Consider the following 55,573-nt stretch of genomic DNA (forward strand, 5'->3'; position numbering starts at 1 on the left):
AGCGCGTCCGGGACACGAGAGGGACGAGTGTTATCTCCCACACTCGTCATTGCGAGCGCAGCGAAGCAATCCAGAATCTTTCCGCGGAGGGACTCTGGATTGCTTCGCTGCGCTCGCAATGACGATGTTGATGCAGTTGCGTGCCGAAACAATGGCCTCGTGCCCCCGACGCAGCGCAGCGCTACTTCAGCGGTGCGCTGCAGAGCCGGGGCCCATGCATCTGCGGTTTGCGTGGCCTTCTGGGTCCCGGCTCTGCGCCGCAACGCCAAGAGCGTTGCAGCGCGTCCGGGACACGCGAGGGACGATCGCGGCCGAATGAACTTACAGATACCGCGACAGCTCGGCCTTGAACTGGCCGTAGACCGCGTCCTCGATCTGGCTGCGGTTGATCCCGATGTCGCGCAGGGCGCGGTCGTCGAGTTCGTTCAGCGTCTTGACGGCGGAGCGGCGCTCCAGGCGGTCGAACAGCGCATGGATGGCGGTGGCGAGCGCGCGAAAAAATCCGCTCGACGAGGATGGGCGTAAACTCCGCCCGGCAGTTTGCGAGATCGTGGTCATTCTTCTTCTCCGGCCTTCTGTCCACGCGGCGAAACGGACGCCGTTGGCGCCGACGCTGGGAGCGCCTGCACCTCATTTGCCATCGGATTGCTCTCGCTCTCCTCGGCTCAATCGCGGACCTTGATGGAACTTAAATGCTCCAGTACATTACTCGGAGCAAGGAAAACATTGCTCTCGGTGCAATAATGTCCAAGTTCGAGTATGTGAAGCTTGCCGATGCCATTGCCTCGGATATCTCTAATGGCACGTTAAGGCCCGGCGACCGGCTGCCGCCGCAGCGCAATTTTGCCTATGACCGCGGCATTGCTGTCTCGACCGCGAGCCGGGTTTATACGGAGTTGCTCCGCCGCGGCCTCGTGGTCGGCGAGGTCGGCCGCGGCACCTTCATCTCCGGCGACATCAGGCGCGAGGTCGAGGCGCTGAGCGAGCCGCGCGACGCGCGGATCGACTTCGAGGTCAATTATCCGCTGCTGCCGCAGCAATGGGCCATGATCGCCAAGAGTCTTGCGGGGCTCGAGCGCGTCGACGCGCTGGAATCCGCGCTGCGCGTCTCGACCAGCACCGGCACCAAGAGCGCGCGCAATGCGGCCGCCGCCTATCTCGCGCGCAAGGATTTTGCGCCGCAGGCCGAGCAGATCGTCTTCACCGCCAACGGCAAGCAATCGCTCGCGGCGGCCCTCGCCGCGCTCGTTCCCACCGGCGGCCGCTGCGGCGTCGAGGCGCTGACCTATCCTTACGTCAAGAGCATCGCGGCGCGGCTCGGCGTGACGCTGGTCCCCATTCCGATGGACGAGCACGGCGCACGGCCCGACGCGATCCAGAAGGCGCATCGCGAGGCGCATCTGTCGGCACTTTATCTCCAGCCCATCATCCAGAACCCGCTCGGCGTCACCATGAACGCGACGCGGCGCGCCGACATCATGCGCGTCGCCGAAAAGCTCGATCTCACCATTATCGAGGACGCCGTCTACGGCTTCCTCGCCGACGACACGCCGCTGGCCGCGCTCGGGCCGGACCGCTGCATCGTGATCGACAGCCTGTCCAAGAAGGTCGCGCCGGGCCTCGCGCTCGGCATCCTCGTCACCCCGCCGCGTCTGCGCGAGAGCGTGATGAGTGCGGTCCGCACCGGCGGCTGGATCGCCTCCGGCCATGCGCTCGCATCCGGGCAGCGGCTGATGGCCGACGGCACCGTCGCCGAACTGACGCGCCTGAAGCGCATCGACGCCGCGCGCCGTCAGCAGACCGCGGCAAGGCTGCTGGCCGGCTACCAGCTCGCCGCCGACCCGCGCTCCTATCATCTCTGGCTCACGCTGCCGCCACACTGGCGCTCGCAGACCTTCGTTGCCGCAGCCGCCCGGCGCGGCATCGCGCTGACGCCGTCGTCGACTTTTGCAATCGCGCATGGTCACGCGCCGAATGCGGTGCGGCTCGCGCTCGCCCCGCCCACGTTCGAACAGCTCGATTCAGGCCTGCGCACGCTCGTCTCGCTGCTCGGCACCAAGGAGGAGGACTTTGACTCGACGGAGTAGCCGGAGCGATTTCGAGCCAGAGCGTTTTCGAGGGGAGCGGATACCGGTTCGCGTCAAGAAAACGCGTCAAAACCAGAATCCCGCCCGTCAGCCCTGCGGCCATTCCGCGATAAAGCCCCTCGCCTTGTACGGCTCGATCTTGTCCCATTCATGCAGGACACGACGACGAAATTCGACATCGGTGTGCCAGAGCGCACGCGGCGTCGCAAAGCCATCGACGGTGAGCAGCATCTTCTCGACCCCGGGCCAGTGCCGGTGCAGCGTCATCGGGTGGCGACGCGCGGTCCAGGTGTTGCCGAGGCAAATCACGCTGCGGATATTTTGCAGCCCAAGCGCCGCATCGATGACCGGCAGCGAGAAGATCACGTTCTCGCCGGTGTTCATCGCGCCATGTTCCTCGAGGATCCGGTCCGCCGGAATGCCCGCCGCGGCCATCGCCGCCTTGATGATGGTGCACTCGGATTGCTCCGAGCCTGGCGTCACGCCGCCGCTGACAATCGACCAGCGGAACAAGCCCTCGCGCCAGAGCCTTGCGGCGGTGTCGGCACGGAGTGCGACGTCCTCGCGGGTGCCGAACATGAACAAGAGGTCGGCCGGCCGGAGGGGCGTGTCGATCAGATGCGTGCGGTTGATCCTGGCGATCTCGTCCGCCGCAGGCAGGCGCGTGCTGCGATCCAGGGCTGGCATGGCGGCACGATGCGACACCGGCGCCGGGGCGCGAAGTCACGTTTGATTGCGGCCGATTGCAGCTAAGGCAACAAGGATCTCGGCACGCGATCGAAGCTGTAGCTCTGCGGCTGGTTGCGCCGCACGAAGCCGCCGACCTGCCAGGCGAACAGCGCGGCAAAGCCGAGGATAAACAGCGCGCCGGCGAATTCGCCGACCATGAGCGCACGGACCAGGAGCCCGGTCATCGCCACCGTCAGCACCGCCATGAACGCCAGCACCGCGGCATAGGTGTTGCGGCCGAGGCCCGCGGTCAGCACCGCGCGGCTGCCTGCTTTCGTCATCCGCGCATGGAGCTCGATGATGAAATCGCGAAAGCCATTGTCCTGCGGCGCCATCAGCGCCGCGGTCTGCCAGCTCGTCGACAGGATCGCGATGCGGCCGCCCTCGACGTGGCTGACATCGGCGCGAAAGCGGTGTTGCTGCATCGACACCGGGCGGAACGACAACCTGACAGCGCTGATCTCGTCATAGCGCCACAGGCCGGAACGGCCGCCGATGTGCCAGGACAGCCCCGCGTCGGTCAGCTCGAAACGATGCGCCGAGCCGATCAGCGACGCCTTGTAGGCGTAGCTCGCACCTGGGGCGCCCTGAGTGCCCGAAACCTGCATCTCGACAATCAACCCCGTCCGCGCAATCCCGTCTGCGACCCGCTTGCGCGGTCGCCCTCGCCCATCCTACAAGCGGGGCATGGCTGAGACGACCTTTTTTCCGCGCCGCCTGATTCTCGGTGCGGCCGTGATCTGCGGCGTGCTGCTCGCGCTCGCGGTGCACATGCTGGGCGCGCGCTACGGGCTCGACCTCGGCGGCCTCTGGCGCTCCGACACGCATGAGTTCATTCCGGCCGGCGCTGCGATCGCCTGGTGGCTCATCGCCACGGTCGGCTTTTCCGGCGGCTATTTCACGGCGACATTGATGCAGAGCGCCGCCGACGGCCAGATCCCGCAACGGATGCGGCAATTCCTGATCGCGGTCGGCGTGCTCCTGCTTGCGGGCGCCGGCCAGGTGGCCTCGGCCCCGAGCCCGATCCCGACGGTCTCGGGCGTGCTTGCCGGGCTCGCCGCACTGTGCCTTGGCGCCGTGATGGCATTCTGCGGCGCGCATTTCGCGCTGCGACGCGGCTGACCTTTCTAGGCCGACGCGCGCAGCCGCGGGCGCTCCAGCATCAACGCCACGTCGGAGGCAGGCCGCGGCTTGCTGAACAGGTAGCCCTGCGCCTGGGTACAGCCCTCGCGCCTGAGCAGCTCGAGCTGCGCGTCGTTCTCGACGCCTTCCGCGGTGGTCACGATGCCGAGGCTGCGGCCGAGCCCGGTCACGGCGCGGATGATCGCCATGGAATCCTCGCGCGTCGCGAGCTCCGACACGAAGGAGCGGTCGATCTTGATCTTGTCGAACGGGAAGCTGCGCAAATAGCTCAGCGACGAATAGCCGGTGCCGAAATCGTCGAGCGAGATGCGCACGCCCATGGCGCGCAGCTCGTGCAGCGTGGTCAGCGTCGCCTCGCTATTCTGGAGCAGCACGGATTCGGTGATCTCGAGCTCGAGCCGGCGCGCTGCCAGTCCCGAGGCGGTCAGCGCCTCCGTCACGGATGCGATCAGGTTCGGGTTCTTGAACTGCACCGGCGACAGGTTGACCGCGACATCGATATCGTCCGGCCAGGTGGCCGCATCGGTGCAGGCGGAGCGCAGCACGAATTCGCCGAGCTGGACGATGAGTCCGGTCTCCTCGGCCACCGGAATGAAGTTGATGGGGGCGATCAGGCCGCGCTGCGGATGGTTCCAGCGCAGCAACGCCTCGAAGGCGACGACGCGACCACTGGCGACGTCGCGGATCGGCTGATAGTATGGCTGGAACTCGTCACGTTGCAGCGCCGCGCGCAAGTCCATCTCCAACAGACGCCGCGCCTGCGCGCGCGCATCCATGCCGGTCTCGAAGAAGCGGTAGGTGCCGCGGCCTTCCGCCTTGGCGCGGTACAGCGCGAGGTCGGCGTTCTTCAGAAGCTCGTCCGGATCGCTGCCGTCCTGCGGCGACAGCGAGATGCCGATCGAGACACCGATGACGATCTGATGGTCGTCGATCTCGTAAGGCGCCGAGATCACCTCGACGAGGCGCCCGGCAAGGGACCTCGCCGCAGCTTCCTCCGATCGTCCGATCTGGACCACGGCGAATTCGTCGCCGCCAAGCCGCGCCACCGTGTCGCTTTCGCCGACGGTGGCCTTCAGCCTGCGGCCGACCTCCTTGAGCAGCGCATCGCCGATGGGATGGCCGAGCGAGTCGTTGATATCCTTGAAGTGATCGAGATCGAGGCAGAGCACCGCGAGCTGGTCGCCCGAACCCGCCCGGCGCAGCCCCTGCTCGAGCTGCTCGTGGAACAGCACGCGGTTCGGCAGGCCGGTCAGCGCGTCATGACGCGCCATGTGCGAGATCTTCGCCTGCGCCGCCAGCCATTCGGTGATGTCCTCGAAGGTCGCGACCCAGCCGCCGCCCTGCATCGGCTGGTTGACGACCCGGATGGAACGGCCGAACCGGTTGACGACCTGGCTGGTCGTGCGGCCCTCGCGCGCGTCGACCACGAGGCGCGCGAAGAATTCATCCGCGTCGCCTTGCCACTGGCCCTTGGCCTGCTCTTCCCGCAGCACGTCGACCAGCAGGCGGCCGGCGAGCGCGATATCGGTGCGACGAAGCATCGCCGCGTAGCGCTCGTTGAACAGCATGATCTTGCCGTCCGCGTCGAACATGCACAGCCCCTGCGACATGTTCTCGAGCGCGGTATCGAGCACGACCTGCTGGCGTCCCAGCTCGCCCTTGGCGCGGCGGTCGAGCACAGCCGCTGCGAGCGCGATCGCGATGATCGCAGCGGCAGCGCTGGCGGTGAGGACCGACAATGAGGTCGGCGGAATCGACAGGCCGCTGATGACGATCGCAGGATCCGGCGTCAGCTCCACGGCGCCCATGGCGGTGAAATGATGCGAGACGATGGCAACGGTCAGCAGCACCGTCGCGCCGAGCGCATTCGCCATGCTGTCGCGCCGCCCCGCGACGACCAGCGCAAGCGATCCAAAGATAATGCCGAGAACGATCGAGACCGTCACGGTGGCGGTCTCCCAGCCGATGCGCGCGGGAATCTCGAGCGCCATCATGCCGGTGTAATGCATTGCGGCAACGCCGCCGCCAACGACGGCGCCACCGAGTGCGACCGGGATCGCCCGCGTCGCCGACACCGAGATGCTCAGCCCGACGAAGGTGACGGCAATCGCGAAGATCAGCGACAGGACGGTCACGGGGATGTTGTAGGCGCCGCCGGCGCCCGGCCCGTAAGCCTGCATCGCGATGAAATGGGTTGCCCAGATGCCGCAGCCGGCGACGATGGCGTCGAGCGCGATCCACGATACGCGAGCACCCCCGCTCGTCGCCCGCGCGCGGTAGAACAGGCTGATCGCCGCCGCGCTCGCGAGCAGGCACACCGCGCCGCCGAGCGCGACCAGACGCCAATCATGCTGGTCCGTGAGACAGTAGATAACTTGATACATTGCCGGCCCCTATCGGACCTGCACTAGAACCGGCAGAGGTGGACAGTCGGTAACCGGCTATGTCCTCGTTCCGGGGATGGTGAACGGAAGATGTGCGCCTTTGCTCACATTGTTCATCCTCGCCAAGGCGCGCCGATCCCCGCCGCGGAGTACTGGATGCCCCGCCTTCGCGGGGCATGACAGCAGGTGAAGCGAGAAACAGCGCGCCGCATGGAGCATCGCGCGGCGGTCGCCGGCTAAACCGTCATCAGCTCGCCGCGCAAATTCACCTTGCTCTCGGCAAGCGTCGTGAGCTTCTTGTCGGTCGCCTTCTCTTCCTCGAGCGTCTTGGCGAGCACGGCGGCGCAATCGCTCCGGCCGAGCTGCTTGGCCCAGGCGATCAGGCTGCCGTAACGCACGATCTCGTAATGCTCGGCGGCCTGCGCCGCGTTGATCAGTGCTGCATCGAGCGCCGCCTTGTCGGCGACTTCGCCGGCGGTCTCGTCGGCCTCCTCGATGAGGCCGTCGATCGCCGGGCAGTCGACCGCCTTCACCTGCGCGCCGTGCATCTTGAACACTTCCTCGAGCCGCTTGACGTGCTGCTTCGTTTCCTCGAGGTGCGTCAAAAAGCCCTGTTTCAGCTGCGGGTCGGTGGCGTTGTCTGCCATTTTCGGCAGAGCCTTGGTGAGCTGCTGCTCGGCATAGTAGATGTCCTGGAGCTGATGCACGAACAGGTCGTTCATGGTTTTGATGTCTTTTGTGAACAGTCCCATCGTTCCGATCCTCTTGGGTTTCGGGAACACGGAGGCGCCGGCCTGCACGAATAGCCGCATATTTCCGCCATGTTCGATTGCTGATGGGGCGCTAACGGGCACGCGGCACCGACGTTTCTAAAAAGCCGGCATCGCTTGCGCTGGAACAATGCAGCGGACGGCACGATATGAAACCATGCCGGCATACGAACGCGCGGGCCGGGCCGGTCTGGCGACTCATATGCTTAACGCGCGTCCGGTGTGAACCACATATGACAAAAGTCGCCGGTCCGGCACAGAACCTATCCTTGTCAAGGGCTGCACAAGTCATCGTTTTTGCCTTAAATGAGCTGGATCATGCCTAGCGATCGACGCCTGCCTTTGGCAACCATCGCGCCCGACTGGCCAATACCCGGCCTTGTCGGTCTTGCCCCCTGCCGGGAGGATGAATGGACGGACTGCTGCCCGCGTTGAAGCGCGGCTTCAAGAGATGGATTGGCTGGCGACGGCTCGGAATTGCCGCGAGCGTCTTCATCATTGCCTTCGCAATCACCACACTGGTGCGGACCCTCAAGGGTATCGACACCGGCGTGATCCTGACTGCATTGACCGAGATTCCCCGGGGGAATATCGGGCTGGCGGCGATCTGCGTCTTCTTCGCGTTCTGTACGCTGACCTTCTACGACTTTTTTGCACTGCGAACGATCGGCAAGAAGCACGTGCCCTATCGCATTGCAGCGCTCTCCAGCTTCACGTCCTATTCGATCGGCCACAACATCGGCGCCACGGTGTTCACGGGCGGCGCGATCCGTTTCCGGATCTATTCGGATTATGGGCTGAACGCGATCGACGTCGCGAAAATCTGCTTCCTGTCGGGCCTGACCTTCTGGCTCGGTAACATCTTCGTGCTCTCGATCGGCATGGCCATCCATCCGGATGCCGCCTCCTACATGGATCAGCTCCCCTCGCCGATCAACCGGTTGATCGCCCTCGGCGGTCTCGCTTCGATCGGTGCCTATCTGGTCTGGCTCTGCATGGGCGAGAAGCGCCGCGAGCTCGGCCAGAAGGGCTGGAAGGTGGTGCTGCCCTCGGCACCGCTGACGCTGGTGCAGATCCTGATCGGCGTGGTCGATCTCGGCTTCTGCGCCACGGCGATGTACCTCTTGATACCGGCCAGTCCGCCGATCGACTTCCTGTCACTCGCCGTCGTGTTCATCCTGGCGACGCTGCTCGGCTTTGCCAGCCATGCCCCCGGCTCGATCGGCGTATTCGACGCCGCCATGCTGGTGGCGCTGCCGGAATTCGGCCGCGAGCAGCTTCTGGCGACGCTGCTGGTGTTCCGCCTGCTCTATTTCGTGATCCCGTTCGGACTCGCCATCTCCATCATGGGCGCGCGCGAGCTCTGGATGAACGTGGTCGAGCCTTGGCAGGAGCGACGGCGGCTGGCGGAGGCCTGCGCCCAGGGCAACCTGCCCAAGCAGGTGGCGGCGATGGAGCGCGAACGGTCGCTGCGACAGGCCAGCAAGCGCTGAGGCGCTGGACGGCGGCCCGCACGATCGTCAGACAAAGGTTGCGGGCGGGGGAGCAATCCTCTCTTATTTCCGCCTCAACTTTGCCGTTGAACACGCGGGCCATGATCCGATCATCTCTTCGCACCTTCTTCGCAGGCGCCCTGCTGCTTGCCGGGATTTTGACCGCTTTGCCGCCCGAGCGCGCAGCCGCGCAGGACGCTGGCGCCATGCAGATCAATTGGGAGGTGCGCAACCGCTTCCGCCTGTTCCGCGAGGAGCGCGACTTCCTGCTTCATGTGGAGAACGCGCGCAACCGCAGCATCCTCGCCGCCGAGCAGTCGCTGGAGCTCCAGAGCGAGGGCCGCGGCTGGGCCCGCAACATGGTCAACCGGCTCTGCATCGACCTCCAGGGCCGGGTCAATCAGCCCTGCACCCGCGACAACACCAAGGAAGACTACATCACCCCGGTCGACCACCCCGTCACCGTGCGCCTCGTCGGCGCGGTGCCGGTCGGCGCCACCTGCGCCTGGTCGTTCGACGACGGCGACGGGCCGCGACAATCGACCTTCGACTGCGCCGAACCGGTCAATTTGCGCGTCCGCTACGGCAAGCAGACGGTCGCGAGCGTCGACGTCTCCTCCGGCTCCGATCCGACCCAGCGCGTCCAGAGCGAGATCCAGGTCCGCGACATCTTCGTCGCCGGCCTCGGCGACAGCATCGCCTCGGGTGAAGGCAATCCCGACCGGCCGCTGGCGCTGTCGGACGAAGGTTTCTGCTTCCGCTCCTATCTCGGCACCGCCGGCGGGCAATACTACCGGCCGAGCCGCGCCAGCTATAAAGGCGGACGCGCCTGCGAGGCGCCGGATACGCTCGCCAACTGGCAGCGCTACGGCGCGCTCTGGTTCAACTCCCCCTGCCACCGCTCGCTCTACAGCTACCAGGCCCGCACCGCGCTGGCGCTCGCGGTGCGCTACACCCACGTCGCGGTGACCTTTCTGCCGCTCGCCTGCACCGGCGCCAGCATCGGCGACGGGCTGCTCGGCTCGCAGCGCGCCCGCGAATGCGCGCCCAGCAAGAACGGCAACTGCCAGACCAGCGTGAACGCGCAGGTCGCCGAGCTGCGCGAGGCGCTCACCGCGGCAAAAAAGCGCCAGCCGGACCGCACGCTCGACCTCGTGCTGCTCTCGGTCGGTGCCAACGATGTCTACTTCTCCGGTCTCGTCGCCGACGTCATCGTCGACACCGCGACCGAGCGCGCGCTGTTCCGCCGCTCCGGCGTGATGGCGAGCATCGACGAATCCCGCGATGCGCTGGCGCGCGAGCTGCCGCAGAATTTCGTCAAGCTGCGCGAGGCGCTGAAGCCGCTCGTCGGCGGCGACCTCTCGCATGTGGTCTATGTCTCCTACGCCAATCCGGCGCTCGCCGACGGCGGCGTGCCCTGCCGCGGCGGCCGCGCCGGCTTCGACATTCATCCGTCGTTCAACGCCGACCCGCAGCGCCTCGCCCGCGTCTCGACCTTCGTCGACACCGAATTCCTGCCGCAGCTGAAGGGGCTCGCCACCTGCACCCGCGGCGCGCTGTGCCGCGATCCCGAAGCCGACCGCATGACCTTCGTCGATGCGCATCAGGCAACGTTCGCCGATCACGGCTTCTGCGCCCATTCCGGCAACGATCCCGAATTCGATCGCACCTGCTTTGCCGAGAACGGCCAGAGCTTCAATCCGGACATCGTGACGGCGGCGAGCCAGCCGATGCTGTGCGGCCGCGGCGCCTCGGAGTATCGCGCCTATCTGCCGCGCGCCCGCTGGATCCGCGACGCCAACGACAGCTACTTCGCGGCGATGACCTACCCGCAAGGCCTGCCGGCCGCGAGCCAGCCGACCGACATCCACGACGCCACCTGGGGCGTGCTCTCCGCCGTCTATGGCGGCGCCGTGCATCCAAGCGCCGAAGGCCACGCCGCGATGGCGGACGCCACGCTGCCGGCCGCGAGCGCCGTGCTCGGCCTGGATGCCGTGCCGCCCGGTGTCACACGCGGGCTGCTCGCGCCGCTGTTGCCGGCCGCGCAGCAATAGGTTGCACGCGCGACCGCGACTGTCCGGACCGGCCGCCGCTCACCGCCACTGCTTCTCTTCCGCCGTCCAGGCCCATCCGGGCAGCCGCCCTTCCTTGCTGAAGGCGGCCAGTACATTGTCCAGGAGCCGCGAGACGTTGTTGTCGAAATTGTTGTAGGGAAGCGACTGGCTGAACGCGATCGATCCGGTCGAGAACACCGCGCCGTTCTTGGGCGCGGTGAAGTAGACCATGTCGGCGCGCACACGATAGTCATGTGAGCCGGACAGGCCGGGATAGGGATAGAGGATCTCCTCGACCACCGTCTGGTAGTTGTCGCTGTGGCCGCCGGAGGACGCAACGATCAATGCATGCGGCGGCGTGCCGAGCGTCCGGTCATAGCGATCGATCTCCAGCCCTCCGGCAGCGCCATGGGCAAGACCGAAATCGCCGACGATCTCGCCCTCGATGCCCTCGAACATCCAGGCCGCACGGCGATGCCAACTGTCCGGCATGCGGCGGAAGGGCCGCGCCGAATCGAATCCCTCCGAGATGAAGCCGATGCCGAACACTTTCTGCGGCGGCCGTCCGAGATCCTTCCAGAGCCCGCTCTTCTGCCCGGTGGTGGCGAGATAATATTCGCCGGGACGCGCCTGCCACGCCCGCATGCCGGAATTCAGCTTGCGGACCTCGATGCACCACGGGTCGTCCTTATGATAGCCGATGTTCCAGTAGAAGCCGTTGCCGCCGAGATAGATGAAGCGGCCGCCGTCCGCGATATAGTCCTCGGCGGCGTTGAGGATCGGCTCCGAGACATATTCAGGATGGGTGCCGCTGAGCACGACGCGATAAGGCTCGAGCAGCGCCTTGCCCTCGCGATGCAGATCCTCGTCGGTCACGACGTCATAGGCATAGCCCTTGTGTTCAAGCCAGGCGATGATCGACAGGTCCGCCGGAAACTGCCATGTCACGCCCATTGACGACATCCGCGCCTTGGGCCGCATGTTCAGGATCGGGCGCCGGTAGGTGCTGTAGCAGACCCCTGCCCCGTCGCCATGGTGATCGTAGAGCGAAAGCCCGAATTCCATGGTCTCGTAGAGCTCGATGTCGGTCTGCGACACGATCGGCGACTGCCCGGCCAACGGCTGCATGATCTCGGCGTCAAAGCTGAGGTGCTCATTGGCATAAGCGAGATAGCTGCCGGTCGGGACCAGGAACAGGATCGGTGCGGTCGGCCGCTGCGGGCGGACGAAGAACACGATGTACTCCTCGCGCAGGCCTTTGCCGTCGCCGACTCGCAGCCGAAACGCATACGCGCCGCTGCGCAAGGGCGGGATCCTGAAGCGCTTCGTCAGTTCCCACTTGCAGTCGATGATCGCGTCGTCATGGAACTCGATACCGCCGTATTGCTGCGGCGCGAGCCGGTAGCAGTCGTCCCATCCGTTCCAGTTGAAGCCGGTCTGCCCGCGCACGGGACGATTATATCCCTCCGCATGCAGCCCGTAGGGACCGGCATCGACCACGCGATCGCCGATGCCCTTGTCGGTGTAGCCGATCGTCGTGTCCCAGAACGCCACCTGACCGCTGGCCGGCGCCATGCCGGTGCGCCGAAACTGATCGAGCTCATCGCGCGTCAGCACGCGATCGAACACCGCCGGACGGTCGAGCTTGCCATTGAGGCATTGCGTGACAAAGTGTCCGCGCAGGCTGTGGAAATCCTGCGCACCGCCGATGATGAAGGGCGTATCCGGCGGATTGACCGGCCTGAAACGCAGCGTTTCCCGGACATGGGAGCGGAAATCGACATTGGCGACTTTGCTCAGCAGGCTGTTGTAGCGGTTGGAAACGCCTTCCTGGTAAAGCGTGGCGACGCCCGTCGTGGCATCGAAGGTCGCGGCGACAAAGTACCAGTTGCTCTTCAGCAGCGGCACCTCGCCGTCGAGATAGTCGACCTCGCTGCCGTCGCCATAGCCGAATTCGAGAAGTCCGTCGGGATTGAGCCAGAAGCCATAACCGCGATTTCCGAACGCATCCCAGCGCCCCATCAGACACTGACGCTTTCCGCCGCCCGGGCTGTTCGGATAGACGAAGGTCGCAAGCGTGAAACTGCCGTTGAGCGCGAGCCGCTGATCCAGATCGGCGACGTTCAGGAACGAGCCGACCTGGGTATACTGCTTGCGGACCGCCCAATTGCCGTTCAGCTCGCAATCGATCTCTTCCTCGCGATACCCGGGACCGGCGGGATGCGCGTCGCCGTGGATCAGCCGCACCAGTTGCGCCTCTGCGGTGGTCGTGCCGTCGGCATGAACGTAAAGTCCGATGTCGTCGCCGGGCTTGACCGAGATCTTGTCGGCATACCCAAAGATTTTCTGCTCGGCCATGGTCGAATTGTTTCTCGCGAAGTGAGACGAAGTTGACGGTCAGCTTTCGAGGAGATCCTGCACGCGGCGCAGGAACAGCGCGTGGTAGGCCTCGTCGGCTGTTGTATAGTTGCGATCCTCGACCACGCGCGGCGCGGTGCCGCGATGTCCGGACAGCGCGACGATGCGGTAGGCCCTGAATTCCTCGAGCACCATGATCGCGTATTTGTCGACCTGGCCCTGGCGGCGGAAGTAGATCAACAGCCGCTCCAGCGCCTCGCTGTGCTGCCCGAGCGGGCGCGTACGGTGCTCCTCGATCACGGTGTCCGTCACCAGCCGCTTCAGGAAGTCCCGCTGCATCTTGTCGAAGCGGCGAAAGAAGATCTGGTCCTTGTCCTCGATTTCGGTGGCTTCTTCCGGCAACATCTCTCCGCCTTTCTCCGCGCGCGTCGCACGGCGCTCGCTCTTCTTCTTGTCGCGCCAGGTCCTGAACTGCCGCTTGATGCCGAACAGGCCCTCGCGCAGGAACAGCACCACCCCCAGCATGATCGCGCCGATCAGCATGTAGCGGAGCGGACCGAGATCGATCAGCACGCGATCGATGAACACCACGATGGCGGTGCCGGCGACCGCACCTTCCGAGCGGCCGATACCGCCGATCACCAGCATCGCAAGCGACAGCAACACGGTGTCGAATGAGAACAGGTTGGGCGATGCGCCGCCGAAATGCGAGGCGTAGAAGCCGCCTATGAAGCCGAGCGCAGTCGATGAGATCAGGAACACCATGATGCGCGCGCGAATGAAGTCGACGCCACAGGCCTGCGCGAAGGCTTCGTGCTTTTCCGGCACCATGCGCAGCACGCGTCCGAGCCGCTTGCCGTCGATGAAGCGGTACACGAACAGCGCGAACACCGTCAGCGCCAGCGATGCGTAATAGCCAAGCAGCAACCGGGGCATCTGGCCGAGACTGGCCGGCAGATAGCTCGGCGCGCCGTAGAGACCGCCCGTCGCCGAGCCGAATTCGCGCGACTGCACGACGTAGACCCGGCAGAGCTCGACCACCCCGAGCGTCAGGAGCGCATAGTAGAAGCCGTCGAGCCGCATCGCCGGCAGACCGATGATCAGCCCGAAGGCGAGCCCGATCAATGCGCCGATCATCGGCAGCATCCACCAGGGCAGGCCGAACTGGATCGCGAGGTAGGTCGTGCCATAGGCGGCGGCGCCGACCGCGGCATAGCTCGCGAGCGAGAAGATGCCGGCCGTGCCGATGATCAGCATCCAGCACAGGTTGACCGCGGAGTAGATCCCGAACACCGCCGCCGCGCTCATCACCGTATTCCAGCCGGCGGTTGGCACGAATGCCGGGGCGAGCACCATCGCGAGAAAGGCCATCGTCCACCAGATCGGGCGCTTGTCGACGATGGTCTTCTCCCGGCGCATCGTCTTCGGATTGTACTCGCCGCGGATCTGCAGAAATCGTCGCCGCGTCGGCCAATAGCGCTTGCGCCACCACAGCCGGCCGCCATGACCGGGCCATTTGTAGTAGTAGCGCAGGCGGCCGACGAGGTGCATGCGCGGCTTGAACGCGCGGGTCTCGTTCCAGGTGACCTGGTGTGAGAGATGCGGGTTGGTCGCGGCTTCTCGCGCCGGCTGCTCCGGATATTGACAGTCGGTCGGATCGATCCAGATCGGCTGGGCGGCGTCGGTCATCGATCAGGCCTCCCGCGCCTTGTCGAGCAGGCCCGCGATCCCGCGCGGCCGGACCAGGAGCACGATGATGATGAGCAGGAACTGCGTGATCAACACGTACTGGCCGCCGAGCAAGGTCGAGGTCAGCGCCTCGTTGAGGCCGATGATGACGGCGCCGATCACCGCACCCGGCACGCTGCCAAGCCCGCCGACCAGCGCAATGCTCAGACCCTTCACCATCGGCGTGATGCCGCTGAACGGCGCCACGTAATAGGTCTGCGCCAGCAGCACCGAGGCCAGGCCCGCGAGCGAGCCGGTCAGCGCCATTACGTAGAAGCCGGTGCGCCGCACGCCGATGCCGACGATGGACGCCGCGTGCGGATTCATCATCATGGCGCGGATCTCGAGCCCGCGGCGGCTGGAGCGCATCCAGAGCAGGATCAGCGTCAACAGCACGATTGCGGATGCCGAAGCGCCCAGCTTGTCCGAGGTCACCACCACGCCGAAGATGTCTGCGTTCCAGTTGCCGAACAGCCGCGGCAGCGACTTCGCGCGCGGGCCGAAATACCAGAGCAGCGCCTGGTTGCCGATCAGGCTGATGGCGAGCGTCGCGATCAGTGCACGCAGCGGAAAATTCGGCTTGTCATGGATCGGGATGAAGGCGAGCAGGCAGACGAACAATCCGCCGAGCGCGCCGGTGAGGATGCCTGCGGCCATCACCACCGCCGGCTGCGCTGCGATATTGACGCTGGCGAGCCACGCGCCATAGCCGGAGAGCGCGAAAATGAAGCCGAAGGCCATGTTGACGAGGCCGAGGCTCGACCAGGTCAGCGAGATGCCGATCGCGAGCGTGCCATAGATGCAGGCGAGCGTGATCGCGTTGGAAAGCACGAAGCTCCAGTTCACCGGTGGCCTCCCATCAGGCTCTTCGAGGCCGACGCCTCGCCCTTCAGCTTGCCGGCATGCATGCCGATGATGCGGTCGACCCGCCCCTCCAGCAGCGCAAGATTCTGCTCGGCGATCACCATCGCCGAGCTGCCGAGCTCGACCGCCATCAGCGCATCGACGACCGATTTGCCGATCTTCGGCGCCAGGCCCAGCGACGGTTCGTCGACCAGGAAGAGATCAGCATCCGCCATCAGCCCGCGTCCGATCGAGACCATGCGCCGCTCGCCGCCGGACAGGCGGCCGACCGGCGTCTTCATCAGCTTCTCCAGCGGCGGAAAGATTTGCAGGATCTTTCGCTTGCGCGGTCCGCGCTCTTTCCAGGCAACCTTGGTGTAGGCGCCGCTGTCCAGGTGCTCCTCCACGGTCAAGCCGTGAAAGATCTCGTCACCCTGCGGGATCAATGCGAGCCCGCGCCGGACGATCTGGTGCGTATAGCGGCCCGGCCCCTGGCTGCGCGTGCGGCCGACCTCGAAGCCGTTGAGCAGGATCGAGCCGCGCTGCCAGCCGGTCAGTCCGGCGATCGCCTGGAACAGCGTCGACTTGCCATGGCCGTTGAGGCCGACCAGCCCGATCCGCTCGCCGGCGAACACGGTGAGATCGAGATCGTGGATCACCCGCAGCGGCCCCCAGCCTGCGGAGAGTCCGCGGACGTCGAGCACGGCGCTTCTCGCGGCATCGCTCATCAATGCGTGCCATCGAGTTCGAAATACGCCGCCTTGACGCGGGGATCGACGAGGATCTGGTCGAGGCGGCCCTCCGCGATCATCTCGCCGGCATCCAGCACCATCACGCGGTCGGCGATGGTGTCGAGCAGCTCCATGCGATGCTCGATCAGCACGATCGCGATGTCGAGCTCCTTGGCGAGCACGCGCATGATCTCGTCGAACTCGTCGATCTCCGAATTGATCAGGCCCGCCGCCGGCTCGTCCATCAGCAGGATCTTCGGCCGCCGCATCAGCAGGCAGGTCATCAGCAGCTTGCGCCGGTTCAGCGTCTCGAGCTGGTCGGCCATCGTGCTCGAAGGCACGTGGAAAGCCACGAGTCCTGCGCCCCATTCGGAATCATCCGGCGTCAGATAGGGCCGATAGGCCTGCCGCGCGGCCTTCAGCACCTGAGCAACCGTCATGCCCTCGGGCACGACCGGCGTCTGGTAGGTCCGGCCGATGCCGAGCTGCGCGCGCCGGTGCAGCGGCAGCGACGTGATGTCCTTGCCCCGATACCGGATCGAGCCGGATTTCGGCGGTATCCGGCCGGACAGCACCTCGAACAGGCTGGTCTTGCCGGCGCCGTTCGGACCGATGACGCCGAGCACCTCGCCGGGTTCGACGGAAAGCGAGATGCCGTGCAGGATCGAGCGGCCGCCGAGATCGAGCGTGATGTCGCTACAGGCAAAGAGCAGTGGGGACGCCATCGTCGCGCGCCGATCACCACCACGGCGCCTTGCGCAACGAGCTCTCCCTGAGCACGTCCGGATAGATGATCTTGTGCTCGTTGTTCTGCACCTGGAAGAACAGCTGCGCCATGCCCTGCTCAAGCTCCTTGGCGCCGATCGCGTCTCCCGTATCGGGATAGTGCGCGCATTCCTGGAGCGGGTTGTTCATGCTCATATAGCCGCACACGCCGCGATACGGCGTCTTGCGCACCCAGTCGCACACCCCCTTGAAGTTGGAGGGATCGCCGACCGCTTCCCACGCGGCCTTCAGGTAATAGGTCACGTCGTAGCCGTTGCCGGTGTAGCAGAGACCCATGATGCCCGGAAAACGCTTCTTGTACTTGGCGCGGAATTCCTTGCCCTTGTCGTCGGCGTAGACGCCGAGCACCGTGCTCCAGACAAAACCTTCCGCAGCCGGTCCGGACAGTTCGAGGAATTCGGGCTGCGACGGCCCGTATTGCAGATAGACCAGCGTGCCCTTGAGCGGATCGGCGCTGTACTGCTTGACGAAGGCGGCATATTCGGCGGCGACCCAGTGATCGATCATCACCGCACCGGCACCGATCTTCTTGATCTCCTGGATCACCGAACCCCAGTCCTGCACGGGATACTGGATGTCGGTGACGCCGGCGAGCTTGAATTCGCTCTTGGGCAACGCGGCCTGCAGCGCCTTGGAGATGGTCTGGTTGTAGGCGATCTGCTCCTGGACGATGTGGACACCGTTGTTGATCGGCTTCCACACGCCCTGGTCGCGCATCGCCTTCAGGAAGATCGGAAACGTGTAGCCATAGTGCACTTCCGACGGGTCGGTCTGGAAGACGTGGGAGTATTTGTCGCCGCTCTTGGCGAGGAGGTCGGTGAAGTTGCGCTGAGTGAGGCCCCACAGGAACGGCGCCTTGTAGCGCGCCGACACATCGGCCACCGGCACCGGAGTGAACACGAAGGCGCAGGACATCGCGTGCACCTTGGCGTCGATCAGCTTGTTGATCGCAACCTGCCCGCTCTCGGGCGAGAGCGGATCGATGTCGACCACGACCGTCTTGAGCTGCCGCCCCAGAACGCCGCCGGCGGCGTTGATCTCCTCTATGGCGAGCGTTGTGCCGTTGAGATAGTCTTGATGGTCGGCGACGCCCGCCTGGGCGGTCTGGGCGGTCGGTACACCGATCAGGATCGGCTCGCCTGACGCTGCACGCGTGGCACCGGTGATGTATGGCGCCGGCAGCGCCGCTGCTGCGGCAGCCGCGGGCGCGGCCGCCAGAACACGCCTGCGTGTGAATTTCGTGCTCATTCAAGCCCCCTCCTGCTTCGGCGATCTCGCCGGTCTGCGATGGCCGGGCCAAGCTAGGGGAAGGCACCGAAGTCGTCTTTTCGTTGGGCGCACTGTGTTTTTTGCCGGAGCGCACGCCGGCGACCGACCATACTGGGGGGGGACGCCTTCGCCATTGGTACGCTTCTTGAATGCTGTTTTGACTGCCTTTTCCGCAAGTGAACCCTGAGCTGAGCGCCATGACGCAGAGCAACTCATATTCGACTGCCGGAATTCAAGGACAGGGAAGCATCGAGGCCTGGCGGCAGGCCATGGCCGAGGTCTACTACCGGCTCGACATCAAGTCTGCCCACACCGACCGGCTGCGCGGCGAGCTCGTCGACTGGCAGTCGGAGATCATGGGCATCTCCAATTTCCGCGCCGACGCGCAGCGCGTCATCCGGCGCAAGGAAGCCGCGAAGGTCGACAAGACCGAGGATTTCGTCTTCCTGTTTCCGACCCGCCATGCGATGCGCTTCCAGCAGCGCGGCCGCGAGGGATTGGTCATGCCGGGCAGCGTATTCCTGGTGAACGCGGCCGAAGCCTACATCATCGACGTACCGGATGCGTCGGAGAACATCACGATCAAGATCGATCGCGAGCGTCTGGCGGGACGCCTCGCCGGCATCGACGACCTCTGCGCGACCGCCGATTTCACCAATCCCCTGCTGGTGCCCGCGATCACCACGCTCGCCGAGCAGGTGCTGAAGATGCAGCCCTCGGAGCACAGCGCGCGGATCGAGGACTGCATCATCGACATGCTCTGCCTTATGATCGAATGCCGCGATCAGCGCGACAATACGGCCCTGATCAGAGAGACGCTCGGCACTTCCCTGTTCAACCGGATCAGCGCCTACATCAGGCGCAATCTGGCGGACCATACGCTGTCACCGGATCGCGCCGCAGTCGATCACCGCATCTCAATTCGCTACCTGCACAAGATCTTCCAGTACCACGGCACGACGTTCGGACAGGTCCTGCAGGAGGAACGGCTGCAGCAGGCGCATCTGCTGATCGTCGCCAGCGGCCAGAAGGGAACGACGAATCTCGGCGAAGTCGCCTATCGCTGCGGCTTCGCAAGCCAGTCGCATTTCTCGGTGAGTTACAAGAAGCGCTTCGGCGTTCCACCGCGCAGGACGCCTCTGCCCGGATAGCGAACCGCGGCTGATCCGGATCACGCCGTTCCATCAATCCAAAAACGGTATCGATCGATACTCCCTTCAACTTGGACACTTTGCCGCGCGCGCCTCTAGGAGTCGTGGTGAGGAAACATTCGAGTTCTAAGGAGGCGCGTGATGAGCGCAGTGGTGTCCGCAGCGGACGTGAGGAGGTCTCGCGTCAGGCTGTTCATCGTGACCATGTTGTTCCTGGTCACGACCGTCAATTACGCCGACCGCGCCACGCTCTCGATCGCAGGCCCCGCGCTCTCCAAGGAGCTGCATCTCGATCCCGTCGCGATGGGCTACATCTTCTCCGCGTTCGGCTGGTCCTATGTGATCGCGCAGGTGCCGGGCGGCTGGCTGCTCGACCGCTACGGCTCGCGCCTCGTCTATGCCTTCAGCATCATCGTCTGGTCGCTGTTTACGATGATGCAGGGCTGGGTCGGCTTCTTCAGCGCCGGCACCGCGATCGTCGTGCTGTTCGCACTTCGCTTCCTCGTCGGCATCGCGGAAGCGCCCTCCTTCCCCGCCAATGCCCGCATCGTCGCGGCGTGGTTTCCCGGCAATGAGCGCGGCACCGCGTCCGCCTTCTTCAATTCGGGACAGTATTTCGCCACCGTGATCTTCGCGCCGCTGATGGGCTGGATCGCACACGCTTACGGCTGGCGCTTCGTGTTCTTCGTGATGGGCGCCCTCGGCATCGTCATGGGCCTCGTCTGGATCAAGACCATCTACGGCCCGAAGGAGCATCCCGGGATCAACGAGGCCGAGTTCGACTACATCAAGGAAGGCGGCGCACTGGTCGATCTCGACGCGCCCAAAGACGATTTGAGGCAAGAGCGCGTCCCGGAGGCCGGCTCCGGCTGGGACCATATCCGCCAATTGCTCTCCAACCGCATGATGCTCGGCGTCTATCTCGGCCAGTACTGCATCAACACGCTGACCTATTTCTTCCTGACCTGGTTCCCGGTGTACCTCGTCAAGGAGCGCGGCCTGTCGATCCTGCAAGCCGGCTTCGTCGCGACGCTGCCCGCACTGTGCGGCTTCATCGGCGGCGTGCTCGGCGGCATCATCTCGGACGCGATCCTGCGCAAGACGGGCTCGCTGACCATGGCACGCAAGATCCCGATCGTCGGCGGCATGCTGCTGTCGATGTCGATCATCGCCTGCAACTATGTCGACGGACAGGCGCTGGTGGTCGGCTTCATGGCGCTCGCCTTCTTCGGCAAGGGCATCGGCGCGCTCGGCTGGGCTGTCGTCTCCGACACCTCGCCGAAGGAAGCCGGCGGCGTCTCCGGCGGCCTGTTCAACACCTTCGGCAACCTCTCCTCGATCACCACCCCGATCGTGATCGGCTACATCCTGGCCGCGACCGGCTCCTTCAACGGTGCATTGCTGTTCGTCGGCGCCAATGCGCTGGTCGCCGCGTTCGCCTATCTCGTCGTGGTGGGCAAGATCGAGCGGGTGGTGCTCAAACGTTCCTCCTGAGGGCTCCCACGGGAGCTTGACCAGGCAACTCAACGGCGGCCCAAAAAGCCGCCGTCTTTGTTTTTGGGGATGATCGATGCTAGAAGTGCCGGGGAAACGCCTTATTCATCTAAGGCATGTATCGATGTTCGACCTCAACCAGCTCCGCTGTTTCGTCACGGTGGCGGAGGAACTGCATTTCGGCCGCGCCGCCGCGCGGCTGAACATGACCCAGCCGCCGCTGTCGCGGCAGATCCAGGTGCTCGAGCACATCATCGACGCGCCGCTGCTGGAGCGCACCAGCCGTTCGGTGCGCCTGACCCCTGCCGGCCGCAGCTTCCTGCCGGAGGCCCGGCGCATCCTGAAGCTTGCGGAAAGCGCCTCCCAGGTCGCCCGCCGCATTGCGCTGGGCAAGACCGGCTCGCTCAAGATCGGCTTTACGGCGGCGGCCGCCTACGGCTTCCTCCCCGAGCTCGTTGCGGCCTGCCGCGCCAAGCTGCCCGAAGTCGATTTCTCGCTGAAGGAGATGGTCTCCGGCGACCAGTTCGAGGCGCTCAGCTCCGGCCAGATCGACGCCGGCCTGCTCAGGCCGCCGATCGCGCGCCCGGAAGTGGCCAGCCGCCGTGTCGTCGCCGAGCCCCTGCTTGCCGCGATCCCGAAGAAGCACCCGCTGGCGAGCGCCGACAGCATCACCATCAAGGATTTCGACGACCAGCCCTTCGTGATGTATTCGCCCTATGAGAGCCGCTACTTCCACGATCTCCTGGTGGCGCTGTTCACCCGCGCCGACGTGCTGCCGCGCTACGTCCAGCATCTGAGCCAGATCCACTCGATCCTCGCCATGGTCCGCGCCGGCCTTGGCCTTGCCATCGTACCGGCCGCAGCGGCGAGCCTGAAGATCTCCGACGTGCGGCTGCGCCCCCTGAAGCTGCGCACGCGCGTTCCCGTCGAGCTGTTCATGGTCTGGCGCCGCGACGACGAGAATCCGCTGCTGTCGGCGCTGGTCAAAATCGCAGGTGAGTTGTCCTCGGCGGAGATCATGGAAGATTGATGCTGATTTCGCATCGGTCGATATAGGCTTTGGCTTGGACGCGCATCGAACGGTCTCCTAAACCACGGCGCATGGACGCGCAGGCTTGCGTCCTCCACAACACGCAATTAGGGAGCCGCGCCCATGAGCAAGATGACCCCGCAGGAAATGGCCCAGAAGATCGGATCGGGCCTCCTGTCCTTCCCCGTCACGCCGTTCAAGGCGGATTACTCCTTCGACGAGGCGACCTATCGCGCCAACATGGACTGGCTGTGCGGCTATGATGTCGCAGGCCTGTTCGCCGCCGGCGGCACCGGCGAGTTCTTCTCGCTGACGCCGACCGAGGTTCCGCAAATCGTCAAGATCGCCGTCGAGGAGACCAAGGGCCGCGTGCCCGTGCTCGCCGGCACCGGCTATGGCACCGCGATCGCCCGCGAGATCGCCGTTGGCGCCGAGAAGGCCGGCGCCGACGGCCTGTTGCTGCTGCCGCCCTATCTCACCCATTCCGAGCAGGACGGCCTTGCCGCCCATGTCGAGGCGGTCTGCGCCGCCGTCAAGATCGGTGTCATCGTCTACAACCGCGACAATGCCATCCTCCAGCCCGACACGCTCGCCCGCCTTGCCGAGCGCTGCCCGAACCTCGTCGGCTACAAGGACGGCATCGGCGACATCGAGCTGATGACCCGCGTCTACACCAAGCTCGGCGACCGCCTCACCTATATCGGCGGCCTGCCGACCGCAGAGACCTTTGCGCTGCCCTATCTCGACATGGGCGTGACGACCTATTCCTCGGCCGTGTTCAACTTCGTTCCGGAATTCGCGACCAATTTCTACGCCGCCGTGCGCAAGCGCGATCACGCGACGATCCATGCCGGGCTGAAGGATTTCATCCTGCCGCTGATCGCGATCCGCAACCGCAAGAAGGGCTATGCGGTCTCGATCATCAAGGCCGGCATGAAGGTGATCGGCCGCGACTCCGGCCCGGTCCGCCCGCCGCTGACCGATCTCACCGAGCAGGAGATTGCGGAGCTCACCGCGCTGGTCAAGAACCTGCCCGCCATCCGATCGTCACAACAGGCTGCAGAATAACGACCGAACACAACAGGGAGGAGCGCGCGATGGCCCAGACTGAAATCTCCGGCGCGCCAGTCGCCGGCGCACCGGTCGTCACGGCGATGCAGGTGATCCCGGTCGCGGGCCGCGACAGCATGCTCCTCAATCTGAGCGGCGCGCATGCGCCGTTCTTCACCCGCAACATCGTCATCCTCACCGACAATGCCGGCCACACCGGCGTCGGCGAGGTGCCGGGCGGGCAGAAGATCTGGCAGACGCTCCAGGACGCGCGCGATCTCGTCATCGGCAAGACCGTCGGTGCGATGAACAACATCCTCGCCGACGTCCGCACGGCCTTCGCCGATCGTGACGCCGGCGGCCGCGGCAAGCAGACCTTCGACCTCCGCGTCATGATCCATGCGGTCACGGCGATCGAGTCTGCGCTGCTCGACCTGCTCGGCCAGCATCTCAACCTGCCGGTCGCCGCGCTGCTCGGCGAAGGCCAGCAGCGCAAGAGCGTCGAGACGCTCGGCTATCTCTTCTTCGTCGGCGACATCAGCAAGTCCAGGCTCGACTATGTCAGTGGCGAGGCCGGCAAGGCGGAATGGTTCAACCTCCGCCATCAGGAAGCGATGACGCCGCAGACCGTGGTGCGGCTCGCGGAGGCCACCCACGACCATTACGGCTTCGCCGATTTCAAGCTCAAGGGCGGCGTGCTCCGCGGCGAGCAGGAGATCGAGGCCGTCACCGCGATCGCCAAGCGCTTCCCCAACGCACGTGTCACACTGGACCCCAACGGCGCCTGGTCGCTCGACGAGGCCATCGGCCTCTGCAAGGACATGCACGGCATCCTCGCCTATGCAGAGGACCCCTGCGGCGCCGAGGCCGGCTTCTCCGGCCGCGAGATCATGGCGGAGTTCCGCCGCGCCACGGGCCTGCCCACGGCGACCAACATGATCGCGACCGACTGGCGGCAGCTTTCCCATGCGCTGCGTCTCGGCGCGGTGGACATTCCGCTGGCCGATCCCCACTTCTGGACCATGCAAGGCTCGGTGCGCGTGGCCCAGACCTGCCGCGACAACGGCCTGACCTGGGGCTCACACTCCAACAACCATTTCGACATTTCGCTCGCGATGTTCACCCATGTCGGCGCCGCCGCCCCGGGCAAGGTCACCGCGATCGACACCCACTGGATCTGGCAGGACGGCCAGGCGCTGACCCGGGAGCCGCTCCAGATCAAGGGCGGCAAGATTGCGGTCCCCGACAGGCCGGGCCTGGGTATCGAAATCGACAGGGCGGCCATCGACGCTGCGCATGACCTCTACAAGCAGCATGGACTCGGCGCCCGCGATGACGCTATTGCCATGCAGGACCTGATCCCCGGCTGGACCTTCGACGACAAGCGTCCCTGCCTCGTGCGTTAGAAAACTTCCCTGGAGGAATGAGATGACTGCGATCCTGAAGAACTTCATCGGCGGCGAATGGGTCGACGGCTCCGGCGTCACCAAGAACATCAACCCCTCCAACACCAACGATCTGGTCGGCGAATACGCCAAGGCCGACAAGGCGCAGACCGAGAAGGCGATCGCGGCCGCGAAAGCCGCCTTCCCCGCCTGGGCGCAGTCGACGCCGCAGGTGCGCTACGACGCGCTGAACAAGATTTCTCTCGAAATCCTCGCCCGCAAGGAAGAGCTCGGCCGCCTGCTTGCCCGCGAGGAAGGCAAGACGCTCCCCGAGGGCATCGGCGAGGTCGCCCGCGCCGGCCAGATCTTTGCGTTCTTCGCCGGCGAAGCGCTGCGGCTGATCGGCGAGAAGGGCGCCTCGGTTCGTCCCGGCCTCGACGTCGAGCTCACCCGTGAGCCGGTCGGCGTCATCGGCATGATCACGCCCTGGAATTTCCCGATCGCGATCCCGGCCTGGAAGATCGCGCCTGCGCTCTGCTACGGCAACACCGTGGTGTTCAAGCCGGCCGAGTTGGTGCCGGGCTCGGCGCATGCGCTGTCCGAGATCATCACCCGCTCCGGCATTCCCGCCGGCGTGTTCAATCTCGTGGTCGGCTCCGGCTCCGTGGTCGGCCAGACCCTGCTCGACCACCCGGATGTCGCGGCGATCACCTTCACCGGCTCGGTGCAGACCGGGCGCAAGATCGCGCAGGCCTGCGTGCTGTCGACCCCGATGAAGAAGTTCCAGCTCGAGATGGGCGGCAAGAATCCGCTGGTCGTGCTCGACGACGCGGACCTCAAGACCGCCGTCGAAGTCGCCGTCAACGGCTCCTATTTCTCGACCGGCCAGCGCTGCACCGCGTCCTCTCGCCTGATCGTCACCGAAGGCATCCACGACCGCTTCGTCGCGGCGATGGCCGAGCGCCTGAAGGGCCTGTCGGTCGACGACGCGCTCAAGGCCGGCGTGCATATCGGCCCGGTGGTCGACCAGAGCCAGCTCGACCAGGACCTGCGCTACATCAAGATCGGCCAGGACGAGGGCGCAAAGCTCGCCTTCGGCGGCGAGCTGCTCAAGCGCGAGACGCCCGGCCACTACCTCCAGCCGGCGCTGTTCACCGAAGCCAACAACAACATGCGCATTGCGCGCGAGGAAATCTTCGGCCCGGTCGCCGCCGTCATCCGCGCCAAGAACTACGAGGAGGCGCTCGCGATCTCGAACGACACCGAGTTCGGCCTCGCCTCCGGCATCTGCACCACCAGCCTGAAATACGCCTCGCACTACAAGCGCAACAGCGAGTCCGGCATGGTGATGGTCAACCTGCCGACCGCCGGCGTCGACTATCACGTGCCGTTCGGCGGCCGGAAGGGTTCGAGCTACGGCGCCCGCGAGCAGGGCTCCTATGCCCGCGAGTTCTACACCACGGTGAAGACGGCCTACACCTATCCGGGTTGATGGGCTGATATCGTAGACATCGTAGGGTGGGTTAGCGCAGCGTAACCCACCCCTTCTGCTTCCGCGGAAACAGACATTGGTGGGTTACGCTGCGCTAACCCACCCTACAAATCCCGGAGTCCTCCCATGGACCAGGACGTCGCAGCGAAAGAGCAGCCCCGCTACATCAAGCTCAACGAGCGCGACAATGTCGCGATCGTCGTCAATGATTTCGGGCTTCCCGCCGGCTCCCGCTTTGCCTGCGGGCTGACGCTGCGCGCCTTTGTGCCGCAGGGGCACAAGACGGCGCTGGTCGACATCGCGCAGGATGCGCCGATTATCCGCTATGGCGAGGTGATCGGCTACGCCCTCTCGCCGATCCTGGCCGGCGAATGGGTCGACGAGGCGCGCATCCGCATGCCGGAGGCCCCTGCCCTCGACAAGCTGGAAATCTCGACTGCCGTGCCCGCTCCGCTGCCGCCGCTGGAAGGCTTTACCTTCGAAGGCTTCCGCAATCCGGACGGCTCGGTCGGCACCAAGAACATCCTCGGCATCTCCTCCTCCGTGCAATGCGTCAAGGGCACGATGGAATATGCGGTGAAGCGCATCCGCGCCGAACTGCTGCCGAAGTACCCGAACGTCGACGACGTCGTGCCGCTGACGCATGCCTATGGCTGCGGCGTCGCCATCAACGCGCCCGACGCGGTGGTGCCGATCCGCACGCTGCAGAACCTGGCGCTCAACCCGAATTTCGGCGGCGAGATTCTGGTCATCAGCTTGGGATGCGAAAAGCTCGCGCCCGAGCGGCTGGTGCCGGAAGGCATCAGCGACGCCATCGTCCGCATGCAGGACGAAGCCTTCGACGGCTTTGGCGCGATCGTCGATGCCATCATGACCCAGGCCGAAGCACGCCTGAAAACTCTCAACAAGCGCACCCGCGAGACCTGCCCGGCCTCCGACCTCGTCATCGGCCTGCAATGCGGCGGCAGTGACGCGTTCTCCGGCGTCACCGCGAACCCCGCGGTCGGCTTCGCCGCCGACCTCCTGGTGCGCGCCGGCGCCACCGTGATGTTCTCGGAGGTGACCGAAGTGCGCGACGCCATTCAGCTCCTGACGCGCCGCGCGATCAACGAGGACGTCGGCCGCGCGCTGGTGCGCGAGATGGCCTGGTACGATTCTTATCTCGCCCGCGGCGGCGCCGATCGCAGCGCCAACACCACGCCCGGCAACAAGAAGGGCGGTCTCGCCAACATCGTCGAGAAGTCTCTCGGCTCGATCGTCAAGTCCGGCTCATCCGCCATCACCGGCGTGCTCTCGCCCGGCGAGAAGGCGACGCAGAAGGGCATGCTGTTCGCGGCAACGCCCGCTTCCGACTTCATCTGCGGCACGCTCCAGCTCGCCTCCGGCATGACGCTGCAAGTGTTCACCACCGGCCGCGGCACGCCCTACGGCCTTGCGGCTGCGCCCGTGATCAAGGTCGCAACCCGCAGCGAGCTCGCGCGGCGCTGGAAGGATCTGATCGACTTCGATTCGGGCAGCATCGCCACCGGTGAGAAGACCATCGAGGAATGCGGCTGGGACCTGTTCCGCCTGATCCTCGACGTTGCCAGTGGCCGCACCAAACCGTGGTCGGACCGCTGGGGCATCCACAACGACCTCACGCTGTTCAATCCGGCGCCGGTGACCTGAGGGGTCACTGACTTTCCATCAGGTGCATGTCGCTCAGCGTGACCGGAAGGCTGCGCGTGATGAGATCCACTATCGCCGTGCGCAGCCGTTCACTTGAAGCCGGACCGTCAAACGTCTCGTCGACCGGCCCGCTCGGACCGGCGAGCCGCATGGTCCCGGTGTTGTCGAGCGGCGCGGCCGCCCGCTTCTCGATCACGTCGAACGACTTGCCGTCGATCACGCGCACCTCGTAGAGCGCGTGGATCAGGCCGTAGTCTGCAAGCAGCGTCCGGTACTGAGCGAGCCCGATGCCCTCGACGTTGCGGCCGTTGCCGAGTTTCGATCTTGCCCTTGTGACGACGATGTAGGCATCCAGCCCCTGCGGAGCGACATCGGTGCGAACCAGCTCCTTGAACGGATCGCTGCGCAGGAGATTGACGGGCGCGACCGCCGAATCCCTGATCGCGGCGAACGCGGCGCGTCTGTAGCTCACGGCCTGCACGCGAAAGCGTCCGCTCAAGAGCCTCGTCGCCTGCTGGACGATCATCTCGTCGAGCCCCCAGGCGCTGATCGAGGCGCTCTGCCCGGTATTGCCGAGCGCGGTCAGCCCGGCCTGCGTCAGGCTCATCTCCTCGCCGATCGCCGAGACGATGCCGACGGTCTTGATCGCCTGGAGCCGGCTCGCGCGCGTCTCGAACGCCGCGGCGGCGCTGAGGACGACGGAAGTGACCGCGAGGGCAATCCATAGAACAGCATGACGGCGCATGGCGACCTATCGAATCCTGAAGTCGAACGAATAGGACGCGCCCAGGCCGATGGTGGTCTGGTTCGACGATCCCCGCAGCTTCACCAGCGGACTGTCCGCGGCGTCGCCGAGCAGCTTCTCGTATTCGACATAGGCATGGACCTCCCACTGCGGATTGATGCGATAGGAGATCTGGCTGCCGAAGCCAACCGAGTGCGCACCGCCCCTGGCATCGTACATCGGCAGTCCCGACGCCAGCGCCTGCGTGGCATCGACGCCGAAATACGGTGCGGTCGCCTTGGTGCTTTTCCAGGTGAAGCGCGGGCCGGCCGAGATCGTGAGCCTTTGGATCAGCGGCACGATGACGTCGGCGGAAACGTCGGCCACGGTGCCGGTGTGGCCACCCACGCCCTGGCGCAATTCGCTGCGCAGGCGCAGCCAGTCGACCGGATAATATTCGACGAAGCCGCCGAGCTCGTATGCGGCCTTGACGTCGCCGAGGCCTGTCAGCTCGGAATATTTGTCGCTCTTGCGCGACGAGACGTATTTGAACGCAGGCCCGGCGCGAAAATTGCCGACGTCGAGCAGCGCAATGCTGGCGCTGTCGCGGGGCCCGCGAAACTGGTCGACCGATCCGGCACGGCGAATGGAGAAGATCGGGATCGGGCGGAATTTTCCGTTCTTCGACCCGACGAAGTCCGGTGTGTATTCGCCGCCGATGCCGACCATGACGGTCCAGTTGCCGGACGGCGAGGGCAGCATAGGCAGGTCGAACGGCGGGGCCGGCAGCGTGAACGCGGTCTGCGCGGATGCAGACTGAGGGATCGCCATGATCGCACCGAGTGCGGCAAGGAATGCGCTCAGCAAGCTCTGCTGCGCGCTCGCGGCACGATCGAGAGCGGCTTCGTCAAAATGCTTCATTACGGGGCCCCGGACCGGCCCTGCTGGGCCTGGTCGACTGATGTGGTTGGAGCCACAGCATGTGGTCCGGCAAAATTGCCCCAAGATTGCAGGGCGCAGGGCCACCGCCCAATCCGTTCCCGGCGCGCGCCAGGTGCGCCGCCGGACCAACATTGCCCGAACATTGCCCGGAACGGATTCACGCTCCTGACTTTGACCGCGCGTGCCGGTCAGCGCCCTCGTCCCTGCCTTTTATTCGCCAAGCTCGCTGCCTTTAAGGGAACCTCGCGCACGAACCGAAATGCCGGAATTCGGCCAGAGAGCGTCAAGGTCGGGGTTTTGTTGCCCCAGCAAAGTCAAGGACGACCCGCGTGCGTTCCCTCGTGATCGAAGACGAACCGCAGATCGGCGCCTATGTCAGCCGTCTGCTCGGCCAGTTGCACGGCGTCGTCGACCTCGTCGGCTCGATTGCCGACGCCCGCCAGGCGCTGGACAATTTCAAATACGATCTCGCCATCGTCGACCGGATGCTGCCGGACGGCGATGCGCTCGAGGTGGTCACGGCGCTGAGCCGGTCGCCGGAACGCCCTGCGATCATCATGCTGACGTCCAAGGACGCCAAGGAGGATGTCGTCGACGGCCTCAATGGCGGTGCCGACGACTATCTCGGCAAGCCGTTCGAGCCGCAGGAGCTGATCGCGCGGGTGCGCGCCGTCTTGCGGCGGCCTCGCCTGCTCGCACCCGCGGTGCTGTCGCTCGGCAATGTCGAGCTGCACCTCGGCAGCAACGAGGCGGTGGTCGCCGACACCAAAATCCTGCTGCGGCGGCGCGAGGCGCTGATCCTCGGAGCGCTCCTCATGCGCCGCGACCGTGTCATCACCCGCGCCGCCCTGATCGAGGAGATCTACGGCTTCGACGACGAGATCGAATCCAACACGCTCGAAGCGCAGGTCTCGCGCCTGAGAAAGAAACTGGCCGCGCTCGGCGGCGACGTCGAGATCCGCAGCATGCGTGGCATCGGCTACATCCTGCGGCTGGCAACACCGCGATGACGTCGATCGCCCGGACGTTTGCGCTGTCGCTCGGCATCGCCGCGACGACGATCTTCCTGATCATGCTCGGCCTCTTCATCTGGCGCTATCCGATGGAGGAGCGCGAGTTCAGGGCTTGCCGGGTCGTGGCCGCCGTTCTCGATCGCGCCACCATAGTCGAAGGGCAAAACTTGACGGTGCGCCCGACGCGCGCCCTCGAAGAGCTGAAGGCGGACAGCCCGAACCTCTGGTACGTCGTGTCCGCAGGCGACGTCGTCAGCGAGTACGGCAGCGAACGCCGGCCGGCCCTCCCCTTCGCGTTTCCCTATCACGGGCCCGTCGGCTCATCGGTCTTCAGCACGCTCGACCAGAAGAGCACCTTCTGCCTCGCCGTCGTGCAACGGGGGGCGTTGCAGCTCGCGATGATGGTCGGCGAGCCTCAAGTCCGTTTCGGCCGGATGGCGAGAAACTTTCTCATCCGCAGTGTCTTTTCGATCACGCTGCTGGCGCTGGCCTTTGCCGCGACCGTTGCCGCCGGCGCGGCGCTGGCCGCGCGTTTCGTCTCACGCGGCATCGAACGTGTCGCGCTTCGCGCGCTCGCGATCGACCCTGCAGCACCGCAAGGTCTGATCTCGCTGTCCGAGGTCCCTCGTGAGCTGAAGCCGCTGGTCGAGGCGCTGAACCGCGCCTTCGGCGAGATCGACGCCTATATCAGGATGCAGCGCCGCTTTCTCGGCAATGCCGCCCATCAGCTTCGCACGCCTTTGACGCTGCTGCGCGCCAAGATCGAGGACGTGCCTGAGCCGGCCCTGAAGGTCGAGCTGGTGCGAGACGTCCGACGTCTGACATCGCTGGTCTCCGCCATGCTCGACCTGGCACGCCTGCAAAATCATGCGATCGAGAAGCGGACGATCGATCTTGCCGCGATCACGCTGGACGTGCTGGCCGATTTCGGTCCCTCGGCGCTGGACGCCGGCATAGAGCTTGCGCTGGAGCGGGCCGACCAGGGACCGTTCCTGGTGCAGGGCGTGGACGCCGCCATTCGCAGCGCGCTCGCCAATCTCGTCGGCAACGCACTCATCCATGCCCGCGGTGCGCGGCGCATTGTCGCCACGGTCGACCGCGACAGCATCTCGATCGACGATGACGGCGTAGGCCTGCCCGGCGGCGCGGAGCACAAGCTGCTGGAGCCATTTCAGACCGGCAACAGCGCAGGCGACGGCGCCGGTCTCGGCCTGTCGATCGTCCGCGAGATCATGGCCGCCCACGGCGGCGAGCTGGTCATCTCCTCCGAGCCCGGCCGCGGCACGACGATGCGCCTGTGCTTTCCCGCAGCCACCGGTCAAATCTCCGCAGCTTGATCTGCAAGAGTGCTAGGCGAGGCGCATCGGCTCTTCCCGCGAAACCGTCCGGAAACATTGGCGCGAAAAACTTCTTCCTCGTTTCGTCCCTTCGCATCAGGCAACCAATATCTTCGCTGGAGGCGATAGGAATATTCGCACGCAAGCGAACCTGTTGCGGCATCGACGCGACCAATCCTCCGATTGCCATTTTCCACGGAGATTTTCCAATGCGCGTTCTCTCGATGATTGTCATTGCCGGCGCGATGATTGCGAGCTCGGCCGGGGCGCTCGCCGGCGAGCTTCCCTCTTACGAAATGAAGTCGTTTCCGATCTCGGCAACGCAGGTGCAAGTGCTCGGCGGCGCCGGCGTCGAGGAGCAGTCGGCAGCGCCCGCGATGACCGTCGCCGGCATGCCCGCCTCGCCCGCGCAAGTCTCGGTGCTGTCGCCGCGCGTCAAGCGGCTCGCGAGCGCGGGTCCGGAGAGCGAGGCGCGCTGAGCTTCCTTCGTCGCTCGACAGCAATCACAACGTCATGGCCGGGCTTGTCCCGGCCATCCACGTCTTGGCCCACAGCACGAAGAGCGTGGATGCCCGGGCCTTCGCCGCGCCGAAGCGGCTTCGGCCGCGCAGGCGGGACGAGCCCGGACATGACGAACCTCTTCCGCGCCGTCAGGAGTTCGTCGCTCGCACGCTTCTACGTCATGCTGCCCGGCATGAAGCAGCGCACGTGCGGATGGCCGTCGACATAGTGCTTCCACACCATGGTGCGGCCGATCTTGTTCGGCTCGGTGATCACGGCGCCGTCGGGCACGACCACCCATTCGTCGTCGAGATGCACGCGGTAGCGCCCTTTGTCGGATTCCCAATCGACATCGGCGACCACGTAGCCGTCGGCATCCGAGCAGCATTGTCCGTATTCGCTGCGCAGGCTTTCGAACCAGGGCTTGAGGGGCGAGTTGGCGTAGCGGCCGTCGTCGCGCGCCAGCGCCGAGGTCGCAAGCAGCGCCATCAGCCCCGGCAGCGCCGCCGCACATAGTCTTGCAAGTCGCATGTTATCTCCGCGGATCGCAATCAGCGCCGCGAGGGGCAAACGCCGCCGTCCGCCTTCCGCATGGTGGCGGCAGGCGTGGAGACGGCGACTCGCTCCCCAGCGGCTTTGCGACAGCTATGCAAATCCGGCGCCAGCACGCATTCCGGGGAACTACTGCCGCAGGCTCTCGTGTGCACATTCCACATGTTCAGCGCACCGGCGATCTGCCGCACCATTCTGGAGGCTTTCCTTGCCGCGCCGGGACGTGTAGGAACGTTGCCGCGAACTTTATCGCATTGCTTAAACGACTGTTTCAATTAGAGAAATCGGGTGTTGGCGTGACAGGCCCTGGACCGTCAGCGCTATGAGTTCGAGAGAGTTGCTCCCTGGCCAGCAGGACGCGACCGATTTGCCCGCAAACGAGGTGCAGTTTGCGCTAGTGATCTCGCGCATGCTCGAGACGGTGAAGGACGATCCGGAGTTCAGGCGGCAGCTCGTCTACGATCTTGCCCGCTACAAGCTCCAGGAGCAGTTCACCTACGCCGACGCCAAGAACATCGACCAGATGAAGCGGGCGCTCGAGGTCGCAATCGAGGAGGTCGAGAAGTTCTCGCGTGAAGAAGCGCCGCTGGAGCGGTTGCCGCAACATCAACTCACATCGTCGAAGGCGGGTGAGACAAGCGGCCCGTTTCTCTCCGCCGACGCTCCGGTCCTGCGCTCGGGAATCGAGACATCCAGGCGGCCTGCGATCTCAGGTCCGCTCTGGCCCGTGATCAAGCGTACAGGGGCCATCCTGCTTGCCGCCGGCGCCATCGTTCTTCTCATCTCGCAGCGCGACCATATCGCCGCGCTGCGCCGGCTGGTTTCGTCGCAGGCCCAGGAGATCGCGCTGGTCCCGCCCAAACCGGAGACGACGATCACGGTCAGCAAGCCGGAAATGGTGACCGCCGTCGCGCCGCCGGCGAAACCGGCGCGCGTGCTTCCGACCGACTACGGCATCTACGCCTTGATCGACGACAAATCGCTGGCGGAGTTGAATGCGGCCGGCGTCATGGCCCCGGACATGCGCGTCGCGATTTCACCGGAGTTCAGGAAGCCCGACCGGCCGCACCTGCCGAACGGCCGCGTCAAATTCATCGTGTTCCGCCGCGACGTCGCACACGCGATTCCCGAACGCGTCGAGGTTCGGGTCGTGGCGAAGATCGCCAGAGAGTTTTCGACCGACGCCGCAGGCAAGACTCTGAGTGGCGGAGACGACGTCGGCGTCATCCGCAATTTCGCCTATCCGTTCCGGGTGTCGCCGATTCCCGGGACACCCGAGATGCACGAGCTTCACACTGGCGATTCAGAGCTCGAACTTCCGCCGGGACATTACGTCCTGAGCCTGGGCACGCAGGCCTATTACTTCCAGGTCGACGGCGAGATCACCGATCCCCGGCAATGCCTCGAGCGGGTCGTCGCCGGCAGCGGCACCTTCTATGCGCCGTGCAAGAAGGCGCGGACGTATTGACGATTCCGTAGCCCGGGTGAGCGCAGCGATATCAGGGACAAGTGGTCCCGCATATCGCTTCGCTCATGCGGGCTACAAGAGAATGCGGAAGCAACCCTACTGCTTCGGCGCCGGCGCCATCATTGCGCCGCCCTTCTTCGCCGCGGGCGCGGGCGCCGGCTTCGTCGTCGCGGCTGTCGCCTGTGCGGGCAGATATTTGGCGACGATGGCGGGATCGACCTGCGCGATATTGGCGTCCGGCAGGCGCGTCCAGGTCTCGTCCTTGCCGAACAGGGAGATGCCGAGGAAGCCGCGCATGGTCAGGGTCTGGCCATCGGTGCTCACCGTCATCTTGGCCTTCCAGATATTGCCGTCGCGCGGATTGACCACGTTACCGCCATCATATTTCAACCCGTCGCGCTTCATGTCGCGGATGAAGGAAAGGCCGAGCACCGGGGCGTTCTTGCGATCGTCCGTGCACTTCGCGCAGACCTCGTTCGGATCGTCGCCGGGCCGCGGGAACGTCTTGGCGATCACGCCTTCGAACACACCGTTGTGGTCGATGAAGAGGAACCATCCCACCGTCTTGCCGTCCTCGACCTTCTGCCAGAGGCCCGCGGCGGTTGGCTGGGCCGACGTCGCAACCTGGGCTTGCGCCGCCGCCGGGCTCATCGCGCCGAGCGACAGCGCGAGCGCGAGCAGCGAGAGCAGCCGAAAGCTGGAAAACGGATTCCGCATTATGATCACCTTGCTATTCCACGACTGGAATGGCCGCAGACTACGGCGATTTCGCGAACGGTTCCAGCACCAGAAACATGGGGCATCGCCCCGCACGCGGTCAGCTGACCCCGAGCTTCTTTTGCAGGCTGGAGGATGATGTCGTGTACTGGAACACGAGGCGCTTCTCCGGATACACGTAGCGATGGGCTTTTTGCGACATCAGCGCGCCCTCGTGGAAGCCGCACAGGATCAGCTTGATCTTGCCGGGATAGGTGTTGATGTCGCCGATGGCGAAGATGCCCGATACGTTGGTCTCGAACGCGGATGTCTCGACCGGCACCAGATTGTTCTCCAGCGCAATGCCCCAGTTCGCGACCGGACCGAGCTTCATGGTCAGCCCGAAGAACGGCAGCATGGTGTCGCAGGCGATCTCGGTGACGTTGTTGTCGATGCCCTTGATCGTCGCGCCGGTCAGCTTGCCGTCGGCGCCGGCCAGCGAAGTGACCTGGCCGAGCCGGAGATCCATCTTGCCGCCCGCGACCAGCGCGCGCATCTGCTCGACGCTGTGAGGGGCTGCGCGAAATTCGTCGCGACGGTGCAGGAGCGTGATGCGCTTGGCCACCGGATGCAGATTGAGCGTCCAGTCGAGCGCTGAATCGCCGCCGCCGACGATCAGCACGTTCTTGTCGCGGAACGTCTCCATCTTGCGCACGGCGTAATGCACCGAGGTGCCTTCATAGGCTTCGATGCCCGGCACCGGCGGACGCTTGGGCTGGAACGAGCCGCCGCCGGCCGCGATCACCAGCACCTTGCATTCGAACACCTTGCCGGCATCGGTGGTGCAGCGAAATGCGGGATCGCCGATCTTCTCCACCGTCTCGACCATCTCGCCGAGATGGAAGGTCGGATGGAACGGCTTGATCTGCTCCATCAGCGCGTCGGTGAGCCCCTGCCCGGAAACATGCGGAATTCCGGGAATGTCGTAGATCGGCTTTTCCGGATAGAGCTCGGCGCACTGGCCGCCGACTTTGTCGAGGATGTCGACGAAATGCGCCTTCATGTCGAGAAGGCCGAGCTCGAAGGCGGCGAACAGGCCGCAGGGGCCGGCGCCAATAATCAGCACATCGGTTTTGATCACGTCGCTCATGTCGTCTCTTTATCGGTCGTTATCGGTTGGACGGCGCCCTTTGGGCCGAGGTGACCCTGCTTGTCTAGCCAACGGGGATGGATCAGGGAAGGCATAAAAGCGGGAGCGCCCCGCAGCCACGCCCACTTGCCGGGTCAAAATAACTGGGCTGTAACGAGGTTGGATATGACGGAGATCAATCGGTGAACGCACCAAGCCGCCTCGATACGACGCCGCGCCTGGAGGACTACCCCTACCGCCTCAGCGACAACGTCCGCTTCGGCGATCTCGATCCCAACCAGCACGTCAACAACGCGGTCTATGCCACCTATTTCGAGACCGGCCGGGTCACGCTGATGAAGAGCCCGCAATACGGGCTGACGCCGCCCGGCCTCGCCTGGATCATGGTGCGGCTCGACATCCATTTCCGCGCCGAGCTGCACTGGCCGGGCACGATCGAGCTCGGCCTCGGCGTCGCGAAGCTCGGACGGACCTCGGTGACCTTCGAGCAGGCGGTGTTTTCGGAAGGGCGATGCGTGGCATCGGCGCAGGCCATCGCCGTCATGATCGATGAGGCCTCGCGCCGGCCGACACCGCTGACCGACGAGGTGATCCGCAATCTCAAGCCGTGGTGGCGGCGCGGAGCGGGCGAACAATGACGCGCCACGCGGCGCTCTGGCTAGTGTTGGCCGTTCTGGCCGCGCAGCCCGCCGTGGCCGAGGACTACCATCGGGAGGATTTGCGCATCGCGATGCCGGCGGCGGGCCCGCGCGGCCTCGAAGCGTTGCTGATCCGCCCCGCGGGCACACAGGCCTATCCGCTCGCCCTGATCAGCCACGGCACGGCCACGGATGCAGTGCAGCGGCGCGATCTCACCCCTTACCGCTTCTACCAACAGGCCGTCGCATTCGCACGCAGGGGATTTGCCGCGCTCGTCGTGATGCGTCGCGGCTACGGCGACTCGGGCGGCACTTACGCGGAAGGCACCGGCTGTTGCGCCACCGCAAGCATTCTGCGCGCCGAAAGAATGGCTGCGGACGATCTGCGCGCCGCGGTTGTAGCCATGGAGCATCGCCCTGACGTCAGCTCGCACGGAATGATCGCGGTCGGAGTTTCCACGGGAGGCCTCGCAACCGTCGCACTGACGACGAACCCGCCCCCTGGCCTCGCGGCGGCGATCAGCTTCGCCGGCGGCATTCGCCGCGACAACGCGAGCGATGCCAAGAAAACCGCCGACCAGGCGGGATTGGTCGACGCGTTCCGCACGCTGGGCGCAACGTCGCACGCACCCATGCTGTGGGTCTATGCGGCCAACGACAGCTATTTCAGTCCGGAGCTTGCCGGCCAAGCGTTCGACGCGTTCTCAGCCGCCGGTGGACGCGCGCAGCTGATCGAGGCACCGGCCTTCGGCAATGACGGCCATGATCTGTTTCATGGCGGCGTCACGGTCTGGCAGCCGATGGTGGACGCCTTTCTGCATCAGCAAAATCTGGGCGGGAGTAAACCTCTGGCAGCGCCGCTCCTGCCCGATCTGCCGGTTCCGCCGCAATTCGGCAGCCGAGGGCGCGCGGCCTTTTCGGAGTACATGGCCGAGGGCCAACACAAGGCATTCGCAGTGTCGCCGAAGAACTTCTATGGCTACTCGGCCGGTCGGCGATCGGTCGAGGATGCCAAACAGCGCGCACTATCCAAATGCGGGAAACTCGCGCCCGATTGCGCGCTATATGCGGTCGACGATCAGCTCTCTGGACCGGCGACGGCCGCCACCGAGCCCGTCAGGCCTGACGTTCCGGCGTCGCCACCACCAGACCGTCGAGATCGTCGCTCACCTTGATCTGGCAGGACAGGCGCGAGTTCGGGCGCACGTCGAAACCGAAGTCGAGCATATCCTCTTCCATCGGGGTCGGGCTGCCGACCTTCTCGCGCCAGGCTTCGTCGACATAGACATGGCAGGTCGCGCAGGCACATGCGCCGCCGCATTCGGCCTCGATGCCGGGGACGCTGTTGCGGATGGCGGCTTCCATCACGGTTGCGCCGTTCTCGATTTCCACCGTACGGGTTTCGCCCTTGTGGTCGACAAAGTGAATCTTGGCCATGTGTGCTCGTGCTGCCGCGATGTTGGGAATGAAGGAGGGTCCGGGCTGTCCTATAACGGGTCGGTTAGCCCGGCGCCATAGCGTTTTCGAGCGAGCTGGATCCCGGTTCGCGTGCAGAAAACGCGTCAAAACAAGAGACTAGAGACGCCGCCGTTTGCGGGGTTGCCGGCCTAGTGTTTCAGGATCGCCTCGATGGCGGCGCGGGCCTCGGCCACGGCCTCCTTCAGCGCGGCGAAGGCGGGGAGCCGGTCGTGTCCGGTCCGGATCGCGGTCTCCAGGTGAGCGGCGGCATCCGCTACGGCAAAGGCGCCGATTCCGCGGGCCGAGCCCTTGAGCTTGTGCGCAAGCGCGCCGGCCTCGGCCGGCGAATTGGTCATCGCGGCGAGCAGACGAACCGCCTGCTCGGCAAACATCGCCAGCACTTCCTGTTCCAGCTCGGCGTCGCCGAGCGTCATGCGGGAGAGGTGGTCGAGATCGAGCGGGCTGTCGACGGGCGCAAGCGGGGGCGAGGGCATCCATTCCATCCGTTGCAGTTCAGGCGTCATGGCGCAGGCCCCGGCATCGCGCGACGGTTCCGCCGGTTCGGCCGCGCGGTTCCTCCCACCCAAGCATGGAAATGGTTAACGAAATGTTTGGGTCGTTTTGCGCAACTCCGCCCGTTTATTGACAAAAAGTTGCCGCAATCGACCGAGTTCCGTGGAGAATTCCATTTATTGCTAAGGCGTTACGGCGCGATCCTGTTAACGATGATTAAGATTGTCTTAATCGCAGGCATTTCATTCGCGACGCTCTGCAAATAGGATGTTGCAGAAATTGGCGGACAAGCCGTCCGGGTGGGGACGGCTCGAAGATCCGCGCAAGCGGCATGATCCGGTCTGTGGGCTTGCGTAGCGCGCGGGGCTCGCGGGGGGACGCGTACAAGTAACGAGGGCTCGGACTGAACATGGCGAACACTCCGAAAAAGGTCAAAGACCCGACAGAAGTTGCGCTTTCTGCGATCCAGGAAGCCCTGAACATCAGCGACACCGCTGCGGACACCAGCCGCAACGCCTCGATGCGCAACGAAACGGCGTCTTCGGTGGCCCCCCCGGAGCCCCCGATCTTTGACGAGCCGAGCTTCGAGCCGCGCCCTGCGGCCAACGAACGTGCCGTGTTCGAGCCGATCGAGGAGCCGCGTTCCTCGCGCCGCGCCGCCAATGACGACCGCGAAACCATCGGCCAATTGCTCCAGGCGCTTCAGAAGGGCCGCCCTGCCCGCAGCGTCTATACCTTCGCCACCATCTTCGCCGGCGTCTGGCTCGCCGCCTGCGCCGCGCTGACCGTCGGCTTCCTGCCCTCGATCCAGGCCGCCATGGGCCAGAGCGGCGGCGTGCTCGTCATCGCCGGCCTGATCGCGATGTTCTTCGCGCCGATCATGCTGTTCTACTTCCTCGCGAGCCTGGTCTGGCGCGGCCAGGAAATGCGCATGATCGCGCAGGCGATGGCGCAGGTCGCGATCCGCTTCTCCGAGCCCGAAGGCTCGGCCTCCGATTCCATGGTCACCGTCGGCCAGGCCATCCGCCGCGAGGTCGCGGCGATGGGCGACGGCATCGAGCGCGCGATTGCGCGCGCCGGCGAGCTCGAGACACTGGTGGCCAACGAGGTCGCCGCGCTCGAACGCGCCTACTCCGACAACGAAGTGCGCATCCGCGCCCTGCTCCAGGACATCGCGCATCAGCGCGACAACCTGGTCGGCCAGGCCGAGCAGGTCCGCAGCGCCATCTCCGGCGTGCAGATCGACCTGCGCCACGATATCGCGCTGATCTCGGATGCGATCGCCTCGCGCGTCGACGAGGTCGCCAAGAGCATCACCGGCGCGCTCGAAGAGCGCGGCGCCCACATCACCGGCGCCCTGAGCAATGCCGGCGACAACATGATCCTCGCGCTCGGCGAGCGCGGCGGCGACCTGCTCGACCGCCTCGAGGAAGCCAGCAACGAGACCACGCGCGCCGTGCTCGACGCCAGCGAGCGGCTGACCACCAGCCTCAACTTCAAGACCGGCCACGTCCACGACGAATTCGTCGACCTCGCCGACCGCGTCCACGAGATGCTGAACGAGCGCATCGACCGCATCACCGGCGAGTTCGAGCAGCGCTCCGCCGCGATCGTCGACGGCATCTCCGAGCGCACCGAGCAGGTGCACGATAGCCTGAAGAATTCGTCGGACTCCCTGCTGCTCGAGCTCGAGCTGCGCTCCGGCGACATCTCCGCCAAGATCGACGACGCCGGCCACCGGCTCGCCAACCAGATCATGACCTCCGGCGACAAGGCGAGCGAGGCGCTCGACGCCACCGTCAACACCCTCGTCGCCAAGGTCGTCAGCCAGACCGAGACCGCGCACGACTCGCTGTCGCTCCAGATGAGCGCGTTCGACGAACTGGTGAAGAACCAGGGCACCGAGCTGGTCGAGAAGTTCGCCCGCGACTCCGGCACGCTGGGCGCGCTGATCACCCGTCACATCTCCGAGTTCGACCGCACCGTGAAGACGTTCGGCGGCGAGGTCGTCGAGCGCATGGGCCAGCGCACGCAGGACATCGCCGAGACGCTGAAGACCTATGTCGACAATTTCGACACCCGCTTCACCTCGAACGGCGGCCAGATCACGGCCGTGCTCGACCAGCGCCTGATGCAGTTCGAGACCACGGTCGGCGAACGCGTCACCAACCTCGATGCCTCGCTGAACGGCAAGATCACCAGCCTCGACAGCACGATCGACGGCCACATCAAGACCTTCGACGCGCAGCTCGTCGGCCGCGTCAGCGCGCTCGAACAGTCGTTCGACACCCGCGCCAGGTCCGTCACCGAGACCATCGACGGGCGTCTCAACACGCTCGCCACGTCGCTGACCGACGGTGCCGCGCAGGCGATCCAGTCGATCGACTCCCGCCTCACTCATCTCACGACGTCGCTGACCGGAGGCGCCTCGCAGGCGCTCGAGTCCATCGACTCCCGCCTCACCAGCCTCACGACGTCGCTGACCGACGGCGCCTCTCAGACGATCCAGACGATCGATACGCGCCTGACGCACCTCACGACGACGCTCACCGGCGGCGCCTCGCAGGCGCTCGAGTCCATCGACTCCCGCCTCACCTACCTCACCACCGCGGTGACGAACGGCGCCTCGCAGGCCGTGCAGTCGATCGACACGCGCCTCACGCTCCTGACCTCGACGCTCACCGACGGCACCGCGCAGGCGATCGAGGCGGTCGACCGCCGCATCACCGGCGTCGCCGAGATCATCGACGGCCGCAGCACGCATCTGACCGACACGGTCACGGCGCGCTTCCAGGACATCCAGCAGGCCATCGAGACCAAGGTCGGCTCGGTCGCCAGCGACATCGACGTGCGCGTGGCGCAGTTCGAGGACCTGCTCGGCTCGCGCGTCGAGGCCGTCGCCGGCCGCATCGAGAGCAGCGGCCGCCAGGCCAGCGAGGACATGATGTCCCGCGCCGAGATGATCTCGACCGCGATCCGCTCGCATGTCGACGACGCCGAGCGCTCGCTCACCAACCTCGTCGTCAACACCAGCGAGACCATCCAGACCGGGGCGCGCACCGCCCAGCAGTCGCTGATGACGGTCTCCTCCGACGTCAACGCCCAGCTCAAGATGACCTCCTCCGAGGTCGAGCGCGCGCTGACCGCGGTCGGCACCGGTGCTGCGAACTCGATCCTGACCAGCGCCCGCGAAGCGCAGTCGACGCTGGTTGCCGCCTCGGGCGATGCCTCCAACCAGATCAAGGGGCTCGCGGCCGACGTCGAACGCACGCTGTCGGCGGCCGGTTCCGCGACCGCGGCCTCGATCCTGGCCGGCGCCCGCGAGGTGCAGACCACGCTCGTCACCGCATCTTCGGACGCGGCCAACCACGTCAAGACGCTCACCGCCGACGTGCAGCGTTCGCTCTCGATGGCCGGCGCCACCACGGCGGAATCCATCACCGCCGGCGCCCGCGATGCGCAGAGCACGCTGATCGCGGCCTCGAGCGAGACCGCCAACCAGATCAAGGCACTGTCCTCGGATGTGCAGCGTTCGCTCTCGATGGCGGGCACCGCGACGGCCGAGACCATCACGACCGGCGCCCGCGAGGCGCAGAACACCCTGGTCACGGCGTCCTCGGATGCGGCGAGCCAGGTCAAGTCGCTCGCAGCCGAAGTGCATCGCTCGCTCTCGCAGGTCGGCCAGTCGACCGCCGAGACGATCACGACCAGCGCCCGCGACGCCCAGAGCACCCTGCTCGCGGTCTCGGCCGAACAGACCAGCCAGGTCCGTTCGCTCGCGGCCGAGATGCAGCGCGCGCTGGCGACCGCCGGCGGCGCCACCATCGAGGCGCTCACCAGCGGCGTGCGCGAGGCCCAGGGCACGCTGATCTCCGCTTCGACGGACGCGGCAGGCCAGATCAAGTCGCTGACCACGGACATCGAGCGCACGCTGACCGCGGTCGGCGCCGACACTGCCTCGACCATCCTCAACAGCGCGCGTGAGGCCCAGACCTCGCTGACCTCGACCTCGGCGGATGCCGCGAGCCAGATCCGCACGATCTCCACCGAGATCGAGCGTGCGCTGAGCGCGGCCACCGCGAACGCGACCAACGACATCCAGACCAGCGCGCTCAACGCCCAGAACGCGCTGATCTCCGCCTCCAACGAGGCGAGTTCGCGGGTCAAGTCGAGCTCGGCCGACGTCGAGCGCTCGGTGCTCGCCGCCAGCAGCAGCTTCGGCCAGGCCATGACCGGCAAGACCGACGAGATCGTCACCTATGTGCAGCAGCAGGCCGACCGTCTGTCGAACATGATCGACGCCAAGCGCGGCGCCCTGGTCGATGCGATCGGCTCCAAGACCAGCCAGCTCACGCTCGACATCGACCGCGTCACCTCGGACGCGCTGAAGTCGATCGAGACGCGCGGCCATGCGTTCTCGCAGACCATGATGGGCAACGGCTCGGAAGTCGCCCGCACCATCAACGCGGCGAGCGAGATCGCCACCGGCGCGGTCGGCAAGTCGCTCAAGGACCTCGAGCAGGCCTCGCGCGCGGCGATCGACCAGTCGCGCCAGGTCTCGATCGCGGCCGTCACCGAGATGCAGGAGACCAGCAAGATCCTGCGCACCGACACGGTCGCCCTGTTCGAGCGTCTGCGCGAAGGCAACATCCTCCTCCAGGAGGTGCTGACCGGTGCGCACGACAACCTCAACTCGCTCGAGCGGGCGCTGGTGACCCGCGTTGCCGACTTCGTCTCGGCGATGAACGACGTCACCTCGCGCAACGGCGCTGCGACGCAGAACCTGGAAGACCAGCTCAACGTCTTCAACACGAAGACCACGCGGGCGCTCCAGGATCTCGGCGAGCTGTCGACCCAGTTCGACGCGCACGGCAAGGCGCTCGTCGAGGCCGCCCAGGTCGTCGAGGTGAGCAACAAGAACACCACCGCCTCGCTCGCCGAACGCAAGCAGGCGCTGGAATCGCTCGTCACCACGATCGACCTGCGCACGGCCGATCTCGACCAGCGCCTGTCGCGCTTCACCGGCCTGCTCGATGAATCGCTGGCCGCCGCCGAAGAGCGTGCCCGCGACATCGCCCGCGTCGTCGCGGAGACCGCCGGCGCAGGTTCGGCCGCAATCACCCGCCAGTTCGAGGCGGTGCGCGCGGCATCCGAGGAAGAGCACCGGCAGACCCTCGACGCCATGCACGACATCTACCGCCAGACCACGGACGAGGCGGATGCGATGTTCAAGCAGTCGACGGAGAAGTTCTCCAACCTCGTCTCCAGCATGAAGCAGATGGCCTTCGAGATGCACAACGAGCTCGAAGCCACCCGCAACGAGCTGCGCCGCGGCGTGCTCGAGATGCCGCAGGAGGCCGCCGAGAGCACTGCGCAGATGCGCAAGGTGATCGTCGACCAGATCGAGGCCCTCGCCGAGCTCAACCGCATCGTGGCCCAGCATGGCCGTGGCCTCGACGTCTCGACGGCGGGCCGCGCCAGCGTGCAGCGCCAGGAAGAGCCGATGCTGGCGGCCGTCGGCGCGCGCAGCACCGAGACCCGCATCCGCGACACCGGCAGCGCCTCGACGTTGCCGCCGCCGGACCTCGGCATGCCGGCCACTTCGCGCCGGACCGAAGCTCCGCCGGTTGCGCCTGGCGGCAACGATCAGGGCCGCGACGGCTGGCTGTCGGACCTCTTGAACCGTACGGACGCCAACCAGGGCGCTCCGACCGGCCGTGAAGCCCCGCGCGGCCGCCCAGCTGCACCGGCTCCGCAGCCGCAGGCCCCGCAAGGTAACGGCAATCCGCTGGAATCGCTGTCGCTCGACATCGGCCGGCTGATGGACCGCAACCTCGCCGCCGAGATGTGGGACCGCTACCAGCGCGGCGAGAACAAGGCCTTCACCAAGCGCCTCTACACGCCCGCCGGCCAGAAGGCCTTCGACGAGGTCGCCCGCAAATATCGCGCCGACCGCAACTTCAAGGGCACGGTCGATCGCTATGTCGCGGAGTTCGAACGCCTGCTCGACGAAGTCGCCCGCGACGGCCGCGGCCCGCAGGAGCTGCGCAGCCACCTGACCTCGGAGACGGGCCTCGTCTACACCCTGCTCGCCCACGCGGCGGGCCGGCTGGGGTGAGACCAGGCTCGCGAATAGCGAGCAGCAGATAGCGAATGAAAAACGGAGCCCTCACGGGCTCCGTTTTTATTTGAGGCAATCATTGGGAACGATGTCGTCCTGGCGAAAGCCAGGACCCATTACCCCAGGGAGGAGTTTGGCGAAAACCAGTCGTTCGGTACGCCCGCCAACCGCAATCGATAGACCTCGCGGTATGGGTCCTGGCTTTCGCCAGGACGACGTCGGGGAAGCACTGTGGGCCGCTACTGCCGCTTGCGCTCGCTCGCCGCCGGCTTCGGCGGCTCGGGCGGCGGGGCGGCTGCCGGCGCGCTGTTGCTGGCACCGAACAGCACGCGGGTCGGGTTGCGGTCGAAATTGTTCACGGCGCGGCTGATGTCGCCGAGGGTGCGGCGGCCGTCCGAGATCAGCAATCCGGAGCGCTTGTCGAAATCATCCGCGAGTTCGCGGATCGACTTCACCGCCTGGAACAGCTCGCCGCCGTCCTTGCCGCCAGCGAGCGTGTTGAGGCCGAGCATGAGGCTGTCGGCCTTGAGCATCACGCCGTCGACCTTGGCCATCACGCCGTCGATCTTCTCGGAGTTGCGCGCCAGCGAGTTGGTGAAGGTCTCGAGGTTCTTGAGCGAGTTCTTCACCGACTCCTGATTGTCGGCGACGATCTTGTTGATGTTCTGAAGCGTGCCGCGGATCGCCTCGGTGACGTCCTGGAGCTTGTTGGGATCGGCGGTCAGCGTCGGGATGCCGTCCTCGTCGAGCGGCGGCGGGGGCGCGGCCTCCTCGCCGCCCTTGAGCGAGATTGCGGCGACGCCGGTGAGGCCCTGGAATTCGAGGCCGACCAGGGTGTCCTTGCGGATCGGGGCGTTGTTCTCGACCATGGCGAGTGCGACAACCCGCCGCGGGTTGTCGAGCTTCACCGAGACCACTTCACCCACCCGGATACCGTTGAAATTGACGCTGCCGCCGTTGCGCAGGCCCGCCGCCGGGCCCTCGAACACCACGCGCAGCGGGCTGCGCTGCTTGGTGGTGTGCAGCGACTGAAACCACAGCACGAAGCCGATCGCCGCGGCAATTACTGCCAGCGTGAACGACCCGATCAGTACGTAATTCGCCCGCGTTTCCATCAGGTGCTCCGGCTACTACTCAGCCCATGACCGCGCGGGCGCGCTTGCCATGGAAATATTGCCTCAGCCAGGGATGCTGCGAGGCCTGCATGTCGGCGATCGACCCTGCCGCAATGATCTTACCGTTCCCTAAAACGGCGATGCGGTCGCAAGCTGTGTAAAGGCTGTCGAGGTCGTGCGTTACCATGAAAACGGTCAGGCCCAAAGTGCGCTGGAGTGTCCTGACCAGCTCGTCGAAGTCGCCGGCGCCGATCGGGTCGAGGCCGGAGGTCGGCTCGTCGAGGAACACGAGGTCCGGATCGAGCGAAAGCGCGCGTGCGAGCGCGACGCGCTTGATCATGCCGCCCGAGAGCTCCGACGGGAAACGCTCGGCGACCTCGGGCTTCAGACCGACCATGGTCAGCTTGGCCATGGTGATCTCGTCCATCAGCCGCTGCGAGACGCGCAAGTATTCGCGCATCGGAAACTGGATGTTCTGCCGCACGGTGAGCGAGGAGAACAGCGCGCCCTGCTGGAACAGCACGCCCCAGCGCCGCTCGACATTGCGGCGCTGCGACGTGTTGGAGGAATCGAGGTCGACGCCGAACACCTCGATGGAGCCTGCGACCTTCGGCACGAGGCCGATGATGGTGCGCGTCAGCACCGACTTGCCCGCGCCTGAGGGGCCGACGAAGCCGAGGATCTCGCCGCGCTTGACGTCGAGGTTGAGGCCGTCGAGCACGCGCGTGCTGCCGAACTGCACGGTGATGTCGCGGACGCGGATGATGGGATTTTGGATCTCGCCAGCCATCGTCACATCCCGATCGAGGCGAAGAAGATGGCGAACACGCCGTCCATGACGATGACGAAGAAGATGCCCTTCACCACCGACGCGGTGGTGTGCTGTCCGAGCGATTCCGCGCTGCCCTGCACGGCGAGGCCTTCGACGCAGGCGACGATGCCGATCACGGCGGCCATGACGGGCGCCTTGACGATGCCGACGATGAAATGATCGATCGAGATGGCATCGCGCAGGCGAAGCAGGAAGGCTTCTGGATCGACGCCGCCATAGAGCCAGGCGACGAGCCCGCCGCCATAGAGCGCGGCCATGGCGCCGAGGAAGGCCAGGATCGGCAGCGCCAGCACCAGGGCGAGCATGCGCGGCAGCACCAGCACCTCGATCGGGTCGAAGCCCATGGTGCGCAGCGCGTCGATCTCCTCGCGCATCTTCATCGAGCCGAGCTCGGCGGTGTACGCGCTGCCCGAGCGGCCCGCGACCATGATGGCGACCAGGAGCACGCCGATCTCGCGCAGCACCAGCACACCCAGCATGTCGACGACGAAGATGTCGGCGCCGAACCTGCGGAAATGGAAGATGCCTTGCTGCGCGATGATGCAGCCGATCAGGAAGGTGATCAGCACGATGATCGGCACCGCGCGCCAGCAGACCTGCTCCATGTGGTGCACGGTCGAGGTCAGGCGGAACGATCGCGGATGGATCAGCACGCGGCCGCCCGCCGCGAGCACCGCGCCGAGCATGTCGATCAGGCCCGCAACCGTGCCGGCGACCCCCGCCACGGTCCGGCCGATCTGCTCCAGCATGCCCGAGATGGTGATCGTGCCGGCGTCGACCACGGGCGTCGCCCTGACCCGCCGCACCTCGTCGACGAGGCTCGAATAATTGGCGGAGAGGCCCGCGATCTGCGCCTCGACCGCGCCGTGGGTCAGGCTGCGGCGCAGCCGCTCGATCAGCCAGGCGCCGAAGGTGTCGAGCTTGGCGACCTCGGAGACGTCGATGAAGATGTTTTGCGAACCGCCGGCCAGCTTCTCGGCATCCGCCACCATCCGCTCCAGGACCGGCGCGAAGCTCGCGGTCCAGGTTCCGGTGGCGCAGAGTGCCAGCGCGTTGCCCTTCGCAATCCGTTCCAGCTTCGGATCGCTACTCAAGATGTCCGCTCCCGTGCCGGGGCGGAGGAAATCAGATAGTTGCGCACGCGCCCTTACCCAGAGAAGGTATCCCCAACTGGTTAACGTTAGTTGCTAGAGGTAACTAGCAGGTTCAGATTTCGCCAGAGTTCAAAATGACTTCCAGCAAAGTTCCGGCTCTTCGGGCGCGAATCGAGCGCTTTCCGATCGCCGGCAGTTTCACCATCAGCCGGGGTGCCAAGACCGAGGCCGTGACCGTTGTGGCCGAAGTGAGCCAGAACGGCCTGACCGGCCGGGGCGAATGCGTGCCCTATCCGCGCTATGGCGAGACCCCCGAGGCGACCCTGGCCGCCATCGAGGCCATGCAGGCGGCCGTGGCGGGCGGTATCACCCGGCAGGCGCTGCAAGCCGCCATGCCGCCGGGCGCCGCCCGCAACGCGCTGGATTGCGCCCTGATCGACCTCGAGGCCAAGGCGGCGGGCCTCCGGGCCTGGAACCTGCTCGACCGCCCGGTCCCGAGCGAGCGCACCACCGCCTACACGATCTCGCTGGGCACCCCTGAAGCCATGGCCGCGGCGACCGCGAAAGCGGCGCACCGGCCGCTGCTCAAGATCAAGCTCGGTGGCGACGGCGATCCGGAGCGGATCGCGGCGGTGCGCAAGGCGGCCCCCGAATCCGAGCTGATCGTGGATGCCAACGAGTCCTGGACCGAGGCCAATTTGGAGCACAACCTCGCCGCCTGCGATGCCGTCGGCGTCACACTGGTCGAGCAGCCGCTGCCGGCCGGGAAGGACGACGCGCTGGCGCGGATCAAGCGGCCGCTCGTGGTCTGCGCCGACGAGAGCGTGCATGACCGCAGCTCGCTCGCCCCCTTGCGCGAGCGCTACGACGCCGTGAACATCAAGCTCGACAAGACCGGCGGCCTCACCGAGGCGCTCGCCATGGCGGACGCGGCGCAGTCGCTCGGCTTCGAGATCATGATCGGCTGCATGGTCGCGACCTCGCTGTCGATGGCGCCCGCGATGCTGGTGACGCCGCAGGCCCGCTTCGTCGATCTCGACGGCCCGCTGCTGCTGGCGCGCGACCGCGATCACGGCCTGCGCTATGACGAGAGCCTGGTCTATCCGCCCGATTCCTCGCTGTGGGGATGAGCCTTGAGCCGGTGCCGCGCCGACCAGATCAGGACCGCGCCGGCCGCGGCCATCGCGGCCATGACGTAATACAGGCCCTCGCCGATGCGGGCGTAGATCGCACCTGACGCGATCGATGTCGCCGCGCCCAGCAGCCCGTTGCACGCGGCGTAGTAGCCCTGCCCCCGTGCGATCTGGTGGGACGGCACGCGCTGCACGAGCAGATTCATGGTGCCGACCATGGTCATGCCGAAGGAGAGGCCGTGGCCGAGCTGCACGATCGCGAGCCACGCCAGCGACGGCTCGTTGGCGGTGACGATCCAGCGCACCACGGCGCTCAGGCCCCCGATCGCCATCAGCGAGGATGGATGCAGCGAGAAGCGGGGCGACAGCGCGAACACGACGATCTCGGCGATCACACCCAACGTCCACAGCCCCGCGATCGTCAGCCCGCCGAGACCATGGAGCTGCCAGGTGATGGCCGAGAACGTGTAGAAGGCGATGTGGCTGCTCTGAATCAGCGCCGCCGAGGCGATCACGGCCCAGAAGGCGGCATCGTGCAGCAGTCTCTTGCCGGCATGCGTCTCCGTCGTCCTGCGCCTGACATCGTCGAGCGGCTGAAGCAGCAGGCTGGCTGCGACCGCAACGACGGCCCACGCGACGATGACCCAGATCAGGTCGCGCGCCGCGATGTGGTCTACGAGATAACCGCAGGCGAGCGAGCCGGCGGCGAACGCCGCCGAGCCCCACAGCCGCAAGGGTCCGTAATCGAGTCCGTAACGGGCGACACCGCGCAGCGCATAGGCATCGGTCAGCGGCATCGTCGGCGTCCACATCATGCAGGTCAGCGCGTAGATCAGGAACAGCGCCAGCGGCTGCTGCTGCAAGCCGAGGGCCGCAAATCCGATCGCGGTCGCCAGCACCGACACCATGATGCCGGCGCGAATGGCATGTCGCTTTTCGGCGAAGGCCGCGACCTGCGGCAGCGTGGTGAAGCGCGTGATCGCCGGCAGCGCGTTGATGAGGCCGATCCAGGCCGCGTCGATACCGATCGCCTTCAGCCAAACCGGGAAGAAGGGCATATGCGTGCCCAGGACCGCGAAGAAGGCCGAGTAGAACAGGGCCAGGCTCACGGCGAATCGCCGCTTCACGGCGGCTTGCGTGGGGATTTGTGATTCGCCTGCCATCAAACCAATTGCGATTCGGTCGATATCGTGGTGATCGTTACAGTAACGCGCAGTGATTTGCGCGACGAGAATGACATGGCCAACGAAGCATTCGCCCTCTCGCCTATATCAGCCCGTGCGGCCGAGCCGAACGAGCAGGATTACGACGCGATCCGCGAAGCCTTCATGGAGACCGCGCGCGGCCGCTGGTTCCTCGGCGAATATGCCAAGCGCAACCGCAATGCCGACACGAGCATGGTGCTCGATGCGGTCGCCAAGATCGAAGAAACCCTTGCGGCACAGCGGCAACCCGTCGTCGAGGACCGCCTGCCCGAGGCGCTGGTCGAGATCCGCCGCGCCATCCGCGAGGCCGAGACGATCGCGATCGCGGCGTTCGACCCCGCGGCGATGGAGGCGAGCCTCGCCCCGATCCCGCGCGGCGTGCGCATCATCAAGGAGATCTCCTGGCGCTGGCGCGAGATCGGCGCCGACGGGCGGATCTGCGACCTCATTGATTCGCAGCTCGCCTCGATCGAGGCCGCCTGCGGACAGGTTTCGACCATCGACCCCCGCACTGAGCTCAAGGCCGCATTCGATCTACTGAAGGATCGGGTCGAGCAGCTTGATGCCGACGGCGACGCAACGCCGCAGGCGTCGGCTATGCGCCCCTCGCCGGCTCCGGTGCGGGAAGCACCGCCGGTCGCAGAGGCTTCGCCCGTCGAGGCCGCGCCCGCCGCGATGGCGAGCGAAGCCCCCGTGGCTTTTACGGAGACGCCGCAGGACATCGCAGCGTCTACCGCGCCCGAAGCCGCCGCGCAGACGGCCGGCACCGCTGAAGCGTTCGCAATGGCCGAGCAGGCAATGGACGCTGCCGTCGCGCCGGAGATCGCAGCCGAAAGCCGGGTTGCGCTTGAAGATGCCGCGCCTGAAGACGCAGCTTTCGAAGAGCCGGCCACCGAGCCTGCCGCGTTCGCGGAAGTCACCGACGAGTTCTCGCTCGATGCCGCCGCGGCAGCCGAGGACGAAGCCGTGCTCGAGGCCATCGCGCTGGAGATGGCTGCGCCCGATCCGGAGTTCGACGAGATCATCGAGCCGGTCGAGATGGCAGCAGCCATTCCCGAGCCGGTGGCTGCGGAGGTCGCAGCGCCCGTCGCCGCCGCCGAGCTTCCGGAGCCGGTCGCGCCGGAGCCCGCCGCCGCGCCGATCGTGAAGGAGCACGCAGAGGAAGCGCCGATCGCGATGGAATCGCTGGCGCGCCTCACCAATGCCATCGCGGAAGCCGCCGCCGAAGTGATGGAGCAGCCGGCCCCGGCCATGGCGGCCACGGCATCCTTCGCGGCAGCGCCGACCGCGCCGCTGCCGATGCCCTCGCCCTTGTCGGCGTCCTTGCCCGAATCCTCGCTCGGCGCCAGCATCCTCGCCAGCGGCATCCTGCAAAAACCCCGCGCGCCCGCCAACGACCCGCTCGCGCCGATCCGCCGCATGACCCAGGCCGAAAAGATCGCGTTCTTCTCGTAAGGGCGCGTACACTCTTCCACATCGTCATTGCAAGCGCAGCGAAACAATCCAGAGTCCCTCCGCGGAAAGACACTGGATTGCTTCGCTGCGCTCGCAATGACGAAACAATCAACTCCGTCATCCTGAGGTGCGAGCCGTGGGGCGCACCGCGCCCCGCGGCGAGCCTCGAAGGATGCACGGCCGAGATGCAGCCGGGCCGTCGCCCTTCGAGGCTCGCCGAAGAGGCGAGCACCTCAGGGTGACGGTGATTAATGCGAGCGCGCTGCTTACTCCCGTCATTGCGAGCGCAGCGAAGCAATCCAGAATCTCTCCGCAGCAACAGTCAGGATTGCTTCGCTACGCTTGCAACGACGGAGGCTCCGTCATCCCCGCGCAACGGCGAAGCCGTTGTCGCTGGAGGTGCGAGCCGTGGGACGCAACGCGTCCCACGGGGAGCCTCGAAGCATGCACGGCCGAGACGCAGCCGGGCCGTCGCCCTTCGAGGCTCGCCGAAGAGGCGAGCACCTCAGGGTGACGGTGATTGATGCGAGCGCGCTGCTTACTCCCGTCATTGCGAGCGGAGCGAAGCAATCCAGAGTCTTTCCGCAGAGAAATTCTGGATTGCTTCGCTCCGCCAGCAATGACGGATTGACCGCCGCACCCGCGCGATCACCCGCAATTCCACACCGGGCCGATCGGCGTCCGCGTCCAGCACGGACCGAAGCTGCCGCCATTGTAGCGGCCGCCGCCGAAGCCGGGCCGGCCGAAATAGTGCCACTCACCATCCCAGCGATAATATTGGGGAACCGGATCGATGTACCAATGGCGCCGGTCGCTGCGCGCAAGGCGCCGCATCGCGTCCTTCTGTTTGTAGAGCGGAATGCTGTTGCTCAGCGGTTGACGGTAGCCCGGCAGGAAGCCGTAGCCGCGCCAGACCGGCGCGGGGCGTTTCTTGATGGACTCCGCCGGCGCCGTGGCCGGCAGCAGCGACAGGACGATAGCAATAGACAGACACACAAGGCGCGACATGAATCGACCATAGATAGTCGGTTGCGAGATGACCATTCAAATCCAAGTGCAGAACTGTTTGCAGCCACGCGCAGGATAGCGCAAACGGGGATCGCGTCATGCCTTGCGCCAAGAGCGGCGATCCGTCGATCGAACGCAAGGCGCCCCTAGCTGATCACGCCCTTGCGGATCAGGAAGCATCCATACCCCCTGCTGTCGCCGACCTGCACCACGCCAAAGCTCGCCGCCGCCGCGCGATAGAAATCCGGACGCGCGAGCTTGCCGGGGCTGACGGGGCGGCCGACGGCGCGCTCGATCTCCGCGAGCACCGCACGCTGCACGTCGGGCACGCGATCGGGATCGTCCACGGGCATCATCACGCGCACCGGATCGGGATCGAAATCGTCGAGCGGGTAGACCGACATGATGGCGCGGGCGGCCGTCTCCATGCGCACGCCCGGCAGCTGGATCAGGCGCTGCGAGGATGTCGTTTTGGCGATACGCGTTGCCGGATGATTGGCGTCGACGAAAACGAGGTCGTCGCCATGGCCCATCGAGGCCAGCAGCCAGAACAGATCGGGCGTCAGGATCGGATCGATCGATTTCAGCATGTGACGGCATTTCCCCTGAAGGCTCGTCTTTTCGTTCGCCGGCGAAACCGGCCATTCACCATAGCAGGTTCCAAACGTGATTCAGATCACGCAGCCCCCCATGGTGATTGCCATCACGGACCCCGGGCTCGAACGCGGCCAAGCTACCTCGCAACCAATCTCGTATCGAGATCAGTGCCAGAGGAGCACGCCATGTTCCGCCTAAAGCCTTTCCTGATGACTGCGGGCCTCATCGGAAGCCTGTTCGGCTTCGCCTGCGGGCCTGTTTCCGCGCAAGTCGCCCCGGTCGAGCCGGCCCCCACCGCACTGCAAGGGCCGGAGCAGCGGGTGGCGCTGGTGATCGGCAATTCGAACTACCGGAACGCGCCACAGCTCGCGAACCCCGACAACGACGCCGAGTCGATGGCGAAGTTCCTGAATTCGGCCGGGTTCGAGGTGGTCGCCGCGACCGACCTGACCCAGAACGACATGCTCCGCGTGGTGCAGGACTTTTCCGCCAAGGTGTCCGCGCGTGGTCCCAACACGGTGGCGATGGTCTATTACGCCGGTCACGGCGTGCAGCTCGCCGGCGAGAATTATCTCGTTCCCGTCGACGCCAAGGTCTCCAGCCCGACCGAGCTCGTCAACAATTCGGTGCGCCTGGTCGACGTGATGTCGACGCTGGAGACGATCCCGAGCCGCATGCGCATCGTCATCCTCGATGCCTGCCGCAACAACCCGTTCCCGAGCATCAACGACGCCGGCCGAGGCCTTGCCATCGTCGATGCGCCGAACGGCTCGATCGTCGGCTATTCGACCGCGCCGGGCGCCGAGGCACTCGACGGCACCGCCGGCCACAGCCCCTACACCCAGGCCTTCCTCAACGTCGCGCGCGAGCCCAACGTGCCGATCGAGCAGCTGTTCAAGCGCGTGCGTCTGGAAGTGAACCAGACCACCAGCGGCGCGCAGATCCCGTGGGAAAGTTCGTCGCTGACGTCAGACTTCACCTTCTTCGGCGACACCGCTGTCGCTGCCAACCGCGCGCCGGTGAATGCGCCCGTCGTGCAGATGGCCTCCAACCTGCCGAGCCGCTCGACGCGCCAGGCCTACGACTACGTCGTGTCAGAGGGACGGCCGGAGTACTATCAGGAGTTCATCCAGATGTATCCGCACGACCCGCTGTGCGATCACATCCGCTGGCTGCTCAACAACCTCCTGCTCACGCAGGCCTGGCACAAGGCCGTGCTCGCGAACTCGCCGCTCGGCTACCAGACCTTCTACGACAGCTACGGCACCAGCCCCTATGCCGTGTCCGCGCTGAAGCTCGCAGCCCAGCCGAAGCTGATCCCCTTGATGCAGGCGACGAAGTTCCTGGCGCCGCAGAACATTGCGCCGACCTTCAAGATCGGCAATCTCGGCCAGCCCAAATACATGCCGCTGCAGCAGGGCAATGGCGGTGGTCAGATGAATGGAAATCTGCCGGTCGTGCAGAAGCCCGTCGACGGCAACGTCATCGGCAAGCTCGGCAATGGCGGCCAGATCGTCAACCTGCCGGCGGGCAACAACCAGCCGAGCCAGCCGAACGGCACGCCGTCGCAGACCCCGGGCAAGATCGTCACCCTGCCTGCGCCGACCAACACCACCAACAACAATGGCGGCATCGGCAAGATCGTGACCCTGCCCCCGACCAACACCACGCAGAATGGCGGCAACAATGCCGGCACCGGCAACGGCACGACCAAAGGCTCTACCAACGGCACTCCTGGCAAGATCGTGAGCATGCCGGTGAATGTCGGCAAGGGCGGCACGAATGTCGACGTGAAGCCTGTCCAGACGCAGAACAACCCGATCCGCGTCAACAACGGCAACACCGGCGTCGTGAAGCTCAACAACAACCCGGTGAACAAGGTGCAGGTCCAGAACCAGCAGAACAACCGCCCGCAGCTCAACACGACCAACCGCACGGTCAGCAACGGCAGCAACAACTTCCGCCAGTCGATGAACCAGGCCCCGATGGGCGGCGGCAACAATCACCGCGGCTCCATGCACTGATCGCGCGGAGAAGGTGCACTCCCTCCCCCGCTTGCGGGCAGGGCTGTCCGGGGAATGATTCACTGTGTCGCGGAGCATGCCCGGTTTAACCGGCGTGAAGCAGGTACTTTCTGGTTGTCGAGACTCAGAAGGTGACCGGGCATGCGGTTTAGCGATAGCATTTTTGGAAGGCTCCTTGAACCGATCAATCGGCGGCAATTTCAGGCTGCTGTGGATCGTGTGGACGGGGATGCCTACGACAAGTCGTTCAAGAGCTGGGATCATTTGGTCGCGCTGATCTATGCGCAACTGAGCGGTCACGCCAGTTTGCGTGCCGTGGTGACGGGCTTCAACGCCAACCCTCAGCACCACT

The 55,573-nt window shown here is 65.7% G+C and carries 46 protein-coding genes; 22 read left to right on the forward strand and 24 right to left on the reverse strand.

What is annotated here, in order from left to right; genetic code table 11:
* Positions 1–321 precede the first annotated feature (321 nt).
* On the reverse strand, positions 322–558 hold the full coding sequence (locus BM118_RS39325) for a DUF1127 domain-containing protein (protein WP_092193316.1): 237 nt from the start codon (positions 556–558) through the stop codon (positions 322–324).
* A gap of 185 nt (positions 559–743) precedes the next feature.
* On the opposite strand from BM118_RS39325, the gene BM118_RS39330 reads away from it, so the two are divergent.
* Positions 744–2,087 (forward strand): aminotransferase-like domain-containing protein, encoded by a 1,344-nt coding sequence (locus tag BM118_RS39330; protein WP_177235089.1) that lies wholly within the window; start codon positions 744–746, stop codon positions 2,085–2,087.
* Positions 2,088–2,174: 87 nt separating this feature from the next.
* Here BM118_RS39330 and BM118_RS39335 read toward each other — a convergent pair whose 3' ends face one another.
* Positions 2,175–2,774 carry a YdcF family protein gene (locus BM118_RS39335; protein WP_092193383.1) on the reverse strand — a complete coding sequence of 200 codons (600 nt, stop codon included), beginning with the start codon at positions 2,772–2,774 and terminating at the stop codon, positions 2,175–2,177.
* A gap of 62 nt (positions 2,775–2,836) precedes the next feature.
* A complete protein-coding gene (locus tag BM118_RS39340) occupies positions 2,837–3,424 on the reverse strand; it encodes a hypothetical protein (RefSeq protein WP_092193385.1) in 588 nt (195 codons plus the stop codon).
* 79 nt (positions 3,425–3,503) lie between these two features.
* Here BM118_RS39340 and BM118_RS39345 point away from each other — a divergent pair, with 79 nt between their 5' ends.
* Positions 3,504–3,938: a hypothetical protein gene (locus tag BM118_RS39345; RefSeq protein ID WP_092193320.1), complete on the forward strand. Its 435-nt coding sequence runs from the start codon at positions 3,504–3,506 to the stop codon at positions 3,936–3,938.
* A gap of 5 nt (positions 3,939–3,943) precedes the next feature.
* On the opposite strand, the gene BM118_RS39350 is transcribed toward BM118_RS39345, so the two are convergent.
* Positions 3,944–6,343, reverse strand: a complete 2,400-nt coding sequence (locus BM118_RS39350; RefSeq protein ID WP_092193322.1) for a bifunctional diguanylate cyclase/phosphodiesterase — start codon at positions 6,341–6,343, stop codon at positions 3,944–3,946.
* Between the two features lie 236 nt (positions 6,344–6,579).
* Positions 6,580–7,095, reverse strand: a complete 516-nt coding sequence (locus tag BM118_RS39355) for a YciE/YciF ferroxidase family protein (RefSeq protein ID WP_092193387.1) — start codon at positions 7,093–7,095, stop codon at positions 6,580–6,582.
* 428 nt (positions 7,096–7,523) lie between these two features.
* On the opposite strand from BM118_RS39355, the gene BM118_RS39360 reads away from it, so the two are divergent.
* Both BM118_RS39360 and BM118_RS39365 read left to right on the forward strand, forming a co-directional pair.
* Positions 7,524–8,606, forward strand: coding sequence for a lysylphosphatidylglycerol synthase transmembrane domain-containing protein (locus BM118_RS39360; protein ID WP_092193324.1), 1,083 nt, complete (start codon positions 7,524–7,526; stop codon positions 8,604–8,606).
* A 101-nt stretch (positions 8,607–8,707) separates the two neighbouring features.
* Positions 8,708–10,660 carry an SGNH/GDSL hydrolase family protein gene (locus tag BM118_RS39365; protein ID WP_092193389.1) on the forward strand — a complete coding sequence of 651 codons (1,953 nt, stop codon included), beginning with the start codon at positions 8,708–8,710 and terminating at the stop codon, positions 10,658–10,660.
* 39 nt (positions 10,661–10,699) lie between these two features.
* Here the strand turns inward: BM118_RS39365 and BM118_RS39370 are convergent, their stop codons facing one another.
* From BM118_RS39370 to BM118_RS39395, 6 genes are read right to left on the reverse strand one after another with little or no spacing between them, the layout of a single operon-like run.
* Positions 10,700–13,018 (reverse strand): LamG domain-containing protein, encoded by a 2,319-nt coding sequence (locus BM118_RS39370; protein ID WP_092193326.1) that lies wholly within the window; start codon positions 13,016–13,018, stop codon positions 10,700–10,702.
* 39 nt (positions 13,019–13,057) lie between these two features.
* The gene (locus BM118_RS39375; RefSeq protein ID WP_092193328.1) at positions 13,058–14,707 is read right to left on the reverse strand and encodes a branched-chain amino acid ABC transporter permease; all 1,650 of its coding nucleotides are present in this window, start codon (positions 14,705–14,707) and stop codon (positions 13,058–13,060) included.
* Positions 14,708–14,710: 3 nt separating this feature from the next.
* A complete protein-coding gene (locus tag BM118_RS39380) occupies positions 14,711–15,592 on the reverse strand; it encodes a branched-chain amino acid ABC transporter permease (protein WP_092193330.1) in 882 nt (293 codons plus the stop codon).
* The gene (locus BM118_RS39385; protein WP_092193332.1) at positions 15,589–16,317 is read right to left on the reverse strand and encodes an ABC transporter ATP-binding protein; all 729 of its coding nucleotides are present in this window, start codon (positions 16,315–16,317) and stop codon (positions 15,589–15,591) included. The genes BM118_RS39380 and BM118_RS39385 overlap by 4 nt, the downstream gene beginning before the upstream one ends.
* Entirely contained in the window at positions 16,317–17,045 is a 729-nt protein-coding gene (locus tag BM118_RS39390) for an ABC transporter ATP-binding protein (protein WP_092193334.1), read from the reverse strand. The genes BM118_RS39385 and BM118_RS39390 overlap by 1 nt, the downstream gene beginning before the upstream one ends.
* A gap of 13 nt (positions 17,046–17,058) precedes the next feature.
* Positions 17,059–18,354, reverse strand: a complete 1,296-nt coding sequence (locus tag BM118_RS39395; protein WP_092193336.1) for an ABC transporter substrate-binding protein — start codon at positions 18,352–18,354, stop codon at positions 17,059–17,061.
* Between the two features lie 218 nt (positions 18,355–18,572).
* On the opposite strand from BM118_RS39395, the gene BM118_RS39400 reads away from it, so the two are divergent.
* From BM118_RS39400 to garD, 7 genes are all read left to right on the forward strand, one after another.
* A complete protein-coding gene (locus BM118_RS39400) occupies positions 18,573–19,526 on the forward strand; it encodes an AraC family transcriptional regulator (protein ID WP_092193338.1) in 954 nt (317 codons plus the stop codon).
* 141 nt (positions 19,527–19,667) lie between these two features.
* Complete coding sequence (locus BM118_RS39405) at positions 19,668–21,020, forward strand: MFS transporter (protein ID WP_177235090.1); 1,353 nt, start codon at positions 19,668–19,670, stop codon at positions 21,018–21,020.
* A 124-nt stretch (positions 21,021–21,144) separates the two neighbouring features.
* Complete coding sequence (locus BM118_RS39410; RefSeq protein ID WP_092193342.1) at positions 21,145–22,050, forward strand: LysR family transcriptional regulator; 906 nt, start codon at positions 21,145–21,147, stop codon at positions 22,048–22,050.
* A gap of 123 nt (positions 22,051–22,173) precedes the next feature.
* Complete coding sequence (kdgD, locus tag BM118_RS39415) at positions 22,174–23,118, forward strand: 5-dehydro-4-deoxyglucarate dehydratase (RefSeq protein WP_027548051.1); 945 nt, start codon at positions 22,174–22,176, stop codon at positions 23,116–23,118.
* 29 nt (positions 23,119–23,147) lie between these two features.
* Positions 23,148–24,506, forward strand: coding sequence for a glucarate dehydratase (gene gudD, locus BM118_RS39420; protein WP_092193344.1), 1,359 nt, complete (start codon positions 23,148–23,150; stop codon positions 24,504–24,506).
* Positions 24,507–24,528: 22 nt separating this feature from the next.
* On the forward strand, positions 24,529–25,977 hold the full coding sequence (locus tag BM118_RS39425) for an aldehyde dehydrogenase family protein (RefSeq protein WP_092193346.1): 1,449 nt from the start codon (positions 24,529–24,531) through the stop codon (positions 25,975–25,977).
* 126 nt (positions 25,978–26,103) lie between these two features.
* Positions 26,104–27,645 (forward strand): galactarate dehydratase, encoded by a 1,542-nt coding sequence (gene garD, locus BM118_RS39430; RefSeq protein ID WP_092193348.1) that lies wholly within the window; start codon positions 26,104–26,106, stop codon positions 27,643–27,645.
* Between the two features lie 4 nt (positions 27,646–27,649).
* Here garD and BM118_RS39435 read toward each other — a convergent pair whose 3' ends face one another.
* Positions 27,650–28,390 (reverse strand): hypothetical protein, encoded by a 741-nt coding sequence (locus BM118_RS39435; protein WP_092193350.1) that lies wholly within the window; start codon positions 28,388–28,390, stop codon positions 27,650–27,652.
* 6 nt (positions 28,391–28,396) lie between these two features.
* Positions 28,397–29,290, reverse strand: a complete 894-nt coding sequence (locus tag BM118_RS39440) for a MipA/OmpV family protein (RefSeq protein WP_177235091.1) — start codon at positions 29,288–29,290, stop codon at positions 28,397–28,399.
* A gap of 350 nt (positions 29,291–29,640) precedes the next feature.
* Here BM118_RS39440 and BM118_RS39445 point away from each other — a divergent pair, with 350 nt between their 5' ends.
* From BM118_RS39445 to BM118_RS39455, 3 genes are all read left to right on the forward strand, one after another.
* Complete coding sequence (locus BM118_RS39445; protein ID WP_028173254.1) at positions 29,641–30,321, forward strand: response regulator transcription factor; 681 nt, start codon at positions 29,641–29,643, stop codon at positions 30,319–30,321.
* On the forward strand, positions 30,318–31,661 hold the full coding sequence (locus tag BM118_RS39450) for a sensor histidine kinase (RefSeq protein WP_177235092.1): 1,344 nt from the start codon (positions 30,318–30,320) through the stop codon (positions 31,659–31,661). The genes BM118_RS39445 and BM118_RS39450 overlap by 4 nt, the downstream gene beginning before the upstream one ends.
* A 209-nt stretch (positions 31,662–31,870) precedes the next feature.
* The gene (locus tag BM118_RS39455; protein WP_244550344.1) at positions 31,871–32,140 is read left to right on the forward strand and encodes a hypothetical protein; all 270 of its coding nucleotides are present in this window, start codon (positions 31,871–31,873) and stop codon (positions 32,138–32,140) included.
* A gap of 196 nt (positions 32,141–32,336) precedes the next feature.
* On the opposite strand, the gene BM118_RS39465 is transcribed toward BM118_RS39455, so the two are convergent.
* Positions 32,337–32,693, reverse strand: a complete 357-nt coding sequence (locus BM118_RS39465; RefSeq protein ID WP_092193393.1) for a hypothetical protein — start codon at positions 32,691–32,693, stop codon at positions 32,337–32,339.
* Positions 32,694–33,081: 388 nt separating this feature from the next.
* Between BM118_RS39465 and BM118_RS39470 the strand changes: the two genes are divergently transcribed.
* Positions 33,082–34,182 carry a hypothetical protein gene (locus BM118_RS39470; RefSeq protein WP_244550345.1) on the forward strand — a complete coding sequence of 367 codons (1,101 nt, stop codon included), beginning with the start codon at positions 33,082–33,084 and terminating at the stop codon, positions 34,180–34,182.
* A gap of 96 nt (positions 34,183–34,278) precedes the next feature.
* Here BM118_RS39470 and BM118_RS39475 read toward each other — a convergent pair whose 3' ends face one another.
* Together BM118_RS39475 and BM118_RS39480 are read right to left on the reverse strand one after the other, a co-directional pair.
* Positions 34,279–34,899, reverse strand: a complete 621-nt coding sequence (locus BM118_RS39475; RefSeq protein ID WP_177235093.1) for a DUF2147 domain-containing protein — start codon at positions 34,897–34,899, stop codon at positions 34,279–34,281.
* 100 nt (positions 34,900–34,999) lie between these two features.
* Positions 35,000–36,028 carry an NAD(P)/FAD-dependent oxidoreductase gene (locus tag BM118_RS39480; protein ID WP_092193358.1) on the reverse strand — a complete coding sequence of 343 codons (1,029 nt, stop codon included), beginning with the start codon at positions 36,026–36,028 and terminating at the stop codon, positions 35,000–35,002.
* Between the two features lie 182 nt (positions 36,029–36,210).
* Between BM118_RS39480 and BM118_RS39485 the strand changes: the two genes are divergently transcribed.
* Positions 36,211–36,666 (forward strand): acyl-CoA thioesterase, encoded by a 456-nt coding sequence (locus BM118_RS39485; RefSeq protein ID WP_092193359.1) that lies wholly within the window; start codon positions 36,211–36,213, stop codon positions 36,664–36,666.
* Complete coding sequence (locus BM118_RS39490) at positions 36,663–37,841, forward strand: CocE/NonD family hydrolase (RefSeq protein WP_143099598.1); 1,179 nt, start codon at positions 36,663–36,665, stop codon at positions 37,839–37,841. Before BM118_RS39485 ends, BM118_RS39490 begins: the two co-directional genes overlap by 4 nt.
* On the opposite strand, the gene BM118_RS39495 is transcribed toward BM118_RS39490, so the two are convergent.
* Both BM118_RS39495 and BM118_RS39500 read right to left on the reverse strand, forming a co-directional pair.
* On the reverse strand, positions 37,783–38,103 hold the full coding sequence (locus BM118_RS39495; protein WP_027548035.1) for a 2Fe-2S iron-sulfur cluster-binding protein: 321 nt from the start codon (positions 38,101–38,103) through the stop codon (positions 37,783–37,785). The genes BM118_RS39490 and BM118_RS39495 overlap by 59 nt on opposite strands.
* Before the next feature lie 170 nt (positions 38,104–38,273).
* Complete coding sequence (locus tag BM118_RS39500) at positions 38,274–38,648, reverse strand: Hpt domain-containing protein (RefSeq protein ID WP_092193361.1); 375 nt, start codon at positions 38,646–38,648, stop codon at positions 38,274–38,276.
* A 398-nt stretch (positions 38,649–39,046) separates the two neighbouring features.
* Here BM118_RS39500 and BM118_RS39505 point away from each other — a divergent pair, with 398 nt between their 5' ends.
* A complete protein-coding gene (locus BM118_RS39505; RefSeq protein ID WP_092193363.1) occupies positions 39,047–44,755 on the forward strand; it encodes an apolipoprotein A-IV repeat region-like domain-containing protein in 5,709 nt (1,902 codons plus the stop codon).
* A 242-nt stretch (positions 44,756–44,997) separates the two neighbouring features.
* On the opposite strand, the gene BM118_RS39510 is transcribed toward BM118_RS39505, so the two are convergent.
* The 3 genes from BM118_RS39510 to BM118_RS39520 are packed head-to-tail and all read right to left on the reverse strand — an operon-like array spanning position 44,998 to position 47,799.
* Positions 44,998–45,873, reverse strand: a complete 876-nt coding sequence (locus tag BM118_RS39510) for an MlaD family protein (RefSeq protein WP_092193365.1) — start codon at positions 45,871–45,873, stop codon at positions 44,998–45,000.
* A gap of 19 nt (positions 45,874–45,892) precedes the next feature.
* Complete coding sequence (locus BM118_RS39515; RefSeq protein ID WP_027545159.1) at positions 45,893–46,663, reverse strand: ABC transporter ATP-binding protein; 771 nt, start codon at positions 46,661–46,663, stop codon at positions 45,893–45,895.
* Positions 46,664–46,665: 2 nt separating this feature from the next.
* Positions 46,666–47,799: an MlaE family ABC transporter permease gene (locus BM118_RS39520; RefSeq protein WP_092193367.1), complete on the reverse strand. Its 1,134-nt coding sequence runs from the start codon at positions 47,797–47,799 to the stop codon at positions 46,666–46,668.
* Positions 47,800–47,933: 134 nt separating this feature from the next.
* Here BM118_RS39520 and dgcA point away from each other — a divergent pair, with 134 nt between their 5' ends.
* Positions 47,934–48,929 (forward strand): N-acetyl-D-Glu racemase DgcA, encoded by a 996-nt coding sequence (dgcA, locus tag BM118_RS39525; RefSeq protein WP_092193369.1) that lies wholly within the window; start codon positions 47,934–47,936, stop codon positions 48,927–48,929.
* Here dgcA and BM118_RS39530 read toward each other — a convergent pair.
* Positions 48,899–50,095: an MFS transporter gene (locus BM118_RS39530; RefSeq protein WP_092193371.1), complete on the reverse strand. Its 1,197-nt coding sequence runs from the start codon at positions 50,093–50,095 to the stop codon at positions 48,899–48,901. The genes dgcA and BM118_RS39530 overlap by 31 nt on opposite strands.
* A 75-nt stretch (positions 50,096–50,170) precedes the next feature.
* Between BM118_RS39530 and BM118_RS39535 the strand changes: the two genes are divergently transcribed.
* Entirely contained in the window at positions 50,171–51,592 is a 1,422-nt protein-coding gene (locus BM118_RS39535) for a hypothetical protein (RefSeq protein ID WP_177235094.1), read from the forward strand.
* Between the two features lie 648 nt (positions 51,593–52,240).
* On the opposite strand, the gene BM118_RS39545 is transcribed toward BM118_RS39535, so the two are convergent.
* Together BM118_RS39545 and BM118_RS39550 are read right to left on the reverse strand one after the other, a co-directional pair.
* Positions 52,241–52,600 carry a hypothetical protein gene (locus tag BM118_RS39545; RefSeq protein WP_244550346.1) on the reverse strand — a complete coding sequence of 120 codons (360 nt, stop codon included), beginning with the start codon at positions 52,598–52,600 and terminating at the stop codon, positions 52,241–52,243.
* 146 nt (positions 52,601–52,746) lie between these two features.
* Positions 52,747–53,190, reverse strand: a complete 444-nt coding sequence (locus BM118_RS39550) for an RbsD/FucU family protein (protein ID WP_092193379.1) — start codon at positions 53,188–53,190, stop codon at positions 52,747–52,749.
* Positions 53,191–53,382: 192 nt separating this feature from the next.
* On the opposite strand from BM118_RS39550, the gene BM118_RS39555 reads away from it, so the two are divergent.
* Positions 53,383–55,221 (forward strand): caspase family protein, encoded by a 1,839-nt coding sequence (locus BM118_RS39555; RefSeq protein ID WP_177235095.1) that lies wholly within the window; start codon positions 53,383–53,385, stop codon positions 55,219–55,221.
* 141 nt (positions 55,222–55,362) lie between these two features.
* Positions 55,363–55,573: DUF4372 domain-containing protein (locus BM118_RS41025; RefSeq protein ID WP_143099600.1), on the forward strand; the 211-nt coding region annotated here is incomplete at its 3' end.

The sequence above is a fragment of the Bradyrhizobium sp. cf659 genome (genome assembly GCF_900113725.1).
Taxonomy (GTDB): Bacteria; Pseudomonadota; Alphaproteobacteria; order Rhizobiales; family Xanthobacteraceae; genus Bradyrhizobium.

Bases quoted from the DNA above. Each gene is read 5' to 3' on its own strand.
- BM118_RS39325 (WP_092193316.1), bottom strand. From the start codon at position 558: ATGACCACGATCTCGCAAACTGCCGGGCGGAGTTTACGCCCATCCTCG.
- BM118_RS39330 (WP_177235089.1), top strand. From the start codon at position 744: ATGTCCAAGTTCGAGTATGTGAAGCTTGCCGATGCCATTGCCTCGGAT.
- BM118_RS39335 (WP_092193383.1), bottom strand. From the start codon at position 2,774: ATGCCAGCCCTGGATCGCAGCACGCGCCTGCCTGCGGCGGACGAGATC.
- BM118_RS39340 (WP_092193385.1), bottom strand. From the start codon at position 3,424: ATGCAGGTTTCGGGCACTCAGGGCGCCCCAGGTGCGAGCTACGCCTAC.
- BM118_RS39345 (WP_092193320.1), top strand. From the start codon at position 3,504: ATGGCTGAGACGACCTTTTTTCCGCGCCGCCTGATTCTCGGTGCGGCC.
- BM118_RS39350 (WP_092193322.1), bottom strand. From the start codon at position 6,343: ATGTATCAAGTTATCTACTGTCTCACGGACCAGCATGATTGGCGTCTG.
- BM118_RS39355 (WP_092193387.1), bottom strand. From the start codon at position 7,095: ATGGGACTGTTCACAAAAGACATCAAAACCATGAACGACCTGTTCGTG.
- BM118_RS39360 (WP_092193324.1), top strand. From the start codon at position 7,524: ATGGACGGACTGCTGCCCGCGTTGAAGCGCGGCTTCAAGAGATGGATT.
- BM118_RS39365 (WP_092193389.1), top strand. From the start codon at position 8,708: ATGATCCGATCATCTCTTCGCACCTTCTTCGCAGGCGCCCTGCTGCTT.
- BM118_RS39370 (WP_092193326.1), bottom strand. From the start codon at position 13,018: ATGGCCGAGCAGAAAATCTTTGGGTATGCCGACAAGATCTCGGTCAAG.
- BM118_RS39375 (WP_092193328.1), bottom strand. From the start codon at position 14,707: ATGACCGACGCCGCCCAGCCGATCTGGATCGATCCGACCGACTGTCAA.
- BM118_RS39385 (WP_092193332.1), bottom strand. From the start codon at position 16,317: ATGAGCGATGCCGCGAGAAGCGCCGTGCTCGACGTCCGCGGACTCTCC.
- BM118_RS39390 (WP_092193334.1), bottom strand. From the start codon at position 17,045: ATGGCGTCCCCACTGCTCTTTGCCTGTAGCGACATCACGCTCGATCTC.
- BM118_RS39395 (WP_092193336.1), bottom strand. From the start codon at position 18,354: ATGAGCACGAAATTCACACGCAGGCGTGTTCTGGCGGCCGCGCCCGCG.
- BM118_RS39400 (WP_092193338.1), top strand. From the start codon at position 18,573: ATGACGCAGAGCAACTCATATTCGACTGCCGGAATTCAAGGACAGGGA.
- BM118_RS39405 (WP_177235090.1), top strand. From the start codon at position 19,668: ATGAGCGCAGTGGTGTCCGCAGCGGACGTGAGGAGGTCTCGCGTCAGG.
- BM118_RS39410 (WP_092193342.1), top strand. From the start codon at position 21,145: ATGTTCGACCTCAACCAGCTCCGCTGTTTCGTCACGGTGGCGGAGGAA.
- kdgD (WP_027548051.1), top strand. From the start codon at position 22,174: ATGAGCAAGATGACCCCGCAGGAAATGGCCCAGAAGATCGGATCGGGC.
- gudD (WP_092193344.1), top strand. From the start codon at position 23,148: ATGGCCCAGACTGAAATCTCCGGCGCGCCAGTCGCCGGCGCACCGGTC.
- BM118_RS39425 (WP_092193346.1), top strand. From the start codon at position 24,529: ATGACTGCGATCCTGAAGAACTTCATCGGCGGCGAATGGGTCGACGGC.
- garD (WP_092193348.1), top strand. From the start codon at position 26,104: ATGGACCAGGACGTCGCAGCGAAAGAGCAGCCCCGCTACATCAAGCTC.
- BM118_RS39435 (WP_092193350.1), bottom strand. From the start codon at position 28,390: ATGCGCCGTCATGCTGTTCTATGGATTGCCCTCGCGGTCACTTCCGTC.
- BM118_RS39440 (WP_177235091.1), bottom strand. From the start codon at position 29,290: ATGAAGCATTTTGACGAAGCCGCTCTCGATCGTGCCGCGAGCGCGCAG.
- BM118_RS39450 (WP_177235092.1), top strand. From the start codon at position 30,318: ATGACGTCGATCGCCCGGACGTTTGCGCTGTCGCTCGGCATCGCCGCG.
- BM118_RS39455 (WP_244550344.1), top strand. From the start codon at position 31,871: ATGCGCGTTCTCTCGATGATTGTCATTGCCGGCGCGATGATTGCGAGC.
- BM118_RS39465 (WP_092193393.1), bottom strand. From the start codon at position 32,693: ATGCGACTTGCAAGACTATGTGCGGCGGCGCTGCCGGGGCTGATGGCG.
- BM118_RS39475 (WP_177235093.1), bottom strand. From the start codon at position 34,899: ATGCGGAATCCGTTTTCCAGCTTTCGGCTGCTCTCGCTGCTCGCGCTC.
- BM118_RS39480 (WP_092193358.1), bottom strand. From the start codon at position 36,028: ATGAGCGACGTGATCAAAACCGATGTGCTGATTATTGGCGCCGGCCCC.
- BM118_RS39490 (WP_143099598.1), top strand. From the start codon at position 36,663: ATGACGCGCCACGCGGCGCTCTGGCTAGTGTTGGCCGTTCTGGCCGCG.
- BM118_RS39495 (WP_027548035.1), bottom strand. From the start codon at position 38,103: ATGGCCAAGATTCACTTTGTCGACCACAAGGGCGAAACCCGTACGGTG.
- BM118_RS39500 (WP_092193361.1), bottom strand. From the start codon at position 38,648: ATGACGCCTGAACTGCAACGGATGGAATGGATGCCCTCGCCCCCGCTT.
- BM118_RS39505 (WP_092193363.1), top strand. From the start codon at position 39,047: ATGGCGAACACTCCGAAAAAGGTCAAAGACCCGACAGAAGTTGCGCTT.
- BM118_RS39510 (WP_092193365.1), bottom strand. From the start codon at position 45,873: ATGGAAACGCGGGCGAATTACGTACTGATCGGGTCGTTCACGCTGGCA.
- BM118_RS39515 (WP_027545159.1), bottom strand. From the start codon at position 46,663: ATGGCTGGCGAGATCCAAAATCCCATCATCCGCGTCCGCGACATCACC.
- dgcA (WP_092193369.1), top strand. From the start codon at position 47,934: ATGACTTCCAGCAAAGTTCCGGCTCTTCGGGCGCGAATCGAGCGCTTT.
- BM118_RS39530 (WP_092193371.1), bottom strand. From the start codon at position 50,095: ATGGCAGGCGAATCACAAATCCCCACGCAAGCCGCCGTGAAGCGGCGA.
- BM118_RS39535 (WP_177235094.1), top strand. From the start codon at position 50,171: ATGGCCAACGAAGCATTCGCCCTCTCGCCTATATCAGCCCGTGCGGCC.
- BM118_RS39545 (WP_244550346.1), bottom strand. From the start codon at position 52,600: ATGTCGCGCCTTGTGTGTCTGTCTATTGCTATCGTCCTGTCGCTGCTG.
- BM118_RS39550 (WP_092193379.1), bottom strand. From the start codon at position 53,190: ATGCTGAAATCGATCGATCCGATCCTGACGCCCGATCTGTTCTGGCTG.
- BM118_RS39555 (WP_177235095.1), top strand. From the start codon at position 53,383: ATGTTCCGCCTAAAGCCTTTCCTGATGACTGCGGGCCTCATCGGAAGC.